The sequence below is a fragment of the Geodermatophilus sp. SYSU D00766 genome (assembly GCF_054049915.1).
The window spans coordinates 1-55805 of record NZ_JBJGYI010000021.1; the positions used below are offsets into that span (position 1 = coordinate 1).

56 protein-coding genes and 4 tRNA genes (1 of these 60 running past the window's edge) are annotated in these 55805 nt (G+C 74.7%); 36 read left to right on the forward strand and 24 right to left on the reverse strand.

The window, feature by feature from the left end:
- Nucleotides 1-231: 231 nt before the first annotated feature.
- Genes ACI8AD_RS15540 through ACI8AD_RS15555 form a run of 4 tightly spaced genes read right to left on the reverse strand, consistent with a single transcriptional unit; the run spans nt 232 to nt 4401 of the window.
- Entirely contained in the window at nt 232-1086 is an 855-nt protein-coding gene (locus ACI8AD_RS15540; RefSeq protein WP_456871421.1) for an ABC transporter ATP-binding protein, read from the reverse strand.
- On the reverse strand, nt 1083-2159 hold the full coding sequence (locus tag ACI8AD_RS15545; RefSeq protein ID WP_456871422.1) for an ABC transporter ATP-binding protein: 1077 nt from the start codon (nt 2157-2159) through the stop codon (nt 1083-1085). The genes ACI8AD_RS15540 and ACI8AD_RS15545 overlap by 4 nt, the downstream gene beginning before the upstream one ends.
- Nucleotides 2149-3147, reverse strand: coding sequence for a branched-chain amino acid ABC transporter permease (locus ACI8AD_RS15550; RefSeq protein WP_456871423.1), 999 nt, complete (start codon nt 3145-3147; stop codon nt 2149-2151). Before ACI8AD_RS15550 ends, ACI8AD_RS15545 begins: the two co-directional genes overlap by 11 nt.
- Nucleotides 3148-3150: 3 nt before the next feature.
- A complete protein-coding gene (locus tag ACI8AD_RS15555; RefSeq protein WP_456871424.1) occupies nt 3151-4401 on the reverse strand; it encodes an ABC transporter permease subunit in 1251 nt (416 codons plus the stop codon).
- Nucleotides 4402-4734: 333 nt separating this feature from the next.
- Between ACI8AD_RS15555 and ACI8AD_RS15560 the strand changes: the two genes are divergently transcribed.
- Nucleotides 4735-5364, forward strand: coding sequence for a GNAT family N-acetyltransferase (locus ACI8AD_RS15560; protein WP_456871425.1), 630 nt, complete (start codon nt 4735-4737; stop codon nt 5362-5364).
- Between the two features lie 16 nt (nt 5365-5380).
- Here the strand turns inward: ACI8AD_RS15560 and ACI8AD_RS15565 are convergent, their stop codons facing one another.
- Nucleotides 5381-5785, reverse strand: a complete 405-nt coding sequence (locus ACI8AD_RS15565) for a PaaI family thioesterase (RefSeq protein WP_456871426.1) — start codon at nt 5783-5785, stop codon at nt 5381-5383.
- Between the two features lie 58 nt (nt 5786-5843).
- Here ACI8AD_RS15565 and polA point away from each other — a divergent pair, with 58 nt between their 5' ends.
- Nucleotides 5844-8582 carry a DNA polymerase I gene (gene polA, locus ACI8AD_RS15570; RefSeq protein WP_456871427.1) on the forward strand — a complete coding sequence of 913 codons (2739 nt, stop codon included), beginning with the start codon at nt 5844-5846 and terminating at the stop codon, nt 8580-8582.
- A 318-nt stretch (nt 8583-8900) separates the two neighbouring features.
- Here the strand turns inward: polA and ACI8AD_RS15575 are convergent, their stop codons facing one another.
- A complete protein-coding gene (locus tag ACI8AD_RS15575; RefSeq protein ID WP_456871428.1) occupies nt 8901-9044 on the reverse strand; it encodes a hypothetical protein in 144 nt (47 codons plus the stop codon).
- 17 nt (nt 9045-9061) lie between these two features.
- Nucleotides 9062-9556 carry an N-acetyltransferase family protein gene (locus ACI8AD_RS15580; protein ID WP_456871429.1) on the reverse strand — a complete coding sequence of 165 codons (495 nt, stop codon included), beginning with the start codon at nt 9554-9556 and terminating at the stop codon, nt 9062-9064.
- Nucleotides 9557-9638: 82 nt separating this feature from the next.
- Here ACI8AD_RS15580 and ACI8AD_RS15585 point away from each other — a divergent pair, with 82 nt between their 5' ends.
- Complete coding sequence (locus tag ACI8AD_RS15585; protein ID WP_456871430.1) at nt 9639-10130, forward strand: winged helix-turn-helix transcriptional regulator; 492 nt, start codon at nt 9639-9641, stop codon at nt 10128-10130.
- On the opposite strand, the gene ACI8AD_RS15590 is transcribed toward ACI8AD_RS15585, so the two are convergent.
- Nucleotides 10105-10944 carry a class I SAM-dependent methyltransferase gene (locus ACI8AD_RS15590; protein WP_456871431.1) on the reverse strand — a complete coding sequence of 280 codons (840 nt, stop codon included), beginning with the start codon at nt 10942-10944 and terminating at the stop codon, nt 10105-10107. The genes ACI8AD_RS15585 and ACI8AD_RS15590 overlap by 26 nt on opposite strands.
- Nucleotides 10945-11158: 214 nt before the next feature.
- Here ACI8AD_RS15590 and rpsA point away from each other — a divergent pair, with 214 nt between their 5' ends.
- Entirely contained in the window at nt 11159-12625 is a 1467-nt protein-coding gene (gene rpsA / locus ACI8AD_RS15595) for a 30S ribosomal protein S1 (RefSeq protein ID WP_089404908.1), read from the forward strand.
- A gap of 147 nt (nt 12626-12772) precedes the next feature.
- On the opposite strand, the gene ACI8AD_RS15600 is transcribed toward rpsA, so the two are convergent.
- Complete coding sequence (locus ACI8AD_RS15600; protein WP_456871432.1) at nt 12773-13045, reverse strand: hypothetical protein; 273 nt, start codon at nt 13043-13045, stop codon at nt 12773-12775.
- 158 nt (nt 13046-13203) lie between these two features.
- Between ACI8AD_RS15600 and coaE the strand changes: the two genes are divergently transcribed.
- Nucleotides 13204-13809: a dephospho-CoA kinase gene (coaE, locus tag ACI8AD_RS15605; protein ID WP_456871433.1), complete on the forward strand. Its 606-nt coding sequence runs from the start codon at nt 13204-13206 to the stop codon at nt 13807-13809.
- A gap of 53 nt (nt 13810-13862) precedes the next feature.
- Here the strand turns inward: coaE and ACI8AD_RS15610 are convergent.
- The 4 genes from ACI8AD_RS15610 to ACI8AD_RS15625 form a co-directional block, all read right to left on the reverse strand.
- Nucleotides 13863-13937 (reverse strand) — tRNA-Val (locus ACI8AD_RS15610).
- A 49-nt stretch (nt 13938-13986) separates the two neighbouring features.
- Nucleotides 13987-14057, reverse strand: a tRNA-Cys gene (locus ACI8AD_RS15615).
- Nucleotides 14058-14100: 43 nt separating this feature from the next.
- A tRNA-Gly gene (locus ACI8AD_RS15620) sits at nt 14101-14173 on the reverse strand.
- Between the two features lie 69 nt (nt 14174-14242).
- The gene (locus ACI8AD_RS15625) at nt 14243-14686 is read right to left on the reverse strand and encodes an SsgA family sporulation/cell division regulator (protein WP_456871434.1); all 444 of its coding nucleotides are present in this window, start codon (nt 14684-14686) and stop codon (nt 14243-14245) included.
- 147 nt (nt 14687-14833) lie between these two features.
- Between ACI8AD_RS15625 and ACI8AD_RS15630 the strand changes: the two genes are divergently transcribed.
- The 4 genes from ACI8AD_RS15630 (at nt 14834) to ACI8AD_RS15645 (ending at nt 17017) form a co-directional block, all read left to right on the forward strand.
- Nucleotides 14834-15475 carry a sigma-70 family RNA polymerase sigma factor gene (locus tag ACI8AD_RS15630; protein ID WP_456871435.1) on the forward strand — a complete coding sequence of 214 codons (642 nt, stop codon included), beginning with the start codon at nt 14834-14836 and terminating at the stop codon, nt 15473-15475.
- On the forward strand, nt 15472-16431 hold the full coding sequence (locus tag ACI8AD_RS15635) for an anti-sigma factor domain-containing protein (protein WP_456871436.1): 960 nt from the start codon (nt 15472-15474) through the stop codon (nt 16429-16431). The genes ACI8AD_RS15630 and ACI8AD_RS15635 overlap by 4 nt, the downstream gene beginning before the upstream one ends.
- A gap of 14 nt (nt 16432-16445) precedes the next feature.
- Nucleotides 16446-16919, forward strand: a complete 474-nt coding sequence (locus ACI8AD_RS15640) for a PGPGW domain-containing protein (RefSeq protein WP_456871437.1) — start codon at nt 16446-16448, stop codon at nt 16917-16919.
- A gap of 26 nt (nt 16920-16945) precedes the next feature.
- Nucleotides 16946-17017, forward strand: a tRNA-Val gene (locus ACI8AD_RS15645).
- A 62-nt stretch (nt 17018-17079) separates the two neighbouring features.
- Here the strand turns inward: ACI8AD_RS15645 and ACI8AD_RS15650 are convergent.
- On the reverse strand, nt 17080-17622 hold the full coding sequence (locus tag ACI8AD_RS15650) for a dihydrofolate reductase family protein (protein WP_089404902.1): 543 nt from the start codon (nt 17620-17622) through the stop codon (nt 17080-17082).
- Nucleotides 17623-17797: 175 nt separating this feature from the next.
- Here ACI8AD_RS15650 and ACI8AD_RS15655 point away from each other — a divergent pair, with 175 nt between their 5' ends.
- The 18 genes from ACI8AD_RS15655 (at nt 17798) to ACI8AD_RS15740 (ending at nt 36076) form a co-directional block, all read left to right on the forward strand.
- Nucleotides 17798-18187 (forward strand): HNH endonuclease, encoded by a 390-nt coding sequence (locus tag ACI8AD_RS15655; protein WP_456871438.1) that lies wholly within the window; start codon nt 17798-17800, stop codon nt 18185-18187.
- A 10-nt stretch (nt 18188-18197) separates the two neighbouring features.
- Nucleotides 18198-18764, forward strand: a complete 567-nt coding sequence (locus ACI8AD_RS15660) for an MOSC N-terminal beta barrel domain-containing protein (protein WP_456871439.1) — start codon at nt 18198-18200, stop codon at nt 18762-18764.
- Between the two features lie 88 nt (nt 18765-18852).
- The gene (gene thrS / locus ACI8AD_RS15665; RefSeq protein ID WP_456871440.1) at nt 18853-20871 is read left to right on the forward strand and encodes a threonine--tRNA ligase; all 2019 of its coding nucleotides are present in this window, start codon (nt 18853-18855) and stop codon (nt 20869-20871) included.
- Nucleotides 20868-21446: an HIT family protein gene (locus ACI8AD_RS15670; RefSeq protein WP_456871441.1), complete on the forward strand. Its 579-nt coding sequence runs from the start codon at nt 20868-20870 to the stop codon at nt 21444-21446. The genes thrS and ACI8AD_RS15670 overlap by 4 nt, the downstream gene beginning before the upstream one ends.
- Before the next feature lies 1 nt (nt 21447).
- Complete coding sequence (gene pgsA / locus ACI8AD_RS15675) at nt 21448-22074, forward strand: phosphatidylinositol phosphate synthase (protein ID WP_456871442.1); 627 nt, start codon at nt 21448-21450, stop codon at nt 22072-22074.
- Nucleotides 22071-23030: a phosphatidylinositol mannoside acyltransferase gene (locus ACI8AD_RS15680; protein WP_456871443.1), complete on the forward strand. Its 960-nt coding sequence runs from the start codon at nt 22071-22073 to the stop codon at nt 23028-23030. The genes pgsA and ACI8AD_RS15680 overlap by 4 nt, the downstream gene beginning before the upstream one ends.
- Nucleotides 23030-24229 (forward strand): glycosyltransferase family 4 protein, encoded by a 1200-nt coding sequence (locus ACI8AD_RS15685; RefSeq protein ID WP_456871444.1) that lies wholly within the window; start codon nt 23030-23032, stop codon nt 24227-24229. The genes ACI8AD_RS15680 and ACI8AD_RS15685 overlap by 1 nt, the downstream gene beginning before the upstream one ends.
- Nucleotides 24230-24240: 11 nt before the next feature.
- Nucleotides 24241-24780: a hypothetical protein gene (locus ACI8AD_RS15690; protein ID WP_456871445.1), complete on the forward strand. Its 540-nt coding sequence runs from the start codon at nt 24241-24243 to the stop codon at nt 24778-24780.
- 23 nt (nt 24781-24803) lie between these two features.
- Nucleotides 24804-25919: a heparan-alpha-glucosaminide N-acetyltransferase domain-containing protein gene (locus ACI8AD_RS15695; RefSeq protein ID WP_456871446.1), complete on the forward strand. Its 1116-nt coding sequence runs from the start codon at nt 24804-24806 to the stop codon at nt 25917-25919.
- A gap of 87 nt (nt 25920-26006) precedes the next feature.
- A complete protein-coding gene (locus ACI8AD_RS15700) occupies nt 26007-26759 on the forward strand; it encodes a YebC/PmpR family DNA-binding transcriptional regulator (protein WP_456871447.1) in 753 nt (250 codons plus the stop codon).
- Between the two features lie 80 nt (nt 26760-26839).
- A complete protein-coding gene (ruvC, locus tag ACI8AD_RS15705; RefSeq protein ID WP_456871448.1) occupies nt 26840-27406 on the forward strand; it encodes a crossover junction endodeoxyribonuclease RuvC in 567 nt (188 codons plus the stop codon).
- Entirely contained in the window at nt 27403-28044 is a 642-nt protein-coding gene (gene ruvA / locus ACI8AD_RS15710) for a Holliday junction branch migration protein RuvA (protein WP_456871449.1), read from the forward strand. The genes ruvC and ruvA overlap by 4 nt, the downstream gene beginning before the upstream one ends.
- A 79-nt stretch (nt 28045-28123) precedes the next feature.
- Entirely contained in the window at nt 28124-29248 is a 1125-nt protein-coding gene (ruvB, locus tag ACI8AD_RS15715) for a Holliday junction branch migration DNA helicase RuvB (protein ID WP_456871450.1), read from the forward strand.
- 173 nt (nt 29249-29421) lie between these two features.
- On the forward strand, nt 29422-29808 hold the full coding sequence (locus ACI8AD_RS15720) for a preprotein translocase subunit YajC (RefSeq protein ID WP_456871451.1): 387 nt from the start codon (nt 29422-29424) through the stop codon (nt 29806-29808).
- Between the two features lie 11 nt (nt 29809-29819).
- The gene (gene secD / locus ACI8AD_RS15725; RefSeq protein ID WP_456871452.1) at nt 29820-31514 is read left to right on the forward strand and encodes a protein translocase subunit SecD; all 1695 of its coding nucleotides are present in this window, start codon (nt 29820-29822) and stop codon (nt 31512-31514) included.
- The gene (gene secF, locus ACI8AD_RS15730; RefSeq protein WP_456871453.1) at nt 31511-32914 is read left to right on the forward strand and encodes a protein translocase subunit SecF; all 1404 of its coding nucleotides are present in this window, start codon (nt 31511-31513) and stop codon (nt 32912-32914) included. The genes secD and secF overlap by 4 nt, the downstream gene beginning before the upstream one ends.
- Nucleotides 32911-33498, forward strand: a complete 588-nt coding sequence (locus ACI8AD_RS15735; protein WP_456871454.1) for an adenine phosphoribosyltransferase — start codon at nt 32911-32913, stop codon at nt 33496-33498. The genes secF and ACI8AD_RS15735 overlap by 4 nt, the downstream gene beginning before the upstream one ends.
- An 88-nt stretch (nt 33499-33586) precedes the next feature.
- Nucleotides 33587-36076: a RelA/SpoT family protein gene (locus ACI8AD_RS15740; RefSeq protein WP_456871455.1), complete on the forward strand. Its 2490-nt coding sequence runs from the start codon at nt 33587-33589 to the stop codon at nt 36074-36076.
- A 123-nt stretch (nt 36077-36199) separates the two neighbouring features.
- Here the strand turns inward: ACI8AD_RS15740 and ACI8AD_RS15745 are convergent, their stop codons facing one another.
- The 3 genes from ACI8AD_RS15745 to ACI8AD_RS15755 are packed head-to-tail and all read right to left on the reverse strand — an operon-like array spanning nt 36200 to nt 38408.
- Complete coding sequence (locus ACI8AD_RS15745; protein WP_456871456.1) at nt 36200-36853, reverse strand: class I SAM-dependent methyltransferase; 654 nt, start codon at nt 36851-36853, stop codon at nt 36200-36202.
- The gene (locus ACI8AD_RS15750) at nt 36850-37584 is read right to left on the reverse strand and encodes a peptidylprolyl isomerase (RefSeq protein WP_456871457.1); all 735 of its coding nucleotides are present in this window, start codon (nt 37582-37584) and stop codon (nt 36850-36852) included. Before ACI8AD_RS15750 ends, ACI8AD_RS15745 begins: the two co-directional genes overlap by 4 nt.
- Nucleotides 37581-38408: a peptidylprolyl isomerase gene (locus tag ACI8AD_RS15755; RefSeq protein ID WP_456871458.1), complete on the reverse strand. Its 828-nt coding sequence runs from the start codon at nt 38406-38408 to the stop codon at nt 37581-37583. The genes ACI8AD_RS15750 and ACI8AD_RS15755 overlap by 4 nt, the downstream gene beginning before the upstream one ends.
- A 168-nt stretch (nt 38409-38576) precedes the next feature.
- On the opposite strand from ACI8AD_RS15755, the gene ACI8AD_RS15760 reads away from it, so the two are divergent.
- Genes ACI8AD_RS15760 through aspS form a run of 4 tightly spaced genes read left to right on the forward strand, consistent with a single transcriptional unit; the run spans nt 38577 to nt 43321 of the window.
- Nucleotides 38577-39272, forward strand: a complete 696-nt coding sequence (locus tag ACI8AD_RS15760; RefSeq protein ID WP_456871459.1) for an MBL fold metallo-hydrolase — start codon at nt 38577-38579, stop codon at nt 39270-39272.
- Nucleotides 39269-40531, forward strand: a complete 1263-nt coding sequence (hisS, locus tag ACI8AD_RS15765) for a histidine--tRNA ligase (protein ID WP_456871460.1) — start codon at nt 39269-39271, stop codon at nt 40529-40531. The genes ACI8AD_RS15760 and hisS overlap by 4 nt, the downstream gene beginning before the upstream one ends.
- The gene (locus tag ACI8AD_RS15770; protein WP_456871461.1) at nt 40531-41511 is read left to right on the forward strand and encodes an aldo/keto reductase; all 981 of its coding nucleotides are present in this window, start codon (nt 40531-40533) and stop codon (nt 41509-41511) included. The genes hisS and ACI8AD_RS15770 overlap by 1 nt, the downstream gene beginning before the upstream one ends.
- Nucleotides 41512-41545: 34 nt before the next feature.
- Nucleotides 41546-43321 (forward strand): aspartate--tRNA ligase, encoded by a 1776-nt coding sequence (gene aspS / locus ACI8AD_RS15775; RefSeq protein ID WP_456871462.1) that lies wholly within the window; start codon nt 41546-41548, stop codon nt 43319-43321.
- Between the two features lie 19 nt (nt 43322-43340).
- On the opposite strand, the gene ACI8AD_RS15780 is transcribed toward aspS, so the two are convergent.
- Nucleotides 43341-43856 (reverse strand): ASCH domain-containing protein, encoded by a 516-nt coding sequence (locus tag ACI8AD_RS15780; RefSeq protein ID WP_456871463.1) that lies wholly within the window; start codon nt 43854-43856, stop codon nt 43341-43343.
- Nucleotides 43857-43890: 34 nt separating this feature from the next.
- Here ACI8AD_RS15780 and ACI8AD_RS15785 point away from each other — a divergent pair, with 34 nt between their 5' ends.
- Entirely contained in the window at nt 43891-44982 is a 1092-nt protein-coding gene (locus ACI8AD_RS15785) for a pyridoxal-phosphate-dependent aminotransferase family protein (protein ID WP_456871464.1), read from the forward strand.
- A gap of 86 nt (nt 44983-45068) precedes the next feature.
- Here the strand turns inward: ACI8AD_RS15785 and ACI8AD_RS15790 are convergent, their stop codons facing one another.
- From ACI8AD_RS15790 to ACI8AD_RS15810, 5 genes are all read right to left on the reverse strand, one after another.
- Nucleotides 45069-45938 (reverse strand): DUF559 domain-containing protein, encoded by an 870-nt coding sequence (locus ACI8AD_RS15790; protein WP_456871465.1) that lies wholly within the window; start codon nt 45936-45938, stop codon nt 45069-45071.
- Between the two features lie 209 nt (nt 45939-46147).
- On the reverse strand, nt 46148-47593 hold the full coding sequence (locus ACI8AD_RS15795; protein ID WP_456871466.1) for a gamma-aminobutyraldehyde dehydrogenase: 1446 nt from the start codon (nt 47591-47593) through the stop codon (nt 46148-46150).
- A gap of 40 nt (nt 47594-47633) precedes the next feature.
- Nucleotides 47634-47990, reverse strand: a complete 357-nt coding sequence (locus ACI8AD_RS15800) for a hypothetical protein (protein ID WP_456871467.1) — start codon at nt 47988-47990, stop codon at nt 47634-47636.
- On the reverse strand, nt 47977-49530 hold the full coding sequence (locus tag ACI8AD_RS15805) for an FAD-binding oxidoreductase (protein ID WP_456871468.1): 1554 nt from the start codon (nt 49528-49530) through the stop codon (nt 47977-47979). Before ACI8AD_RS15805 ends, ACI8AD_RS15800 begins: the two co-directional genes overlap by 14 nt.
- A 2-nt stretch (nt 49531-49532) precedes the next feature.
- The gene (locus tag ACI8AD_RS15810) at nt 49533-51014 is read right to left on the reverse strand and encodes a (Fe-S)-binding protein (protein WP_456871469.1); all 1482 of its coding nucleotides are present in this window, start codon (nt 51012-51014) and stop codon (nt 49533-49535) included.
- A gap of 128 nt (nt 51015-51142) precedes the next feature.
- Between ACI8AD_RS15810 and ACI8AD_RS15815 the strand changes: the two genes are divergently transcribed.
- The 4 genes from ACI8AD_RS15815 (at nt 51143) to ACI8AD_RS15830 (ending at nt 55346) form a co-directional block, all read left to right on the forward strand.
- The gene (locus ACI8AD_RS15815; RefSeq protein ID WP_456871470.1) at nt 51143-51913 is read left to right on the forward strand and encodes a FadR/GntR family transcriptional regulator; all 771 of its coding nucleotides are present in this window, start codon (nt 51143-51145) and stop codon (nt 51911-51913) included.
- Nucleotides 51910-52626, forward strand: coding sequence for a cache domain-containing protein (locus ACI8AD_RS15820; protein WP_456871471.1), 717 nt, complete (start codon nt 51910-51912; stop codon nt 52624-52626). Before ACI8AD_RS15815 ends, ACI8AD_RS15820 begins: the two co-directional genes overlap by 4 nt.
- 135 nt (nt 52627-52761) lie before the next feature.
- On the forward strand, nt 52762-54303 hold the full coding sequence (locus tag ACI8AD_RS15825; protein WP_456871472.1) for an APC family permease: 1542 nt from the start codon (nt 52762-52764) through the stop codon (nt 54301-54303).
- A complete protein-coding gene (locus ACI8AD_RS15830; protein WP_456871473.1) occupies nt 54300-55346 on the forward strand; it encodes an LLM class flavin-dependent oxidoreductase in 1047 nt (348 codons plus the stop codon). Before ACI8AD_RS15825 ends, ACI8AD_RS15830 begins: the two co-directional genes overlap by 4 nt.
- Nucleotides 55347-55392: 46 nt before the next feature.
- Here ACI8AD_RS15830 and ACI8AD_RS15835 read toward each other — a convergent pair whose 3' ends face one another.
- Nucleotides 55393-55805, reverse strand: the 3' portion of a protein-coding gene (locus ACI8AD_RS15835) for a saccharopine dehydrogenase family protein (protein ID WP_456871474.1). The gene runs 796 nt beyond the window's last position; only the last 413 of its 1209 coding nucleotides appear in the window; its start codon lies beyond the right edge, outside the window; it ends in the stop codon at nt 55393-55395.

The window sequence follows — 55805 nt, forward strand, 5'->3', positions numbered from 1 at the left end:
CGCGCCCGCCCCCCCCCGCGCCCCCCGCGCCCCCCCCCCCCCCCCCCCCCCCCCCCCCCCCCCCCCCCCCCCCCCCCCCCCCCCCCCCCCCCCCCGGGGCGGGGGGAGGTCGTCGACCTGCCGGGACCGCACCCGCACGAGGCTGACGGCGGCCGGACGAACACGAGCGAGGCCGGCGCCCCAGGGGGACGCCGGCCTCGTGCTGGGTCGGGAGGGAGGACCCTCCGCGGGTCACTGCGCCTTGGCGAGCGTCCCCAGGTAGAGCTCGATCACCTTCGGGTCGGTCATGAGCGACTGCCCGGTGTCGGTGTAGGCGTTGCGGCCCTGGTCGAGCACGTAGCCGCGGTCGCAGATCTGCAGGCAGCGGCGGGCGTTCTGCTCGACCATGATGATCGAGACGCCGGTGGCGTTGATCCGCCGGCAGCGGATGAACACCTCGTCCTGGTAGGCGGGGGAGAGCCCGGCCGACGGCTCGTCGAGCAGCAGCACCGACGGGTCCATCATCAGCGCCCGGCCCATGGCGACCATCTGCCGCTCACCGCCCGACAGCGCCCCGGCCTTGCCCTTGCGCCGCTCCCCGAGCAGGGGGAACAGGTCGATGACGTAGTCGAAGCGCTCCTTGAACGTCCGCGGCCGCAGGTAGACGCCCATCTGCATGTTCTCCTCGATGGTGAGCGAGGGGAACACGTTGTTGTTCTGCGGCACGTAGCCGACGCCCAGGGACACCAGCCGGTGCGCCGGCGCGGAGGTGATGTCCTCCCCACGCAGCCGCACCGAGCCCGAGCGCACCGGGATGAGCCCGAACAGCGTCTTGAGCAGCGTGGACTTGCCGGCACCGTTGGGGCCGATGATCCCGACCAGTTCGCCGTCCTGCAGGTAGAAGTCACAGCCCCGCAGGATGTTGACGCCGGGCACGTAGCCGGCGACGAGGTCGTCGGCGCGGACCAGCGCGCCCTCGGCGAGGCGCAGGTGCTCCTCGCGGGTGGCTGCCTTCTCCGCGGGGGAGAGGGTGGCCGTGGTGGCGACCTCGTCGGCGCGGGTGCGGTCCTCGCCGGACTCGTCGACCTCGAACAGCGGCTCGCTCATCGCTCGCCCTTCCCGGTGGTGGTGTCGGACCCGAGCACGTCGCCGCCCCCGTGCTCCTCGCGGGCGATCTCACGCTCGGCCTGGGCGAGCACCTGGTCCTCCTCCTCGACGGTGAGGGGCGCGTCGTGGTGCGCCCCGAGGTAGGCGTCGACGACGGCCTGGTTCTGGCTGATCGACTCCGGCGGTCCCTCGGCGATCACCCTGCCGGCGGCCATGACGACGACCCAGTCGCTGATGTCCCGGACGACGTCCATGTCGTGCTCGACGAAGATCACCGTCATGCCCTCCTCGCGGAGGTCCTTGACGTGGCCGAGCAGGCTCTGCGTCAGGGCGGGGTTCACCCCGGCCATCGGCTCGTCGAGCATGACGACCTTCGGGTCGCTCATCAGCGCCCGCGCCATCTCCAGCAGCTTGCGCTGACCGCCGGAGAGGGTGCCGGCGAAGTCGTCCTTCTTCGCGTCGAGCTTGAACCGGCGCAGCAGGTCCATGGCCTTCTCGGTGTTGGCCTGCTCCTGGGACTTCCAGGTGCCGGGCACCAGGGCCCGCCAGAAGCTCTCGCCGCGCTGCCCCTGTGCGCCGAGCAGCATGTTCTGCAGCACGGTCAGCCGGGACAGCGCCTTGGTGAGCTGGAAGGTCCGGACGACGCCGAGCCGCGCGACCTGGTGCGGAGCGAGCTTGCCCAGCGGCCGGCCGTCGAACTCCCAGGTGCCGGTGTTGGGCTGGTCGAACCCGGTCAGCAGGTTGAACAGCGTCGTCTTGCCCGCTCCGTTGGGCCCGATCAGGCCGGTGATGCCGCCGCGCTGCACCTCGAGGTGGTCGACGGCGACCGCCGTGAGCCCCCCGAAGGTCCGGGTCACGCCGTCGACGACGATCGCCGGGTCCGGCTTGGCGACGCCGACCTCCCAGGGGATGTCGCGCAGCGCCGTCTGTGCCAGCCGCTGGGGGGCGTCCCCGCGCTGCCAGCCGGAGGGCTTCTGCAGGGAGGCGCCCGACGCGCCGGCGCCGGCCGCGCCGGCACCCGAGGCGCCGGCGCCGGACGCCGTGGCGCCGTGGGGGTTGGGGTCAGCGGGCATCGAGCATCACCTCTCGTCGGTCGCCGAGGATGCCCTGCGGTCGGAAGACCAACAGCAGCATGAGGCCGATCCCGACCAGGACGAAGCGGATCTGCGCCACGTCGGTGGACGACAGCAGCCCCTCGGGGATGATCCCGTTGTCGATGAGGAGCCGAAGGCCGGTGTCGGCGAACTGCAGGATGAACAGCAGGATGATCGAGCCGATGACCGGCCCGAGCACCCGCGCGGCCCCGCCGAGGATCAGGGCGGCGTAGGCCAGGAACGTGTTCGCGTTCTGGTACTGGTCGGGGACGGCCGAGCCGGTGCCGACGGCGTAGACCATCCCGCCGATGGCGCCCAGGACGCCGCCGAGCACGAGGGCCTGCATCTTGTAGACGTAGACGTTCTTGCCCAGCGACCGGACCGCGTCCTCGTCCTCGCGGATGGACTTGAGCACGCGGCCCCACGGGCTGCGCACCAGTGCCCAGACCAGCAGGCAGGACAGGGCCACGAGCACCCACCCGACGAGCGTCACCCAGAGCTCGCCGCCGGACCAGCTCGTGCCCAGGATGCGATAGCGCTCGTTGGTGGCCCACGGGGCCAGGGCGATGAAGTCGCCGTTGAAGGCCGACAGGCCACGGGTCCCGTTGGTGACCGGCGTGGCCGACACCGACCGGAACAGCAGCCGCAACCCCTCGGCCGCCGCGATGGTGGCGATGGCCAGGTAGTCCGCGCGCAGCCGCAGCGTGGGCAGGCCGAGCAGGAGGGCCAGGACGACGGCCGCCGCCAGGCCCACCAGCACGCCCACCCAGAAGGGCAGGCCCCACTTGCTCACGGAGATGGCGATGCCGAAGCCGCCCAGCATCGCGAAGGCGATCTGCCCGAAGTTGAGCAGGCCGGCGTAGCCGAACTGGACGTTGAGGCCGATGGCGAGCAGCGAGAAGAAGATCGCCTGGAACCCGAGGCCGGCCTTGAGGGCGACGGCCAGGGCGTCGATGAGGTCACCCATGGCTCAGCCGATCCGGACCCGGCTGCCCAGGATGCCCTGGGGTCGGATGACGAGGATGACGATCAAGAGCAGGAGCCCTCCGACGTACTTCACGTCATTCGGGATGACGAGGGTCGACATCTGGACGAACACACCCACGATCAGGCTGCCCACCAGGGCGCCGTAGGCGGTGCCGAGGCCCCCGAGGGTGACGCCGGCGAACATCAGCAGCAGCAGGCGGAAGCCCATGTCCCACTGCACCTGGTCGGACAGGCCGAGCAGGACGCCACCGAGGGCGGCCAGCGCCCCGCCCATCATCCAGACCACGAGGATGACGCGGTTGACGTCGATTCCCGAGGAGGCGGCGAGGTCGCGGTTGTCGGCGACCGCCCGCATCGCCTTGCCGATCTTGGTGCGCTGCAGCATGAGGGCCACCAGCACCAGGACGACGATCGAGACGACGATCGAGATCAGCGCCCGGTTGGTCAGGGTGAACAGGCCGTAGTCGACGGCGCGGCCGGTGGACACCTGGTACGGGCTGGACCGGCCGCCGTAGAAGATCTGGATGGCGTAGCGCAGCACCAGCGACAGGCCGATGGACACGACGAGAGCGGCGATGAGGCCGGTCCCGCGACGGCGCAGCGGCCGCCACAGCCCCAGCTCGTTGAGGGCGCCGACGGCCGCGCCGACGACCATCGCGATGAGCGCCGCCGCGACCAGCGGGACACCGCCCTGCACGTTGACGTACCAGGCGGCGATGGCGCCGATGGTGACCAGCTCGCCGTGCGCGAAGTTGGTCAGCCCGGTGGTGCCGAAGATCAGCGACAGGCCGACGGCGCACATGGCGATGAGCAGGCCGAAGCGGATCCCGTCGACGAGCAGCTGGACGGCGCGGACGGTGCCCCCGCCGCCGCCCCGGCTGCCGTCCTCGAGGCCGATGATCACCGGCTCGCGGCGGCCCTCGGCCACGGTGACCGTGCGGTTGTCGGTGCCGGCCAGCTTCACGCCCTCGGGCAGGCCGTCCTCGTCGATGGTGACGACGTAGTCGCCGGGGCCGGGCAGGTCGACCGACCAGCGTCCGTCCTCGTCGCTCTCGACGCTGTCGACCTCCTCGCCGTCGGCGGTGGTGACGGTGACCTCGACGCCCTCGATGGGGCCGGACCGGCTGGTCTGCAGCGTCCCGAGGACCTGCTCGCCCTCGGCGCTGGCGATGCCGGGGACGAGTACGGCGAGCCCGGTGACGGCGACGAGCACCAGCAGGAGCCGGAGCAGCACCCTCCGGGCGGTCCCCGGGCCCGGGCGGATCGCGCTCCGGTGCGGCCGAGGTGGCCCGGCAGTGGCTGACGGGTGCCTCACACAACCTCCCTGGTCGTGGCGGTGTCTGGTGAGCGGTGACGGGCACGGCAGTGCCGACCGTCACAGCGTGCGGTGGGGCGTGACGGTAACCCAGGGCCCTTGGGTCCCCACCTCCCGACGCCGTCCTGTGACCTGAGCGCGACCTGCGCGGGACCGTCGGCAGGTGTCACTCCCGTCCCGTCCCGGCGCGTCGGCGGGGGTCCGGGGCGCTGCCGGGTGCACGATCCCGGCACCGCCCAGGGGAGGACTCCCGTGCCAGCAACCGGTCAGTGGTCCCGCGTCAGCACGCGCACGGCGCGCCCGGAGGACCTGCCCGCGGTCCTCGCGCTGGTGCGCCAGCACCGGGCCGAGGCGCACGCCGAGGGGGTGCTCACCGGGCAGACCCCGGGGGCCGCCGCGGCGGTGGGTTTCCGCCGGCTGCTGTCCGACCCCGGGCACCGCGTCGTCCTCGCCGTCCTCCCAGGGGCCAACGCGCCGGGCGCCGACTCCGCCGGCGAGGTGGTCGTGGGCCTGGCCGTGCTCGGGCTCGACCCGCTGTCGACGGTGCTCGGCGTCCCCCAGGTCACCGTCGACAACCTCGTCGTCCACCGCGAGCACCGCCGCCGCGGCGCGGGCACCGCGCTGCTGGCCGCCGCGGCCGGCTACGCCGGGGAGCTCGGGGCGCTGCACGTGGTGGCCTCGGTGGGCGGGCACGAGGCCGAGCGGCAGCGGTTCTTCGCGCGGATGGGCTTCGCGCCGCTGACGACGCGCCGGATCGTGCCGCGCGAGACGCTGAGCCGGGCGCTGGCGACCTGGCAGCGCAGCGGACTGCCCGTGCCGCGCCGGCTGCCGCGCCGCCGTCCGCTGCCGCCGCGGGCGCTGCCCGTCGCCGTCGAGCGCTGAGGGAGCCCCGCCGGGGTCAGGCGGGGACGATCGCGCAGGTCAGCCGGGCGGTGGCGGTGGTGCGGCCGGACTCGTCGGTGACCTGCACGAGGAACGTCGACAGCGTCCGCCCGATGCGGGCTGGGGTGCAGACGGCGGTGACCGTGCCCGCGGTGGCCGCGCGCAGGTAGCTGGCGTTGAGCTCGACGCCGACGGCCCTGCGGCCGGGCCCGGCGTTGATCGCCGCCGCCCACGACCCGACCGACTCCACCAGGGCGCAGGTGGCGCCGCCGTGCAGCAGGCCGAAGGGCTGCTGGTTGCCCTCCACCGGCATGGTGGCGACGAGGCGGTCGGGCGTGAAGTCGACGATGCGGATGCCCAGCTTGTCGTCGAGCGGTCCCGGCTCGGTCAGCGGCAGCCAGTCGGGGGCAGGTGTGGTCATCCCCGGGACGCTAGCCATCGGCCGTGGACGTCGGTGGCCCGACATACGATCACCGGTGATGTCCGCTCCGGTGACCACCCCCGCGCCCGCCGTCCCCTCCAGTCCGGAGACGCGGCCGCGGCTGCTGCTGCTCGACGGGCACTCGCTGGCCTACCGGGCGTTCTTCGCGCTCCCGGTGGAGAACTTCTCGACCACGACCGGGCAGCCGACCAACGCCGTCTACGGCTTCACGTCGATGCTGATCAACGTGCTGCGCGACGAGCAGCCCACGCATCTCGCGGTGGCCTTCGACGTCGGGCGCAAGACGTTCCGGAACGAGATCTACGCCGAGTACAAGGCCAACCGCACCGAGAGCCCCACCGACTTCCGCGGCCAGGTGAGCCTCATCCAGGAGGTGCTGGCCGCCCTGCACGTCCCGGTCGTGACCGCCGAGGGCTTCGAGGCCGACGACGTCATCGCCACCCTGACCGTGCAGGCCGTCGAGCAGGGCATGGACGTGCTCATCTGCACCGGCGACCGCGACGCGCTGCAGCTGGTGAACGAGCACGTCACCGTGCTCTACCCGCGCAAGGGCGTCTCCGACCTCACCCGGTTCACCCCGGAGGAGGTCGAGGCCAAGTACGGGCTCACGCCGCGGCAGTACCCCGACTTCGCCGCGCTGCGGGGCGACCCCAGCGACAACCTGCCCAGCATCCCGAGCGTGGGGGAGAAGACGGCGGCCAAGTGGGTCCGCGAGTACGGCTCCCTCGACGAGCTCGTCGACCGCGTCGACACCGTCAAGGGCAAGGTCGGCGAGAAGCTGCGCGAGCACCTGTCCTCGGTGCTGCAGAACCGGCGGCTGACCGAGCTCGACCGGTCGGTGCCCCTCGAGGTCGGCCCGCAGGACCTCGCCGTGCGCGCCTGGGACCGCAACGAGGTGCACACCCTCTTCGACAACCTGCAGTTCCGGGTGCTGCGCGACCGGCTGTTCGCCACGCTGAGCAGCGCCGAGCCGGAGGTCGAGGGCGGCTTCGACGTCACCGCCGACGACGTCCCCGCCGGCGGGCTGGGCGCCTGGCTCGACGCGCACGCCCGCACCGGCCGCACCGGCCTGGTCTTCCGCGGCACGTGGGGCCGGGGCACCGGTGAGCTGGCCGGCCTGGCGCTGGCCGCCGCCGACGACCACGCCGTCTTCGTCGACTGCGGCCCCGACCTCGACGCCGCCGACGAGCAGGCGCTGGCCGGCTGGCTGGTCGACCCGGCCGCCGAGAAGGTCGCCCACGACGTCAAGGGCCCGCTGCTGGCGGTGTGGGCCCGCGGCTGGGACCTGCAGGGCCTGGTCAGCGACACGGCGCTCGCGGCGTACCTGGCCACGCCCGGGCAGCGCTCCTTCGACCTCGCCGACCTCGCCGTGCGGTACCTGCGCCGCGAGCTCAAGGACGACGCGGCGCCCGAGGCGCAGCTGACCCTCGACGGCATGGGCCCCAGCGAGGCCGACCTCGCCGCCGAGGCCGCGCACGCCGACGTCCTCAAGGCCGTGGCGGTCAACGACCTCTCCGACGCCCTGGAGCAGGTCCTCGGCCAGAAGGGCGGCGACCACCTGCTCGACGAGCTCGAGCTGCCGCTGACCCGGGTCCTGGCGCGGATGGAGCAGCGCGGCATCGCCGTCGACACCGACCTGCTCGCCGAGCTGCAGCGGGAGTTCGCCGACGGCGTGGCCGCGGCGGCCGCCGAGGCGTACGCGGTGATCGGCCACGAGATCAACCTCGGCTCGCCCAAGCAACTGCAGGCGGTGCTGTTCGACGAGCTCGGCCTGCCCAAGACGAAGAAGATCAAGTCCGGGTACACCACCGACGCCGACGCCCTCACCTGGCTCCTGGCGCAGACCGGGCACCCCTTCCTCGAGCACCTGCTGCGCCACCGCGACGTCACCCGGCTGCGCACGGTCATCGACGGCCTGATCCCGATGGTCGACGACGCCGGGCGCATCCACACCACGTTCCAGCAGACCGTGGCCGCCACCGGCCGGCTGTCCTCCATCGACCCGAACCTGCAGAACATCCCGATCCGCAGCGCCGAGGGCCGCCGCATCCGGCAGGCGTTCGTCGTCGGGGCGGGCCACGAGTCGCTGATGACGGCGGACTACAGCCAGATCGAGATGCGGATCATGGCGCACCTGTCCGGCGACGAGGGACTGATCGAGGCGTTCACCTCGGGGGAGGACCTGCACTCCTTCGTCGCCTCGCGGGCCTACGACATCCCGATCGAGCAGGTCGACCCGGAGATGCGCCGCCGGATCAAGGCGATGAGCTACGGCCTGGCCTACGGGCTGAGCGCCTACGGGCTGGCCCAGCAGCTGCGCATCACCCCGGAGGAGGCGCGCGGGCAGATGCACGCCTACTTCGAGCGCTTCGGCGGGATCCGGGACTACCTCGACGGCGTCGTCGAGGAGGCCCGGCTCAGCGGCTACACCGAGACCACCCTGGGGCGGCGGCGCTACCTGCCCGACCTGACCAGCGACAACGGGCAGCGGCGGCAGATGGCCGAGCGGATGGCGCTCAACGCGCCCATCCAGGGCTCGGCGGCCGACGTCATCAAGGTCGCGATGCTCGGCGTGGAGCGGGCCATCGAGGCCGAGGGCCTGACCTCCCGGATGCTCCTGCAGGTGCACGACGAGCTCGTCCTCGAGGTGGCGCCGGGGGAGCGGGAGGCGCTGGAGGCCATCGTCCGCCGCGAGATGGCGGGCGCGGCGCAGCTGTCGGTGCCGCTGGAGGTGTCGGTCGGCATCGGCCGCAGCTGGGACGCCGCCGCCCACTGAGGAAGGACCCTCCTGCCCCCCACCGCTCGCAGGCTCGCGGCGGGGCCCTGCAGGAGGGCCGTCGCAGCACGTCACCGGGGCTCGCGGCGGGGCCCTGCAGGAGGGCCGTCCCAGCACGTCACCGGGCTCGCGGCGGGGCCCTGCGGTCCCGGTGCAGCCCCGTGGGCCGCGGTGGGCGCCGGCGCCCTCGTCGCGGGGCCACCGCTGCTTCGGGGGCCGCCGTCTCGCCCCGCGCCGAGCTGGGGAGCCGGGGCGGGACCAGGGCCGACCGGACGGACGGCGTCCTCGGCCGGACCGGGTCCCCGGGTCGGCGGGTCCTCAGCGGCGGGCGGCGATGGCGCGCAGCTCGTGGGCGGACTCGACGGTCGGCGCCCGGGTGAGCAGGCGCTCGAGGGTGCGGTCCTCGCGCCGGCGGGCACGGGCGAGGCGGTGCTCGGCGAGGGTGGTGCGCAGACGGGACACGACGGTCTCCTCTCGGGTCAGGCGGCGGCCGGCACGGGTGCGCCGGTCAGGGGGCCGTGGACGGCGTAGACGCCGGCGGTGGGGGTGAGGACGGCGTCGGGGAGCAGCCGGCGCAGGAGCCCGACCATCCGGTCGTTGTCGGCCTGGACGTCGGCGGTGAGGGCGCGCACCCCGCGCCGGGCGGCCAGCTCGCTGAGCTCACCCAGCAGCTGGCGGCCGATGCCCACGCCCTGCCAGGCGTCCTCGACCACGACGGCGACGTCGGCGGTGGCGGGGTCCTCGGGCGAGCGGTCGTAGCGCGCCACGCCGACGACCTCGCCGCCGACGACCGCGACCAGCGCCTCGCGCAGGTCGTGGTCGACCTGGACGAGCCGGGCCGCGCCGAACGGCGGCCGGTGCAGCGGGGCGTGGAAGCGCCGGTAGACCGTCTCGGGGGAGAGCCGGTCCCACAGCCGGCAGAACAGCGGGGCGTCGTCCGGCCGGACGGGCCTGGTGTCGACGGTGATGTCCATCCCGACCTCCTGGGTTCGTGAGATGAACTGTGCTCCTCGAGAGTGAGTTCGTCAAGCGAACTCAGCGCGGTATGCTGGGCCCGTGGACAAAGCCGCCTGGGACCGGTCGCGCTGCTCGGTGGCGGGCACGCTGGCCGTCGTCGGGGAGAAGTGGAGCCTGCTGGTGCTGCGCGAGGCGTTCCTCGGCGTGCGCCGGTTCGCCGACCTCCAGCGGGTACTCGGCGCGCCACGGGCGGTGCTGACCGACCGGCTGAACACGCTGGTGGCCGAGGGGATCCTGCGGCGGGTCCCGTACCAGGCGCAGGGCGAGCGGCAGCGGCACGAGTACCGGCTGACCCAGAAGGGCCTCGACCTCTACCCGGCGCTGGTCGCGCTCATGGCCTGGGGCGACCGGTACCTGGCCGAGGACGGCGAGGCGCCCCTGGAGCTGCGGCACCGCGACTGTGGCGAGCGGGTGCACCTCGCCCTGGTCTGCGACGCCGGCCACGAGCTGTCCGGCGCCCGCGACGTCCGCCCGGTCCCGGCGGCGCAGGCACCGGCCGGTGCGGTCACGGCCGGTGCGCCACCACGATGAGCGTGCCGGGGACCAGCGCGCCCCGGGCGGGTGACCACTGCCCCCACTCCTGCGTGCGCCCCGGCGTCCACTCCGGCTCGACGAGGTCGTCGAGCACCAGGCCCGCGCCGACGACCGCGCGCACCCAGTCGCCGACCGTGCGGTGGTGCTCGACGTAGACCGTGCGCCCCTCGCCGTCGGTCTCCACGTAGGGCCGGCGGTCGAAGTAGGACGACACGACCCGCAGGTCGTCGGGGTCGGGGGAGTCCGGCAGCGGCCAGCGGAAGGGGTGGTTGACCGAGGCGGCCAGCCGCCCGCCCGGCCGCAGCACCCGGGCCGCCTCCGCCAGCGCCCCCTCGACGTCGGCCACGAACGGCAGGCCGCCGAACGCCGAGCAGACGACGTCGAAGGAGGCCCCCGTCAGCGGCAGCGCGCCGGCGTCGGCCTGCAGCAGCGGCACGGCCACCCCGGTGGACCGGCCCAGCTCCGCGGCGCGCGCCAGCATCCCCGCCGACAGGTCCACCGCGACGACGTCGGCGCCGGCCCGGCGCAGCCACCGCGCGCACGGCGCCGAGCCGCAGCCGATCTCGAGCACCCGCCGCCCGGCGACGTCGCCGAGCAGGTGCGCGTCGGCCTCCCGCAGCCCCTCCGGGCACCAGAGGAAGTCGACGTCGCCCAGGTCGGCGCCGTGTTCGGCGAGGTAGGCCGGCGCGGCGGCGTCCCACCAGCCGCGGTTGGCGCGCGCCGACTCGGCGGCGCCGGCCGGCCGGCGCTCGACCCCACCCGCGGCGGGGTAGCCGTCGGGGCCCAGGGGGAGCGCGGGCGGCAGGCTCATGACACGCCGATCGTGACACGCCGCGGGCGACGGGCAGAGGTCGCCCACCCAGGTGGACCCGCGTGCGCCCGCGTCCGTACCATGGGAATGCGCCAGAGGTCTGTCAGTGCTGTACCCGCAAGGGATCGGCGCGCGCCGGCTCTCCCCGCTCCCGCGGTCACCCGGCCGCGGTACCCCCGTCCCTACGCACCCCCCGTCCGGAGCACTCGACCACATGACCTCCACCCAGGTCCGTCCCGACAGCACCCCCCAGATCGCGGTGAACGACATCGGCACCGCCGAGGACTTCCTCGCCGCGATCGACCAGACGATCAAGTACTTCAACGACGGCGACATCGTCGAAGGCGTCATCGTCAAGGTCGACCGGGACGAGGTGCTGCTGGACATCGGCTACAAGACCGAGGGCGTCATCCCCTCGCGCGAGCTGTCCATCAAGCACGACGTCGACCCCAACGAGGTCGTCAAGGTCGGCGACGAGGTGGAAGCCCTCGTCCTCCAGAAGGAGGACAAGGAAGGCCGCCTGATCCTGTCCAAGAAGCGCGCCCAGTACGAGCGCGCCTGGGGCACGATCGAGGCGAAGAAGGAAGCCGACGAGGTCGTCACCGGCACCGTCATCGAGGTCGTCAAGGGCGGTCTCATCCTCGACATCGGCCTGCGCGGGTTCCTCCCCGCCTCGCTGGTCGAGATGCGCCGCGTCCGCGACCTGCAGCCCTACGTGGGCCGCGAGCTCGAGGCCAAGATCATCGAGCTCGACAAGAACCGCAACAACGTCGTCCTGTCCCGCCGGCAGTGGCTGGAGCAGACGCAGTCCGAGGTCCGCAGCGAGTTCCTCAACAAGCTCGCCCGCGGCCAGGTGCGCACCGGCGTCGTCTCCTCGATCGTCAACTTCGGCGCGTTCGTCGACCTCGGCGGCGTGGACGGCCTCGTGCACGTCTCCGAGCTGTCCTGGAAGCACATCGACCACCCGTCCGAGGTGGTCGAGGTCGGCCAGGAGGTCACCGTCGAGGTCCTCGACGTCGACCTCGACCGCGAGCGGGTCTCCCTGTCGCTGAAGGCGACGCAGGAGGACCCGTGGCGTCAGTTCGCCCGCACCCACCAGATCGGCCAGGTCGTGCCGGGCAAGGTCACCAAGCTGGTGCCCTTCGGCGCGTTCGTCCGGGTCGACGAGGGCATCGAGGGCCTGGTCCACATCTCCGAGCTGGCCGAGCGCCACGTGGAGATCCCCGAGCAGGTCGTGCAGGTCGGCGACGAGCTCCTGGTCAAGGTCATCGACATCGACCTCGACCGGCGCCGCATCTCGCTGTCGCTCAAGCAGGCCAACGAGGGCGTCATCGGCGACGAGGAGCAGTTCGACCCCGCCGCCTACGGCATGGCCGCGTCCTACGACGAGCAGGGCAACTACATCTACCCCGAGGGCTTCGACCCGGAGACCGGCGAGTGGCTCGAGGGTTACGAGGAGGCCCGCGAGACCTGGGAGCGGCAGTACGCCGAGGCCCAGGCCCGCTTCGAGGCGCACCGCAAGCAGATCGCCGCGGCCCGCGAGGCCGACGCCGAGGCCGCTGCCGGGGGCAACTACTCCTCCGGTGGTGACACCGCCACCACCGGCGACACCTCCGGTGGCACGCTGGCCAGCGACGAGGCGCTCGCCGCGCTGCGGGCCAAGCTCGCCGGCGGGGAGTGACCCGCTGACCGGCTGACGGTCCGATCGACGACAGAGGCCCAGGACCCGCACAGGTCCTGGGCCTCTGTCGCGTCCGCGGGCCGTGTCGTCAGGCCTGCGGAGGGCGGGCGCCCGCCCGGCATCCCCGTCCGGGCGGGCAGACCCGGGCTAGAGGCTGAGGATGATGGCGAACGCCGAGCGCGGCCGGCCACCGGCGGCGGCCAGCGACTGCCACGTGTGGCGGCCGGCCGGGGCGGCGTCGAGCAGCCAGCTCCAGAAGCTGCGGCGGGCCGGCGCGGCGGCCTCCACCACGAGGCGCTCGCGGACGGCGGGCAGGTCGGCGACCCGGATGCCGCCGGCGCGCTCGACCCGGTGCCGGCCGCGGGCGCGGGAGCCGGTGCCGGTGCCGGTGGTCGCGGCAGTGGTGCGGGTCAGCGACATCGTGGTGCCTGCCTCTCTCGGCCGGGTCCCCCTCCGTGGGGAACCGCCGGGGCGGACGTTATGAGGAGTGACGGGTGTGACTGGTGCGACGCGCCGGGCAGGGCGGGCGGGTGTTACCCGTCCGTGACCGCGTCCTGCGCGCTGGTTACGGTCCGTGCGTGCTGCGCATCGGGTTGACCGGCGGGATCGGATCGGGCAAGAGCACGGTGGCGGCGCTGCTGGCCGCCCGCGGGGCGCTGGTGGTCGACTCCGACGCGATCGCGCGGGAGGTGGTCGAGCCGGGCACACCGGGCCTGGCCGCCGTCGCCGACGCGTTCGGGCCGCAGGTGCTCACCGCCGACGGCGCGCTGGACCGCGCGGCGCTGGCGTCGATCGTCTTCCGCGACCCACGGGCGCGTGCCCGGCTCGACGGGATCGTCCACCCGCTGGTGCGGGCGCGGGCGCAGGAGGTGGTCGCGGAGGCGCCGCCGGACGCCGTCGTCGTCCAGGACGTGCCGCTGCTGGTGGAGACCGGGCAGGCCGGCCGGTTCGACCTCGTGCTGGTGGTCGAGACCGACCTGGAGACGCGGCTGGCCCGCCTGGTGCGGCGCGGGCTGTCCGAGGACGACGCCCGGGCCCGCATCGCCGCGCAGGCCACCGACGAGCAGCGCCGGGCGGTCGCCGACGTCGTCCTGGACAACAGCGGCGACCCCGACGCGCTCGCCCGGCAGGTCGAGGACCTGTGGGCCGAGCGCGTCGCCCCGGCCGCGGGGGAGCGGGGCTGAGCCGGCCCCGGGACGACGGGAGCCCCGGACCGCGTGGTCCGGGGCTCCCGTGCTGGTGGGCGATACTGGGTTCGAACCAGTGACCTCTTCCGTGTCAGGGAAGCGCGCTACCACTGCGCTAATCGCCCGAGTCCGGTCGTGTGACCGGCCCGCTCCACCGCCCTCGGCGAGGAGGCGAGGTGGAGACGGGATTTGAACCCGTGTAGACGGCTTTGCAGGCCGTTGCCTCGCCTCTCGGCCACTCCACCGCACACACGAGCGCCGGTCGTGCGACCAGCGCTCGAGGTCCCGAGCGGACGACGGGATTCGAACCCGCGACCCTCACCTTGGCAAGGTGATGCTCTACCAACTGAGCCACGTCCGCGTTGCTGTCGTGCAGGGAGAACCATACCCGACCCGCACAGGGGCTTTCACGGGGGGTCCCCCCCGGGGGTCAGCGCGCGCCGGGGTCGCCGCCGCCGAGCAGCACGGCCAGCTCCTCGTCGACGTCGAGGGCCGCGGTCTCCTGGCCGGTCGGGACCAGGGCCTCGGTCTGCTGCAGGAAGGCGGCCACCGTGGCGCGGGACAGCTCGAACAGCGCCTCGCCGGAGGGGGCCCGCAGGTGCAGGTACAGCACGTCGCCGCTGGTGCGGGCCGGCCACAGCCGCACGTCGCCGTCGCCGGCGGGGTGCTCGAGGCCCGCGGCCAGCAGCTCGCGGCCCAGCAGCCAGGTGATGCCGTCGTCGGCCGGGTCGCCGGGTTCGCCGAACCCGATCCGGACCGCGAAGGGGTCGCTCACCTCGTAGGACAGCACGGCGGGCACCTCTGTCCACGAGCCGGGGCCGACCAGGTGCAGCGTCGTGGGGACGGAGTACCCGGGGGTAGCGCGGTGCGACATGACCTCTCCAACGACCGGTACGACAGGACGGTGCGCGTCCCGACGCCCGGCCGTGTCATCCGTCCGGGTGCCCTGTCGGTACCCGTCCCGTGGCGTGTGAACCGGGATGAGTGTGCCTGTCGAACCCGTCGTGTGACGATGGGGTCCGTGACGCGTCCGGCACGACGACCGGAGGGCGATCCCGGTGACGCCGACCTCGTGCGGCGGGTGCGCGCGGGGGACCGAGGTGCCGTCGACGACCTCTACGACCGGTTCCGCCGCCCGGCCTTCGCCCTCGCCCGGCGGATCCTGGCCGACGACACGCTCGCCGAGGACGTCGTCCAGGACGTGTTCCTGAGCGTGTGGCGCGACCCGCACGCCTACGACGGCGCCCGCGGCAGCTTCTCCTCCTGGCTGATGGCGATGGTGCACCACAAGGCGGTCGACGCGGTCCGCCGCGAGGAGGCGCACCGGCGCCGGCAGTCCCGGGCCGAGGACGACCTGGCGCTGCGGGCGCCCACCGGCACCCACGACGTCGAGGACGAGGCCTGGAGCCGGGTGGTGTCCGAGCGGGTGCGGCTGGCGCTGGGCGCCCTGCCCGACGCCCAGCGCGAGGCGCTGACGCTGGCCTACTACGGCGGGTACACCCAGCGGGAGGTGGCGGCACTGACCAGCGCCCCGCTGGGCACGGTGAAGACCCGCATGCTCGCCGGCATGCGCCGGCTGAAGGAGGAGCTCGGCACGGTGGCCGGTGTCACGGCCGGGGGCGCGCTCAGCGACCCCGCGGCGGTCGACGGGGGCGCTCGGTGAGCGCGCGGCACGACGACCACCAGACCTTCGACGAGCTCGCGGTCGGCTGGGCGCTGCACGCGCTCGAGCCCGAGGACGAGGCGGTCTTCGGGGCCCACCTGGCCACCTGCCCCAGGTGCGCGCGCACGGTCGCCGAGACCGCCGAGGTGATGTCCGCGCTCGCCGGTGACCTGCCGGCGGCCGAGCCCTCCGAGCGGCTGCGCGACCGGCTGCGGGACGCCGTCGAGCGCACCGGGCAGGTGCCGCCCCCGGCCGGCGCGGAGCCGGCCCCACCGGCCCTCCCGCCGGTGCCCGCCGCACCCCCGGGCGGCCGGCGGCGCACCGACGTCCCCGGCGCCGGGTCGACGGCGTCCGGGTCGACGGCGTCCGGGTCGACGGCCGCCGGGTCGACGGCCGCCGGCCGGCGGGCCACCGGCTTCCCGGACTACGCCTCCCCGGCCGCGGGCCCGGGCGCCGACCCCCGGTCGGTGTGGCGGCGGGTGCTGCCCAACGCGCTGGTCGCGGCCGCGGTGGCCGCGATCCTGGCGCTGGGCACCTGGACCGTCGTCCTCGGGTCGGCGCGCGACGACGCGCAGGCGGTCGCGGCCCGGCAGGCGGAGGTCATCGACGCGCTGCTGGAGCCGGGCCGGGCGGCCATCGCGCCGGTGGTCGACACCGACGGGCAGGACGTGCTCGCCACGGTGGTCGCCCGCGACGGCCGGGTGCAGGTGGTCACCGACGGGCTGCGGGTGAACGACAGCAGCGACAGCACCTACGTCGTGTGGGGGATCGCCGGGGACGGACCGGTGGCGTTGGGCACCTTCGACGTGATCTCCCCGCAGACCGACCTGCGGACCGTAGGCTCCGCCCCGACCGGGAGCGATGCGTACGCCGAGTACGCGATCAGCATCGAGCCCGGTCGGCAGGTGCCGGCGGAACCGTCGGACGTGGTGGCGCGAGGGCAGGTGACCAGCTGAGCGGACAGGACACCGTGCCGCCCCTCCCGCAGGAGGCGGCGGAACGGCAGGGCGCGGGGCAGCGGCGGGAGCAGGCCGCGCAGGACGGGCGCCACAGCCTGCGCGAGCGCGTCGCCGGGACCCGCTGGCGCCGGCGCGTGGCCGCCCGCCGGTCGATCGACTCCGCCTACCGCGTCGTCGTCGGGATCGTCGGCGGCCTGGTCGTCGCGCTCGGCCTGGCCACCATCCCGCTGCCGGGCCCCGGCTGGCTGACCGTCATCGCCGGTCTGGTCGTCCTCGCCACCGAGTTCCGGTGGGCCGAGCGGCTGCTGGACTTCACGCGGCGCAACGTCCGGGCCTGGACCGACTGGCTGGGCCGCCAGCCGATCTGGGTGCGGCTGGGCATCGGCGCGCTGACTGCGGCGTTCGTCTACGGCGCCCTCGTCGTCGTCCTGCACCTGACCGGCGTGCCCGACTGGGTGCCGGGGTGGGTGCCCCTGTGGCGCTGAGCGTCTGGCATCATGGACGGCGCAGCGGGCGATTGGCTCAGTGGTAGAGCGCTTCGTTCACACCGAAGAGGTCACTGGTTCGAACCCAGTATCGCCCACGCACAGGAGAGGGCCGGTCCCGTACGGGACCGGCCCTCTCGTCGTCGGTCAGGCCGGTCGGTCAGGCGGGACCGTAGGTCAGGTGCGCCACCCCGTTGCTGAGCTTCTCCACGTCCAGCAGCGCCAGCTTCTGCGCGGTGCCCTCGGGGAACAGCCGGATGCCCTGCCCGACGGCGACGGGGTAGACGTAGAGGTGCAGCTCGTCGGCCAGGCCGTCGGCGACCAGCGCCCGCACCAGCGTGGCGCTGCCGCTCACGTAGAGGTCGCGGTCGGCCTTCAGCTCGCGGATCCGCGCGGGGTCGTAGCCGCCGACCGACGTCGAGTTGCGCCACACCGACTCCGCGTCGGTCAGCGTCGAGGAGACGACGTACTTGGTCGTGTCGTTGAAGAACGGCGCGCCCTCGTCCTCCTCGGCGGTCCGGGTCGACCAGGCGGGGGCGAACATCTCGAAGGTGGTCCGGCCGAGCAGGATGCCGCCCGCCGGCGCGGTGATGGCGCCGATCGAGGCGGCGAGGTCGTCGGGGAAGCCGTAGTCCACCGTCCACATCGGGGCGTCGACCACCCCGTCGACGGTGGTGAACTCGTGCACCCTGATGACGCCCATGTCGTGCTCCTCACTGCTGGTCCGGCGGTCGGCCCGTCCGGGTCGGTCGGTGTCGTCGGGGAGACCCTGGCCCACGGCGGAACTCATCGGCACCGGGCGCGCCGTGTCACCGACGTCACACCCGCGGGAGCCCGGGACCGCGCGGGCACCGGCGGGCGGGCGCACCATGGTGGGGATGGCACTGGACAGGGCCGCCCGCCTGGACGCGGCCGTGGAGCGGGACGGCCCCACGTGCATCTGGTGCGGCCGCGCGCTGACCGGGCAGGTCGCCGCGACCACCGAGCACGTCGTGCCGCGGGTCAAGGGCGGCCCGTCGTGGCTGGAGAACGAGGTCGCCGCCTGCCGCCGGTGCAACGGCGAGCGGGGGCACACCGCGCCGGTCGAGTGGCTGGAGGAGTGCCTGCGCCGGGGCTGGCCCGCCGACGAGGCGCGGCTCGCCCGGGTGCTGGCCGACCTGGCCGCGGCGATCGCCGACCGCGGCGGCCAGCGCCGCGCCCGGCCCTACCTCGACGCGCAGCTGCGCCGGCTGCGCCGCCGGGGGACCCCCGCCGCCCGGTCTGCGTAGCGTGGCCCGCGTGAGCGCGGGAACGGTCGTGGCCATCTCGGTCTACCCGGTGCGCGGCTGCGCGGGGACGGCGCTGCCGCGGGCCGACGTCGGCCCCGCCGGGCTGGCCGGTGACCGGGCGGGCGCCGTCGCGGAGGCCGACGGGCGGGTGCTGCGCGGCAAGGACGCCCCGGAGCTCGCCGGCGTCGTCGCCACCGGGATCCCCGACCGCGACGCCGCGGCCGTGTCCGCGGCGCTGGGGCGGCCGGTGCGGATCGAGCCGCTGACCGGCCGGCCCGACGGCGCCGCGGCGGTGCACCTGGTCTCCCGGCAGGCGCTGGAGCGCGCGGCCGCGGGCGTCGTCCCGGCCGGCTGCGGCGCCGAGGACCCGCGGGCCAACCTCGTGCTCGACCTGCCCGCCGGCGACGACGAGCGGACCTGGGTGGGCCGGCGGCTGCGGCTGGGGTCGGTCGTGCTGGAGGTCACCCGACTGCCGAAGCACTGCCTGGGCGTCTACGCCGAGGTGGCGCAGCCGGGGACGGTCGCGGTCGGTGATCCCGTGCAGCCGGCCGGCGGGGGAGCCGAGTCGGCCGGGTGAGCGCCCCGGCGGTCGATACGCTGGCCTGCGCGACGCCCGCGCCCGCGCGGACGCCGCGCGAACCGCCCAGCGACCCCCAGGAGATCCCGTGTCCGCCGCGCCACCCCCCGCCGTTGCCACCCCGATCCGGGTGCCGGCCGGGACCACGGCCGAGCAGGCGCTCAAGGACGCCGGGGTCGCGCTCAAGGGCCCCGACGGCGCCGTCGTCGTCCGCGACCTGGCCACCGGCGACCTGCGCGACCTGTCCTGGGTCCCCGGTGCCGACGCCGAGGTGGAGCCGGTCGTCGCCGCCAGCCCCGAGGGCCGCGCGGTCATCCGCCACTCCACCGCGCACGTGCTCGCCCAGGCCGTGCAGGACCTCTTCCCGGGCACCCGCCTGGGCATCGGCCCGCCGGTGGAGAACGGCTTCTACTACGACTTCGACCCCGAGCGGCCCTTCACCCCGGAGGACCTGCAGGCGCTGGAGAAGCGCATGCAGCAGATCGTGAAGGCCGGCCAGCGGTTCTCCCGCCGGGAGGTCACCGAGGACGAGGCCCGCGCCGAGCTGGCGCACGAGCCGTACAAGCTCGAGCTCATCGACCTCAAGGGCGGGGCCGCCGACGGCGCCGACGTCGAGGTGGGCGGCGGGCAGCTGACCATGTACGACAACCTCGACGCGCGCACCGGCGAGCGGGTGTGGACCGACCTGTGCCGCGGCCCGCACCTGCCGCGCACCAGCGGCATCCCGGCCTTCAGCCTCACCCGCTCGGCGGCCGCCTACTGGCGCGGCGACGAGAAGAACCCGCAGCTGCAGCGGGTGTACGGCACCGCGTGGGAGAGCCGCGAGGCGCACAAGGGGTACCTGGAGCACCTGGCCGAGGCCGAGCGCCGCGACCACCGCCGCCTCGGCGCCGAGCTGGACCTGTTCAGCTTCCCCGACGAGATCGGCTCGGGGCTGGCGGTCTTCCACCCGAAGGGCGGGATCGTCCGCCGTGAGCTCGAGGACTACAGCCGCCGGCGGCACGAGGAGGGCGGCTACTCCTTCGTCAACACCCCGCACATCACCAAGGAGGACCTGTTCCTCACCAGCGGGCACCTGCCGTACTACGCGGACACGATGTTCCCGCCCATGGAGTTCGAGGGCGCGAACTACTACCTCAAGCCGATGAACTGCCCGATGCACATCCTCGTGTACCGCAGCCGCGGGCGGTCCTACCGCGAGCTGCCGCTGCGGCTGTTCGAGTTCGGCACGGTGTACCGCTACGAGAAGTCCGGGGTGGTGCACGGGCTGACCCGGGTGCGCGGCCTGACCATGGACGACTCACACATCTTCACCACCCGCGAGGACATGGCCGGCGAGATCCGCGGGGTGCTCGACTTCGTCCTCGGCCTGCTGCGCGACTACGGCCTCGACGACTTCTACCTGGAGCTGTCCACCCGCGACGACTCGCCGAAGTTCATCGGCGAGGACGCGCAGTGGGAGCAGGCGACCGCGGCGCTGCAGGCGGCCGCCGACGCCTCGGGGCTGGAGCTGGTGCCCGACCCGGGCGGCGCGGCGTTCTACGGGCCGAAGATCTCCGTGCAGGCGCGCGACGCCATCGGCCGCTCGTGGCAGATGTCGACCCTGCAGGTCGACTTCAACTTCCCCGAGCGGTTCGCGCTGGAGTACACCGCCGCCGACGGCACCCGCCAGCGGCCGGTCATGCTGCACCGCGCGCTGTTCGGCTCCATCGAGCGGTTCTTCGGCATCCTCACCGAGCACTACGCCGGCGCCTTCCCCGCGTGGCTGGCGCCGGTGCAGGTCGTCGGCATCCCGGTCACCGACGACCAGGTCGGCTACCTCGAGGACGTCGCGCTGCAGCTGCGGGCGCGCGGCATCCGGGTCGACGTCGACGACTCCGACGACCGCATGCAGAAGAAGATCCGCAACGCCAGCAAGCAGAAGGTGCCCTTCGTGCTCATCGCCGGGGCCACCGACGCCGAGGCGGGCGCCGTGTCCTTCCGCTACCGCGACGGCAGCCAGCGCAACGGCGTGCCGGTCGGCGACGCCGTCGACGCGATCGTCGCCTGGGTGGCCGGGCGGCACAACGTCGACCCCACCGCGGACGCGCCGCTGGAGAGCCCGTGACCACCGGACCGGACGGGTTCTCCGTCCCGGTCTCCAGCGACGACGGCGGCCCGGCCACCGTCTTCGAGCACCTGTGGACGCCCTACCGGATGGCCTACATCCGCGGCTCGGGCAAGCCCACCGGCGAGCACGACTGCCCGTTCTGCCTCATCCCGGCCATGCCGGACGAGGACGGGCTGGTCGTCGCGCGCGGTGCCACGGTCTTCGCGGTGCTCAACCTCTACCCGTACAACGCCGGGCACCTGATGGTGGTCCCGTACCGGCACGTGCCCGACTACACCGACCTCACCGACGCCGAGGTCGCCGAGTTCGGGGCGTTCACGCAGACGGCGATGCGCGTGGTGCGGCAGGTGACCGGCGCCCACGGGTTCAACATCGGCATGAACCAGGGCTCGGTGGCCGGCGCCGGCATCGCCGACCACCTGCACCAGCACGCGGTGCCGCGCTGGGGCGGGGACACCAACTTCATGCCGGTGATCGGCCTGACCCGGGTGCTGCCGCAGGTGCTCGCCGAGACCCGGGCGCTGCTCGCCGAGCACTGGCCGGGCGCGACCGCGCCGGTCCCGGGGAGCTGACGTGCTCGGCCAGGGGGCGCGTGCGGCGGTCGGCCGGTTCTGGGCGCCGGTGGTGGCCCGGCTGGCCCGCGCGGGGGTGACCCCCGACGCGGTCACCGTCACCGGGACGCTGGGCGCGATCGCCGCCGCGGTGCTGCTCATCGCGCACGGCGTGCTGTTCTGGGGCGCGTTCACCGTCACGCTGTTCGTGCTGCTCGACATGCTCGACGGCGCCCTCGCCCGCGCCCGCGGCGGCGGGTCGGCGTTCGGCGCGGTGCTGGACTCCACCTGCGACCGCGCCGTCGACGCCGCCGTCTTCGGGGCGCTGGTCTGGTGGTTCACCGGCGCCGGTGACGACCGGCTGCTGGCGCTGCTGGCCCTCGTCGGCCTGGTCCTCGGGGTGCTGACCAGCTACATCAAGGCGCGCGCCGAGGGCGTGGGCATCCCCTGCGACGTCGGGCTGGTCGAGCGCACCGAGCGGCTGATCCTGGCGCTCACCGGCACCGGCCTGACCGGGCTCGGCATCCCGTACGCCGTCGACGTCGGGTTGTGGCTGCTGGTCGCCGGCGGCGCGATCACGGTCGGGCAGCGGGTGGTCGCCGTCCACCGGGGTGCGCGCGGGCGGCCCCTGCCGGCGCCGGCCCCGTGAGCGGCCGCCGTGGCTCCGCCGTCTCCCAGGTCGCGTCCCGGGTCGGCGCCCGCGCCACCGACGTCGGCTACGCGGCCGGCTGGCGCGCGGTGCAGTGGCTGCCGGAGCCGGTGGCCCGCGGCGCCTTCGACGCCGGCGCCCGCGTCGCCGCCCGGCGCGGGGGCCGGGGCACCCGGCAGCTGCGGGCCAACCTGCGGGTCGCCACCGGCGGCAAGCTCGACGAGGAGGCGCTCGACGAGCTCACCGTCCGGGCGCTGCGCTCCTACGCGCGCTACTGGCAGGAGGCCTTCCGCCTGCCGCGCCTGGATCCCGCCCGCGTGCTGCGCGACACCGTCATGGAGGGGCAGGAGCACCTCGAGCGGGCGCGGGCGCAGGGCCGGCCGGTGGTCCTCGCGCTGCCGCACAGCGGCAACTGGGACGCCGCCGGCGTGTGGTTCGTCGACTGGCTCGGCGGGCCGTTCATGACCGTCGCCGAGCGGCTGCGCCCCGAGTCGCTCTACGAGCGCTTCCTCGCCTACCGCGAGACCCTCGGCTTCCGCGTGGTGCCGCTCACCGGCGGGCCCCGGCCCAGCTCCGACGTGCTCCGCGAGTGGCTCGCCGGCGGCCGGTCGGTGTGCCTGCTCGTCGACCGCGACCTCGGCCCCGGCGGCGTGCCGGTGGAGTTCTTCGGCCGGCCCACCACCATGCCCGGCGGCCCCGCGCTGCTGGCCGCGCGCACCGGGGCCGCCCTGCACCCGGTCGTCTCCCGGTTCAGCGGGCGCGGTTGGGTGCACGCGGTGTGCCCGGAGGTCCCCCTCGACGGCGGCGCGCGGCTGCGCGGCCGGGTGGCGACGGCGATGCAGGGCGTGGCCGACGCCTTCACCGGCGCGATCGCCCGGCAGCCCGAGGACTGGCACGTGCTGGGGCGCATCTGGGCCGACGTGCCGCCGGACCCGCCGGCGCCGGAGCGCGGCTGATGCGCATCGGCCTGGTCTGCCCCTACCAGTGGGACGTGCCCGGCGGGGTGCAGTACCACGTGCGCGACCTCGCCGAGACGCTGCTCGGGCTCGGGCACACCGTCGGCGTGCTCACGCCCGCCGAGCGCGAGGAGTCGCTGACCGACCCCTGGCTCACCTTCGCCGGGCGCACCGTGCCCATCCCCTACAACGGCTCGATGGCCAGCGTGCAGTTCGGGCCGGTGTCGGCGTCCCGGGTGCGCCGGTGGCTGCGCGACGGGCGCTTCGACGTCGTCCACGTGCACGACCCCGCGCCGCCGTCGATCGGCCTGCTGGTCTGCATGATCGCCAAGGGGCCGATCGTGGCCACCTTCCACGCCGCCACCGTCCGGTCGAAGTGGCTGGCCGCCTGGGGGCCGGTGGTGCGGCCGTGGCTGGAGCGGATCAGCGGCCGGATCGCCGTCTCCGACTTCGCCCGCCGGCTGCAGGTCGAGCACCTCGGCGGCGACGCGGTGATCATCCCCAACGGCGTGCACGTGGCCGCCTTCGCCGAGGGGCCGCCCCTGCCCGGCACCGCCCGCGGCGTCGACGGCCCCACCATCGGCTTCCTCGGCCGCTACGACGAGCCGCGCAAGGGCCTGCCGGTGCTGCTCGAGGCGATGCGCGCCGTCGTCCGCGAGCACCCCGGCGCGCGGCTGCTCATCGCCGGCCGCGGCGACCCCGACGCCCTGCGCGACGCGGTGGGGGAGGACCTGCGCCCGTCGGTGGCGCTGCTCGGCGAGCTGTCGGAGGCCGACAAGGGCGCGTTCCTGCGCTCGGTCGACGTCTACTGCGCGCCCAACCTGCTCGGCGAGAGCTTCGGCGTCGTGCTCATCGAGGCGATGGCCGCCGGCGCACCGATCGTGGCCAGCGACCTCGACGCGTTCGCGCGGGTCCTCGAGGACGGCGCGGCCGGCGTGCTGGTCCGCCGCGGGGACGTCGCCGCGCTGGCCCGGGCGCTGTCGGACCTGCTCGCCGACCCGGCCCGCCGTGCGGCGCTGTCGGCGGCCGGGCGGGAGGCGGCGGCCGGCTACGACTGGCAGGCGGTGGCCCGCCGGGTGCTCGCCGTCTACGAGACCGTGGCGCTGCCCGGCGCCGGCGGGGTGACCGCCGCCGACGACGACGAGCTCGCCGCGGCCGACGGGGTGTTCCCGTCCCTGCGCAGGCGCGTCCGCCGCTAGCGTGGGCCAGCATGACGCCCGACGCCTGGCTGCTCCTCGCCGTCGGCGTCGTCGCGCTCCTGCTGGCCTGGACGGCCTGGACGCTCACCCGGCTGCGGCGCCTGGAGACCCGGGTGGCGCGCGCGTGGACGGTCCTCGACGGTCGGCTGCGGCAGCGCGCGGCGCTCGCCGCCGACCTGGCCTCCGACCACTCCGCCGCGCTGGGTGAGGACCGCGCCACCCGCCTGAAGGCGGCCGCGCACGACGCCCACGACCCGCTGGCCGGCGACCGCGAGCTGGCCGAGAACGCCCTCGGCCGCGAGCTGCGCGCTCTGCCCCGCGAGGTCCCCGGCATCCCGACGGCGTGCCTGGCCGCGGTCGCCGAGGCCGACGCCCGCATGGCCCTGGCCCGCCGGTTCTACAACGACGCCGTCCGCGACACCCACCTGCTGCGGCTGCGCCGGCTGCCCCGGCTGCTGCGGCTGCACGCCGACCGCCCGCTGCCGCGCTTCTTCGACGTCGAGGACGGCCTCGACGCCGTCCCGGCCGCCGCCGGCACGCCGCGCGGCTGAGCGCGCGGCGAGGCGTCGCCCCGGTGACGGCACGGCAGGACGAGGTCGGCGGCACCCGCGCGCCCGCCGTCCCCCGGGTGGTGTCCGGGGGGCGGCTGCGGGGCGTCGACCTCGCCCGCGGGATCGCCGTCCTGGGGATGTTCGCCGCGCACCTGGGCGACACCGGGGAGCTCGGCTGGGACCCGGCCACCTGGCGGGCGGTGGTCGACGGCCGCTCGTCGATCCTGTTCGCCACGCTGGCCGGGGTCTCTCTCGCGCTGCTGTCCGGCGGGCGCACCCCGTCGACCGGGGCGGACCTGGCCCGGGCCCGCACGCGCGTCCTCGTCCGCGCCGCGTGGGTGTTCGCCATCGGCGGCGTCCTGGAGCTGCTCGACACGTTCGTCGCGATCATCCTCGGCGTCTACGCGGTGCTGTTCGTGCTGGCCCTGCCGTTCCTGCGCTGGTCGCCGGCGCGGCTGCTGTCGGCCGCCGCCGTCGTCGCCGTGGTCGGCCCGCCGCTGGCGCTCGCGGTCGGGCGGTACGCCACCGACCGGGGCGAGGAGGGCAACGCCTTCGCCTTCCTGCTGGTCACCGGCTACTACCCGGCGGCGGTCTGGCTGGCCTTCGTGCTGGTCGGGCTCGCGGTCGGCCGGCTCGACCTGCGCGCCGCCCGGGTGCGGGCCGGCCTGGTCGCCGGCGGGACGGCCGCGGCGGTCCTGGGCTACGCCGGCGGCCTGCTGAGCACCCGGGCGTTCGCGCCCGGACAGCGGCTGGCCGGGATCGAGGACGGCTTCGGCGTCCCGGGGGAGTGGGACCCCGCGTGGCTCAGCGGCGCCCAGCCGCACAGCGCCACGACGTTCGAGGTGGTCGGCTCCGGCGGGGTCGCGGTGGCCGTCGTCGGGCTGTGCCTGGTCCTCGCCGACCTGCTGCCGCGGCTGACCTGGCCGCTGGCGTCGGTGGGCGCGCTGGCGCTGTCGGTCTACACCGCCCAGATCGTGGCCATCGCGGTGCTCGACGTCGGCTACGGCGAGAGCTGGGGGCAGTGGGCGCGCTTCAGCCTGAGCGCCGTGCTGCTGGCATCGGTGTGGCGCTGGCAGCTGGGCCGCGGCCCGCTGGAACGGCTGCTGACCTGGAGCTCGCGGCGGGCGGCCGGACCCTGAGGGCGGACGGGGGCCGCAGCCGGCGCCGGTAGGATCGACGGGTGCGCCCGGGTGCCGGTGCCGGGCGCCCGGACGAGGAGGACAGCCGTGAGCGGCCATTCCAAGTGGGCGACCACCAAGCACAAGAAGGCCGCGATCGACGCCAAGCGCGGCAAGCTGTTCGCCAAGCTGATCAAGAACATCGAGGTCGCGGCCCGGACCGGCGGCGGTGACCCCGCGGGCAACCCGACGCTCTACGACGCCATCCAGAAGGCGAAGAAGTCCTCGGTCCCCAACGACAACATCGACCGCGCGGTCAAGCGCGGCTCGGGCGCCGAGGCCGGCGGTGTCGAGTACCAGTCGATCACCTACGAGGGCTATGCGGCCGGCGGCGTCGCGGTCCTCGTCGAGTGCCTCACCGACAACCGCAACCGGTCGGCGTCCGAGGTGCGCACCGCGATGACCCGCAACGGCGGTTCCATGGCCGACCCGGGCTCGGTGTCCTACTTGTTCAGCCGCAAGGGCGTGGTCGTCGTCCCCAAGTCCGACGGCGTCGACGAGGACAGCGTGCTGCTGGCCGTCCTCGACGCCGGCGCCGAGGAGGTCCGCGACCTCGGCGACACCCTCGAGGTGGTCAGCGAGCCCACCGACCTGGTGGCCGTGCGCACCGCCCTGCAGGACGCCGGCATCGACTACGACTCCGCCGAGGCCGGCTTCGTCCCCAGCGTCACCGTCGAGCTCGACGAGGAGGGCGCCGGCAAGGTGTTCCGGCTCATCGACGCCCTCGAGGACTGCGACGACGTGCAGAACGTGTACGCGAACTACGACGTCTCCGACGAGGTGCTCGAGAAGGTGGGCTGAACCGGCCGCGTGTCGCGCCCGCTCGTCGCAGCGGGCGGTTAGCCTCGGTCGAACACCAGTTCGGTGATCGGGAGGCGCAGGTGCGGGTGCTCGGCATCGACCCGGGGCTGACCCGGTGCGGGTGGGGCGTGGTCGACGGCCGCCCCGGCGCCCGCCCGCAGGCCGTCGGGGTGGGCGTGATCCGCAGCTCCGCCGACCTCGACCTGGAGCTGCGGCTGCTGGAGCTGCACACCCAGGTGACCGCGCTGCTGCGCGAGCACCGGCCCGACGTCGTCGCCATCGAGCGGGTCTTCACCCAGAACAACAAGGGCACCGCCACCGGCACCGCCCAGGCGGCCGGGATCGCGGCGCTGGCCGCGGCGCAGGCCGACCGGCCGGTCGCCTGGCACACGCCCAGCGAGGTCAAGGCGGCCATCTCCGGCAACGGCCGCGCGGACAAGGAGCAGGTCACCCTCATGGTCACCCGGGTGCTGGGCCTCTCGGCCGCCCCCAAGCCGGCCGACGCCGCCGACGCGCTGGCCCTGGCCGTCTGCCACGTGTGGCGCGGCCCGGCGCAGCAGCGGCTGCGCAGCGCCGCCATCGCCGGTGGCATCGGCGCGCCGGTGGTACAGCGCACGCTGCCGCGCTGGCAGGGGGTGTCGCGGTGATCGCGAGTGTGAACGGCCGGGTGGCCGCGGTGGGGCCCGACGGCGCGGTGGTCGAGGTCGGCGGGGTCGGCCTGGCGGTGCAGTGCACCCCGGGCACCATCGCCCGGCTCGTGGTGGGGGAGCAGGCCCGGCTGGCCACCAGCCTCGTCGTCCGCGAGGACTCCCTCACCCTCTACGGCTTCGCCGACGACGACGAGCGCCAGCTGTTCGAGCTGCTGCAGACCGCCAACGGCGTCGGCCCGCGGCTGGCCCAGGCGGTGCTGGCCATCCACCCGCCGCGGGAGGTGCGCCGCGCGGTGTCGATGGCCGACGTCAAGGCGCTCACCCAGGTGCCGGGCATCGGCAAGAAGGGCGCCGAGCGGCTGATCCTCGAGCTGCGCGACCGGCTGGGCTCCACCACCACCGACACCCAGCTCGACGGCCCGGCGCCGGCCGGCGGGGGCGTCCCGGTCGCCCCGGTGGCGCCGTGGCGCGACCAGCTCACCGCCGCCCTGGTCGGTCTGGGCTGGTCCGGCCGCGAGGCCGACACCGCGGTCACCGCGCTCGCGCCGGTCGCCGACGAGCAGCTCACCGGCACCGGCCGGGTCGACGTCGCGCTGCTGCTGCGCCAGGCGCTGCAGCTGCTGGGCCGATCGTGAGCGGACAGGGGCGTGAGCATCGCAGCGAGCGCCGGCGAGCGAGGAGCGGAGCGTCCCGCGGGAGCGAACAGGAGGCATCGTGAGCGCGCCGTTCGACCGGTCGCTGACCGGCGAGGTGGAGTCGGGCATCGGCCGCGACTTCGGGGTCTCGCCGCAGGCCGGTGACGAGGAGCGGGTGGTCGAGTCGGCGCTGCGGCCGCACTCGCTGCCCGACTTCATCGGCCAGCCCAAGGTCGCCCGCCAGCTCGCGCTCGTCCTCGAGGGCGCCAAGCGCCGCGGCCGGCCGCCGGACCACGTGCTGCTGTCGGGCCCGCCCGGCCTCGGCAAGACCAGCCTCGCGCTGATCATCGGCTCCGAGCTCGGCACCTCGGTGAAGATCACCAGCGGCCCGGCGATCGAGCGCTCCGGCGACCTCGCCGCGATGCTGTCCAACCTCGGCCCCGGCGACGTGCTGTTCATCGACGAGATCCACCGCATCGCCCGGCCGGCCGAGGAACTGCTGTACATGGCGATGGAGGACTTCCGGGTCGACGTCGTCGTCGGCAAGGGGCCCGGCGCCACGGCCATCCCGCTGGAGATCAACCCGTTCACCCTGGTGGGGGCGACCACGCGGGCCGGCCTGCTCACCGGCCCGCTGCGCGACCGGTTCGGCTTCGTCGGGCAGATGGAGTTCTACGAGCCCGCCGAGCTGCAGCAGGTGCTGGCCCGCAGCGCCGACCTGCTCGGCGTCGAGCTCACCGACGACGGCTCGGCCGAGATCGCCCGCCGGTCCCGCGGCACGCCGCGCATCGCCAACCGGCTGCTGCGCCGGGTGCGCGACTACGCCGAGGTCGAGGCCGACGGGCGGGTGACCCGCGCGGTCGCCCGGGCCGCGCTCGCGCTCTACGACGTCGACGAGCTCGGCCTCGACCGGCTCGACCGCGAGGTGCTCGACGCGCTGGTCTCCCGGTTCTCCGGCGGGCCCGTGGGCGTGAGCACCCTCGCCGTCGCGGTGGGGGAGGAGCCGCACACCGTCGAGGAGGTGTGCGAGCCGTTCCTGGTGCGCGCCGGGCTGCTGGCCCGCACGCCCCGCGGGCGGGTCGCCACCGAGGCGGCCTGGCGGCACCTCGGCCGCCCGCTGCCGCGTGGCGGGATCCCCCTCGGAGGGAGCACGGGCGCCGCGCGTGACCCGGGTTCGTCGTCGGAACCGCTCTTCGACGCCTAGACTGATCGGCGCTGGCGCGCAAGTCGGCCCCTCGCCGGGCCGTTCGGGTCCCGGCTCCGCGACCCGGTGTCGGCGGGGGCCGGCCCCGTGCGCCTCGACCGACGTACCCGAGCGGTCCCGACCCGGGCCGCACCGACCGCGTGCACCCGACGCGGTAGAGAGGCACCACCGTCGTGGAACTGTTCCCCCTGCTCCTGCTCGTGCTGGCCTTCGTCGCCCTGGTGGTGCTGCCGGCGCGCGCCCGCAAGCGCCAGCAGACCCAGACGCAGTCGGCGCTGGCGATCGGCGTCCCGGTGGTCATGGCCGGGGGTGTCCACGGCACCGTGGCCGGCCTCGGCGACCCGGAGACCGTCCAGGTCGAGATCGCCCCGGGCGTCGTCGTCACCTACGCGCGCCAGGCGGTCCTGCAGGTGCGCCCGCCGGCCGGCGGGATCGCCGGCCCGGTCGCCACCGGGGAGACGGTCGTGGACCCGGCGGTCGACCCGGTGGCCGACCCCACGGTGGACGAGACCGCGCGGGACGACCGGCGCGGTGACGGCTCCACCGGCAAGACCCTCTGACGGGGCGTCCGGTGGCCAACCGCGCCCTGCCCGCGAGCCGGTACTTCGGCGCGTTCATCCTGATCGTCGCCGTCATGTACGGCCTGATCTTCCTCACCGGCACCGACCGCACGCCGCAGCTCGGGCTCGACCTGCGCGGCGGCACGACGGTGACGCTGACCGCCCGCACCCCCGACGGTCAGGCCCCCGCGCCCGAGGACCTCGAGCTCGCCCGCCAGATCATCGAGCAGCGGGTCAACGGCCTCGGCGTGGCCGAGGCCGAGGTGGTCACCGAGGGCGAGTCCAACATCGTCATCTCGGTCCCCGGTGACGACGGCGAGCAGGCGCGCGAGCTGGGCCAGACCGCGCAGCTGCGGTTCCGGCCGGTGATCACCGGCCCGGAGCCGGCGGTCCTCGCCGAGACCACCGACCCCGCGGCGCCCACCGACGGCGCCACCCCGAGCGACGCCGCCACCCCGAGCGACGCCGCCGCGCCGACCGACTCCGCCGCGCCGACCGACTCCGCCGCGCCCACCGACTCCGCGGCCGCGGAGTCCACCTCGTCCGACGGCGCCGTCAGCGACCCGGCGCTCGACCCCGACCGGCCGGCCGTGACGCAGGAGGAGGCGGCGGCTGAGTACGCCACGCTGACCTGCTCGCCCGACGACGTCACCAGCGAGGTCGCCCGTCCCGACGACCACGTCGCCGCCTGCAGCGAGGACGGCACGCAGAAGTACCTCCTCGGCCCGACGATCATCGAGGGCACCGAGATCGCCGACGCCTCGGCCGGCACCCAGCCGACCACCGGCGAGTGGGTCGTCCTGCTGGACTTCAACAGCGAGGGCCGGGCCACCTGGGCGGAGTACACCGCCGCCAACGTCGGCACGAACGTCGCGTTCACCCTCGACGGCCGTGTGGTGTCGGCGCCCACCATCCAGGGCGCCATCAACGGGCAGACCACGATCACCGGCTCCTTCGACCAGGAGAGCGCCGAGGAGCTGGCCAACCAGCTGCGCTACGGCGCGCTGCCGCTGACCTTCACCCAGGCCACCGCGCAGTCGATCTCCACCGAGCTGGGTGCCGAGCAGCTGCGGGCCGGCCTGATCGCCGGGGCGATCGGCATCGCCCTGGTGTTCGTCTACGCGCTGCTCTACTACCGGCTGCTGGGCCTGGTGATGATCGCGAGCCTGGTGCTGTCGGCGGTCGTCGTCTACGCCAGCCTGGTGCTGCTGGGCCGCGAGATCGGCTTCACCCTCAGCCTCGCGGGCATCGCCGGGTTCATCGTGGCGATCGGCATCACCGCCGACTCCTTCGTCGTCTACTTCGAACGGCTCAAGGACGAGATCCGGGAGGGCCGCAGCCTGCGCTCGGCGGTGCCGCGGGCCTGGGTGCGCGCCCGCCGCACCATCCTCTCGGCCGACGCGGTCAGCTTCCTCGCCGCGGCGATCCTCTACTGGCTGGCCATCGGCGACGTGAAGGGCTTCGCGTTCACCCTGGGCCTGTCCACGGTGCTCGACCTGGTCGTCGTCTTCCTCTTCACCCACCCGCTGATGGCGGTGCTGGCCCGCTTCCCGGGCTTCGGCCGGAGCCGCTTCTCCGGCCTCGGCCGGGTCGACCGCTCACGCCGCTCGGCCGCGCCCGTCGTCGCCGCCGACCGCGAGCTGGTCGGCGCCGGCAGTGGCACCGGCAGCGGTGCCCGCGCGCCCCAGGACAGGAGCCAGGCATGAGCCGCCCGCAGGACCGCGACCCCCGCGGGGACACCACCCGCGACGACGAGGTGCCGGTCGGCACCGAGGCCGACGAGGCCCGCGGTGCCGGTGCCGACGCCGTCGAGGACGCCGCCGCGGCCGCCGACGACGAGGCGCTCGCCGAGGCCGGGCTGCCCGCCGAGGGCGACGGGCGCACCGTCCGCCCGCCGCACCGCGCGTCGCTGGCGCACCGGCTCTACAACGGCGAGGCCGGCCTCGACGTCGTCGGCCACAGCCGGCTGATCTACAAGGTCACCGCCGTCGTCGTGCTGGTCTGCATCGCCTCGATGCTGTTCCGCGGCTTCAACTTCGGCATCGACTTCGCCGGCGGCAACAGCTTCCGGCTGCCCGGCGGCACCGAGCAGCTCGCCGACGTCCGCGAGGCGGCCACCGACGCCGGCGCCGACGTCGCCTCGGCGCAGGTGGTCGGCGGCAACACGATCCTGCTGCGCACCGGTGGCCTCGACAACGACGGCGAGCGCGCGGTCGTCGACGCGGTCGCCGACGCCGCGGGGATCGCGCCGGACGAGGTCAGCCCCGAGTCGGTGAGCGCCGAGTGGGGCCAGGACATCACCGACCAGGCGCTGCTGGCGCTGGCGGTCTTCCTGGTCGCGGTCATCGCGTTCCTCGCCATCCGGTTCCAGCCGAAGATGGCGGTGGGCGCGATCGTCGCCCTGCTGCACGACCTCGTCGTCACCGCCGGCGTCTACTCGCTGATCGGGTTCGAGGTCACGCCGTCGACGGTCATCGGCCTGCTGACCATCCTCGGGTTCTCCCTCTACGACACCGTCGTCGTCTTCGACAAGGTCGACGAGAACACCCGCGATCTCGAGCGCTCCGCCCGCATGACCTGGGGCGAGGCGGCGAACCTGGCGGTCAACCAGACGCTCATGCGCTCGATCAACACCTCGGTGATCGCGCTGCTGCCGGTCGCCGGCCTGCTGTTCGTCGGCGCGGGGCTGCTCGGCGTCGGGACCCTCAAGGACCTCGCGCTGGTGCTGTTCGTCGGCCTCGCCGCCGGCGCCTACTCGTCGATCTTCCTCGCCACCCCGATCGTCGCCGACCTCAAGGACCGCGAGCCCGGGGTGCAGGCGCTGCGCCGCCGGGTGCTCGCCCGCCGGTCGGCCGCCGCCCGGTCCGGCGGCCGCGCCGCCGCCGGCCCGGTGGCCAGCGCCCGGCGCAACCGCCGGGCCGCGCCGCGGGGCGGGGTGGCGCTCGCCGAGCGCGACGTCGACACGCTCGGTCCCGCGCGGGCCGACGTGGTGGTGGAGTCCCCGGCGTCGGTGGGCCCGGAGGCCCCCCGCCGGCCGCACGGGGCGACCGCGGCCCCGCGCCCGGGTCAGCGCCCGCAGCGGCCCGGCACCAAGAAGCGGCGGTGACCGGTACCGAGCCGCTCGACGAGCTCATCGCCGGGCTGTCCGTCGACGTCCCGGACTTCCCGGCGCCGGGGGTGCTGTTCCGGGACCTGACGCCGGTCTTCGCCGACGGCCCGGCCTTCCGCCGGGTGGTGGAGGGCCTTGCGGCGCCGGCGCTGGAGGACCCGCGGGCGGCCGCGGTGGCGCACGCCGACGACGGTGTCCCGGGCGACCCCGGCTTCGACGTCGTGGTCGGCGTCGAGGCCCGCGGCTTCCTGCTCGCCGCGGCGGTGGCGCTGCGCGCGGGCGTCGGCGTGGTGCCCGTGCGCAAGGCCGGCAAGCTGCCGCGCGAGTGCGTCCGGGCCGACTACGCGCTGGAGTACGGCACCGCCACCGTCGAGATGCACACCGACTCCCTGCGGCGCGGGCAGCGGGTGCTGCTGGTCGACGACGTGCTGGCCACCGGCGGCACGCTCGCGGCGTCGGTCGCGCTGGTCGAGGAGCTCGGCGGCGTCGTCACCGCGGTGTCGGTGGTCGTCGAGCTGACCGCCCTCGGGGGCCGCGAGCGGCTGGTGCCGCACGCCGTGCACGCGCTGTGGACCGCCTAGGGGGGAGGTCCGGCCCTGCGGAGGCCGTTCCGTGACCTCTCCCGGTTAGCATGGGTGAGGTCCTCCCTCGTCTGCCGGCAGGAGTCCCGTGGCCCCCGACGCGCCCGCCACCCGCGTGGCTGGCGCGCGGCCCGACCAGCCCGGCGGCCCGGTACCGCCCGGGCAGGTGGCCCCCGCCGCGCAGGACACCCCGGCCCCGACGGTCCAGGACCCGGAGCAGACCGCCCCCCTGCCGGGCCGGCCGCTGGTCCGCCGCCCCGACGACGTCGGCAGCGAGCCGCCGGAGGAGGGCGGGACCGGGTCCCCGCGACCCCGGCGCGTCCGCGACCGGCTGGCCCGCCGGATCGTCGCCGGGCAGCGCAGCGGCGTCGTCCGCCCGGTCCTCGAGCCGCTGGCCGCCCTGCACCGGCAGAGCCACCCCAAGGCCGACCTCGCGCTGCTGCAGCGCGCCTACGACGTCGCCGAGGCCGCGCACGCCAGCCAGAAGCGCAAGAGCGGCGACCCCTACATCACCCACCCGCTGGCCGTGGCCACCGTCCTGGCCGGCCTGGGCATGGACACCACCACGCTGGTGGCCGCGCTGCTGCACGACACGGTCGAGGACACCGGCAAGACGCTCGAGGCGATCAGCGCCGACTTCGGCCCGGAGGTCGCCCACCTCGTCGACGGCGTCACCAAGATCGACAAGGTGAAGCTCGGCGACGCCGCCCAGGCCGAGACGATCCGCAAGATGATCGTCGCGATGGCCCGCGACCCGCGGGTGCTGGTCATCAAGCTCGCCGACCGGCTGCACAACATGCGCACGCTGCGCTTCCTCCCGCCGGAGAAGCAGGAGAAGAAGGCGCGCGAGACGCTGGAGATCCTCGCCCCGCTGGCCCACCGGCTGGGCATGAACACCATCAAGTGGGAGCTCGAGGACCTCGCGTTCGCCACGCTCTACCCCAAGCGCTACGACGAGATCGTCCGGCTGGTGGCCGAGCGGGCCCCCTCGCGCGACACCTACCTCGCCGAGGTCACCACCGCGGTCACCGAGCAGCTCAAGGCGGCCCGGATCGAGGCGGTCGTCACCGGCCGGCCCAAGCACTACTACTCGATCTACCAGAAGATGATCGTCCGCGGCCGGGACTTCACCGACATCTGGGACCTGGTCGGCATCCGGATCCTGGTCGACACCGTCCGCGACTGCTACGCGGCGCTGGGGATCATGCACGCGCACTGGCAGCCGGTGCCCGGGCGGTTCAAGGACTTCGTCGCGATGCCGAAGTTCAACATGTACCAGTCGCTGCACACGACGGTGATCGGCCCGCACGGCAAGCCCGTCGAGCTGCAGATCCGCACGCACGACATGCACCGCACCGCCGAGTACGGCATCGCCGCGCACTGGAAGTACAAGGAGAAGGCCCGCACCGGCGGGCGGCCGGGCCCGGGCGAGTTCGGCGCCAGCAAGGTCGGCACCCCCGACGACATGCTGTGGCTGCGCCAGCTGCTCGACTGGCAGCGCGAGGCCCAGGAGCCCGGCGAGTTCCTCGAGACCCTGCGCTACGACCTCGGGCCGCAGGAGGTCTTCGTCTTCACGCCCAAGGGCGACGTCGTCAGCCTGCCCGGCGGGGCCACGCCGGTCGACTTCGCCTACGCGGTGCACACCGAGGTCGGCCACCGCTGCATCGGCGCCCGGGTCAACGGGGCGCTGGTCAGCCTGGACAGCAAGCTGTCCAACGGCGACGTCGTGGAGATCTTCACCTCCCGCTCGCCCACGGCCGGCCCGTCGAAGGACTGGCTGGGGTTCGTCGGCTCCTCCCGGGCGCGCACCAAGATCCGGCAGTGGTTCACCAAGGAGCGGCGCGACGACGCCGTCGAGGCCGGCAAGGAGGCGCTGACCCGGGCCATGCGCAAGGCCGGGCTGCCGCTGCAGCGGCTGCTCGGCGGGGACGCGCTGGCCACGCTGGCCAAGGACCTGCGCTACGCCGACGTCACCTCGCTCTACGCCGCGGTGGGGGAGAGCCAGATCTCGGCGGCGTCGGTCGTCGACAAGCTGATGACCGCCCTGGGCGGCGCCGAGGGCGCGGTCGAGGACATCGCCGAGACCGCGATCCCCACCCGCCGGGCGGTGCACCGGCGCACCGGCAGCGGCGACCCGGGCGTCGTCGTGCACGGGATGAGCGACGTCTGGGCCAAGCTCGCCCGGTGCTGCACCCCGGTGCCCGGCGACGACATCCTGGGCTTCGTCACCCGCGGCGGCGGGGTCAGCGTGCACCGCACCGACTGCACCAACGCCGCCGACCTGCGCCGCAAGAGCGAGCGGCTGGTCGAGGTCGAGTGGGCCAGCCACCCCGGGTCGGTGTTCCTCGTGGCGATCCAGGTCGAGGCGCTCGACCGGCACCGGCTGCTCTCCGACGTCACCAAGGCGCTGGCCGACGAGCGGGTGAACATCCTGTCGGCGTCGGTGCAGACCAGCCGCGACCGGGTGGCGGTCAGCCGGTTCACCTTCGAGCTGGCCGACCCCGCGCACCTCGGAGCGGTGCTGCAGGCGGTGCGCAACGTCGACGGCGTCTTCGACGTCGAGCGCGTCACCGCCTGACGCGGGGCGCCCCTCCGCGACGATCAGGTGACCTGATCCCCGGGCGTCCTCCCGCACGGTGGGACGTGCGGGAGGACGCGCCGCGATCAGGTCACCTGATCATCGGGCGGGCCGGCGGGCGAGTCACCGGCGAGTCGCGACCACCGCCCACAGCGGGTCGCCGTCGCCGCCGGGCGGGGTGCGCAGCGACACCTGCGGCTCGGTGAAGCACCCCGCGCGCCGGACCAGCTCGGCCACCAGCGCGCCGTGCTGCTCGTCGGAGGTCAGCAGCCAGCCGCGCACCGCCTTGGTGGGGAAGCAGCGGTTGGAGAACGTGACCGCCAGCGGCCCGCCCGGGCGCAGCACCCGACCCACCTCGGCGAGCACCTCGACCGGCCGGGTCAGGTAGTCGATCGACACGCAGCAGACGGCGGCGTCGACGTCGGCGTCGGGCAGCGGCAGCCGCGGGTCGGCGTTGAGGTCGTGCACGACCCGCTCGGTGGCCTCCTGGTTCGCGGCCAGCTCGGCGGCGTTCATGCCGAGCACGACCAGCTCGGCCGGAGGCGTGCGGAAGTGCGACACCCACGAGGACATGAGGTCGAGCACCCGCACCGGCGCCGGCGCCGACCCGTCGATGCCCAGGTCGGCGTACAGCCCGCCGACGGCGGCGATCGCGGCGTCGTCGATGTGCGTCACCAGCCGCGGCGGATCGTAGAACTCCGCGTCGGGCCGCTCGTCGGCGCGGGCGAAGAAGCCCGGCGGGAAGCCCGCGTAGGGGCCCGGGTCGGGGTCGGTCACGGGACCAGGGTCATCGACTCGACGGTGACCGGCACGGTCGGGGCGCCGCCGCCGGGGGAGGGGTCCAGCGAGCCGTCGTTGCCGTGGGCGGCGACCACGTCGAGCACGGCCAGCCCGGCGTCGTCGATGGTGCCGACGACGGTGTAGTCCGGCGGCAGCCGGCTGTCGCCCCACACGAGGAAGAACTGGCTGCCGTCGAGCCCCTGCCCGCTGTTGGCCATCGCCACCGTGCCGCGCGGGTAGGTCTCGTCGCCGTCGACGTCGGTGGCGAACGCGTAGGTCGGCCCGCCCGCACCGGTGCCGGTGGGGTCGCCGCACTGCAGCACCTTCAGGCTCGCGCTGTCGACCTCGCGGTGGCAGGCGGAGCCGTCGAAGAAGCCCAGCCCGGCCAGGTGCACCAGGCTCGCCGCCGCGCACGGGGCACCGGCCCGGTCGAGGGTGAGGACCAGCCCGCCCAGCGACGTCGTCATCTGCAGCTGCGCGGTGCCCTCGGCCGGCACCTCGGGAGCGGGCGGGTCGACGTCGACGGCGTAGGGGTTGCCCGACCGCGCCGCGACCCACTCGCAGGTCGCCGTCGTCCCGGCCGGGCCGGACCCGCCCCCGCCGCCGGCCGTCCCGCCGGCCGGCGCCGCCGAGCCCGCCACCGTGCCCGAGCAGGCGGTCAGCGCGGCGAGCCCGGTCAGGACGCCGGCGAGCGCCCCGGCCCGGAGCCGGGGCGCCGGGGTGCTCACGCGGGGACGGTCACGGACTCGATGCGGACCTCCTGGGTCGGCGCACCGTCGCCGGGGCCGTTGCTGCCGTCGTTGCCGTTGGCGGCGATGGTGTCGAGCGTGGCCAGGCCGGCCTCGTCGACGGTGCCCAGGACGGTGTAGCTCGGCGGGAGCTGGCTGTCGCCGTAGACCAGGAAGAACTGGCTGCCGTCGAAGCCCTGCCCGCTGTTGGCCATCGCCACCGTGCCGCGCGGGTAGGTCTCGTCGCCGGTCACCTGCGTCGGGAACTGGTAGGCCGGGCCGCCGCGGCCGGTGCCGCTGGGGTCGCCGCACTGCAGCACCTTCAGGCCCTCGGAGTCGGTCTCGCGGTGGCAGACCGTGCCGTCGAAGAAGCCCTGCCGCGCCAGGTAGACCATGCTGGCCACGCCGCACGGGGCGTTGGCGTTGTCGAGGGTCAGCCCGATCGCCCCGGAGTTGGTGGTGATCGTCACCGGGGTGGTGCCGGTGGGCACGACCTCGGTGGGCGGGGTCCCGGAGTCCGCGCGCAGGTCGGGGTTGCTCGCCGTGTCGGCGGGGGTCCAGTCGCAGGTGCCGTCGCTGCCGTCGACGACGCCCGGCGTGGTCGGGGCCGCGCTGGTGCTGGTCGCCGCCTCCTCGGTGCCCGGGTCCTCCCCGCCGCCGAAGCCGGCGACGAGGGAGACCGCGCCGCCCACCAGGACGACGGCGAGCACGGTCACCACGACGAGCAGGTTGCGGCGGCGCTTGCGGGCCAGCTCGGCGCGGCGCTCGAGCTGCCGCTGCAGGCGGCGCTGCGCGGCAACCCGCCGCTGCTTGTTGGTCGGCACGGGTCGGACACTCCTCGGACGGACGGCTGCTGCGCGGGGCCCGGTCGCGGCTCCGGGCCGCGCCGCCGGTGCCCCCGCTGGTCGATCCGCGAGTGTAGGTGGCCTCCCTGGGGACGCCGGTCCGCCGGACCGGGAGGGCGCGCCGCCGCACCCGCGTAACCTGCACGGGTGCTCATCCGCTCGTTCCCGGCCGGCGCCTTCGGCACCAACTGCTACGCCGTCGCCCCGGGGCCGCGCGCGGAGTGCGTCGTGGTCGACCCCGGCATGGACGCCGTCGAGCCGCTGGCCCGGATGCTGGCCGACGACGGCCTCAAGCCCGTCGCGGTGGTGCTCACCCACGGCCACCTCGACCACACCTTCTCCGTGCTGCCGGTGTGCGACGGCTACGACATCCCGGCCTACCTGCACCCCGAGGACTCCGGGATGCTCGCCGACCCCGCCCGCTGGCACGGCCCCGCGCTGGCGCCCCTGCTCACCGGCCTGCGGCTGCCCGACCCCTCCGAGGTCCGCCCGCTCGACGACGGCGCCGTGCTGTCCCTGGCCGGCGTCGACCTGACCGTCCGGCACGCGCCCGGCCACACCCGCGGCTCGGTGGTGTTCTCCCTCGACCTCGGGGAGGCTCCCGGCCTGCTTGCCGGCGACGTGCTGTTCGCCGGGTCGGTGGGCCGGGTCGACCTGCCCGGCGGCTCGTGGCCGGACATGCTGCGCTCGCTGCGCGACGTCGTCCTGCCGCTCGACGACGACACCGTGGTGCTGCCCGGCCACGGCCCGGCGACGACGATCGGCCGGGAGCGGGCGACCAACCCCTACCTGGCCGAGGCCGCCGCCGGGGAAGGCGCCGCGCCGAAGGGCCGCGGCCTGTGAGCGGGCTGACCGCGCCGAAGGGCACCTTCGACGTCCTGCCGCCGGACTCCGCGCGCTTCCTCGCCGTCCGCGACACGCTCACCGCGCCGCTGCGCCGGGCCGGGTACGGCTACGTCGAGACGCCGGTGTTCGAGCACACCGAGGTCTTCTCCCGCGGCGTCGGGGAGTCCACCGACGTCGTCACCAAGGAGATGTACACCTTCGACGACCGCGGCGGCCGCTCGCTCACGCTGCGCCCGGAGCTCACCGCCGGGCTGGTGCGGGCCTTCATCGAGCACCGGCTGCACACCGGGCCGCTGCCGGTGAAGCTGTGGACGGTCGGCTCGGCGTTCCGCTACGAGCGCCCGCAGGCCGGCCGCTACCGGCACTTCACCCAGGTCGACATGGAGGCGCTCGGCGTCGACGACCCCGCGCTCGACGCCGAGGTCGTGGCGCTGGGCGTGCAGGGCTTCCGCGACCTGGGCCTGACCGACTTCGAGCTGCTGCTCACCTCGCTCGGCGACGCGACCGACCGCCCGCCCTACCGGGAGAAGCTGGTCGAGTACCTCGAGGAGCTCGACCTCGACGAGGAGACCCGCCGCCGGGCGGAGATCAACCCGCTGCGGGTGCTCGACGACAAGCGGCCGGACATGCAGGCCCAGCTCGAGGACGCCCCGCTGATGGTCGACCACCTGTCGGACGCCACCCGGGCGCACTACGACGCCGTCCGCCAGCACCTCACCGACCTCGGCGTGGCCTGGACCGAGGCGCCCCGGCTGGTGCGCGGCCTGGACTACTACACGAAGACGACCTTCGAGTTCGTGCACCGCGGGCTGGGCGCGCAGTCGGCGATCGGCGGCGGTGGGCGCTACGACGGGCTCTCGGCGGCGCTGGGCGGGCCCGACGTGAGCGGCATCGGCTACGCCGTCGGCGTCGACCGCACCCTGCTGGCCGTGCAGGCCGAGGGCCTCGACGTCGCCGCGGCGCCCGGCGTGCGGGCCTTCGTCGTCCCGCTGGGCGCCGAGGCCAAGCGGCTGGCGGTGCGGCTGGTCGGGCAGCTGCGGCAGGCCGGGGTACCGGCCGACACCGTCTACGGCGACCGCGGGCTCAAGGGCGCGATGCGCGCCGCCGAGCGCTCGGGTGCCTCGCACGCGGTCGTCGTCGGGGAGCGGGACCTGGCCGACGGCGTCGGCCAGCTGAAGGACCTGCGCACGGGGGAACAGCGCGCCGTCCCCGTGGGTGACCTGTTCGAGGCGCTGCGGACGGCGGTGAGCGCGTGATGGAGACCCGACCCCTCGGACGGACCGGCGCGGAGGTCTCCGTCGTCGGCCTGGGCACCTGGCAGCTCGGCGGCGACTGGGGCGACGTCGACGAGGACACCGCGGCCGGGGTGCTCGACGCCGCCCTCGACGCCGGCGTGACCCTGCTGGACACCGCCGACGTCTACGGCGACGGCCGCAGCGAGGAGCGCATCCGCAAGGCCCTGGCCGCGCGGTCCGAGCGCCCCTTCGTGGCCACCAAGGCCGGCCGCCGCGCCGACCCCTTCGAGGCGGCGCAGTACACCCCGGAGAACCTGCGGGCCTGGATCGACCGGTCGCGGCGCAACCTCGGCGTCGACACCCTCGACCTGGTGCAGCTGCACTGCCCGCCGACGGCCGTCTACTCCGACCGGCGGGTGTACGACGCGCTCGACTCCCTCGTCGAGGACGGCGCGATCGCGGCCTACGGCGTGTCGGTGGAGACCGTCGCCGAGGGGCTCACCGCGCTCGAGCACCCCGGCGTGCAGAGCATCCAGGTGATCCTCAACGTGTTCCGCCGCAAGCCGCTGGAGGAGCTGCTGCCCGCGGCCGCCGCGGCCGGCGTCGGGATCCTGGCCCGGGTGCCGCTGGCCAGCGGGCTGCTCTCGGGCCGCTTCACCGAGTCGACGACGTTCGGCGCCGACGACCACCGGAACTACAACCGCCACGGCGAGGCCTTCGACGTCGGCGAGACCTTCGCCGGGGTGCCCTACGAGGTCGGCGTCGCCGCGGCCCGCCAGTTCGTCGAGATCGCGGGGGACCGGGCGCCGGCGGCGGTCGCGCTGCGGTGGGTCGTCCAGCAGCCCGGCGTCACGTCGGTCATCCCGGGGGCCAGCCGGGTCGGCCAGGTGCGGTCCAACGTCGACGCCGCCGCCCTCCCGCCGCTGACCGACGCCGAGCTCGCCGACCTCGAGCGGCTCTACGACGAGCGCATCCGGCAGCACGTCCACGACCGCTGGTGAGTTGACCACCCCCCGATCCCTGAGAGGCACTCGAGTGCTCCGCACCCACGACGCCGGCACGCTGCGCGCGTCCGACGCCGGTTCCACCGTCACCCTCGCCGGCTGGGTGGCCCGCCGGCGCGACCACGGCGGCGTCGTCTTCGTCGACCTGCGCGACGCCTCGGGCTACGTCCAGGTCGTCGTCCGCGAGGAGGAGGCGCACGCCCTCCGCAACGAGTTCTGCGTGCTGGTCACCGGCGAGGTGCGGCAGCGGCCGGCCGGCAACGAGAACCCCGAGCTGCCGACGGGCGAGATCGAGGTGGCGGCCGCCGGGCTGCGCGTCCTCTCCCCGGCGGCGCCGCTGCCGTTCCCGATCGAGACCGACCAGGCCGCCTCCGACGACGTCCGCTACAAGTACCGCTACCTCGACCTGCGCCGGCAGGGCCCGGCGCGGATCCTGCGGCTGCGCAGCGAGGTCAACCGGATCGCCCGCGGCGTCATGGCCGAGCACGGCTTCGTCGAGGTCGAGACGCCCGACCTCACCCGCTCCACGCCCGAGGGCGCCCGCGACTTCCTCGTCCCGGTGCGGCTGCAGCCGGGCAAGTGGTACGCCCTGCCGCAGTCGCCGCAGCTGTTCAAGCAGCTGCTGATGATCGGCGGGCTCGAGCGGTACTACCAGATCGCCCGCTGCTTCCGGGACGAGGACTTCCGCGCCGACCGGCAGCCGGAGTTCACCCAGCTCGACCTCGAGATGAGCTTCGTCGAGCGCGACGACGTCCTGGCCGTCGTCGAGTCCGTCGTCGGCGCGCTGTGGCGCGAGCTGGCCGGGTACGAGGTGCCCGCGATCCCGCGGATGACCTACCGCGAGGCCATGGACCGCTTCGGGTCGGACAAGCCCGACCTGCGGTTCGGCATCGAGCTCACCGAGCTGACGGAGTTCTTCGCCGACACCCCGTTCCGGGTGTTCCAGGCGCCCTACGTCGGTGCGGTGGTCATGCCCGGCGGCGGCTCGCAGCCCCGCCGCGCCTTCGACGCCTGGCAGGACTGGGCGCGCTCCCGCGGCTACCGCGGCCTGGCCTACGTGACCGTCGCCGAGGACGGCACCCTCGGCGGGCCGGTCGCCAAGAACATCTCCGACGGCGAGCGCGAGGGGCTCGTGGCCGCCGTGGGCGCGAGCCCCGGGGACTGCGTGTTCTTCGCCGCCGGGCCGCGCCGGTCCTCGCAGGAGCTGCTCGGCGCGGCGCGCAACGAGATCGCCAAGCGGCTGGAGCTGGTCGAGCCGGGGTCGTGGTCGTTCCTGTTCGTCGTCGACTTCCCGATGTTCGAGCAGACCGAGGACGGCGACTGGACCTTCATGCACCACCCGTTCACCTCGCCCACCCCGGAGTGGCGGGACCGCTTCGCCGAGGACAAGGGCGCGGCCCTCTCCGACGCCTACGACCTCGTGGTCAACGGCAACGAGCTGGCCAGCGGCTCGGTCCGGATCGCCGACCCCGAGCTGCAGGAGCGGGTGTTCGAGACCCTCGGCATGTCCCGCGAGGAGGCCCGGGAGCGGTTCGGGTTCTTCCTGGAGGCCTTCTCCTACGGCCCGCCGCCGCACGCCGGTGCCGCGCTGGGCTGGGACCGGCTCACCGCGCTGCTCGCCGGCGTCGACTCCATCCGCGAGGTCATCGCCTTCCCGAAGACCGGTGCCGGCTTCGACCCGCTGACCGGCGCCCCGACGCCGATCACCGACGCGCAGCGCAAGGAGGCGGGGATCGACGCCGCCGCCGAGGAGCCGGCGCTGCCCGGCCAGCCCGGCGCCCCGGGGCCGAGCGACCCCACCCGCTGAGGTCCCCGGCCGGGCCGGTTCAGCCGGCCCGGTCGGCCACCTCGGGCGGCCAGACGACGGCGAAGCGCTCGAAGACCACCTCCAGGTCGTCGTCCCACTCCCGGCCGAGAGCGGCGAGCGTGCGGGTGAAGTAGCGCAGGTGCCCGGCCAGCCAGTCCTCGCGCGTGCGCTCGCCCTCGCCCTCGTCCCAGGCGAAGGCGTCGTCGACGCTGTCGAGCCGGCCCACGCGCAGCTCGGTCGAGCGCAGCACCGCGCGCGGGCGGCCCTCGCCGTCGCAGGCGATCCAGTGCCCGCCGATGCGGGGGAGCGGCTCGCCCTCGCGGGCGAAGTCCTCGACCAGCCCGGCGGTGGCCCGCTTGGTGCCGGCGAGCACGAGCGCGATGAGCTCGTCGGCCAGCGCCCGGCCGTCGCCGAAGCGCTCGACGGGCGGCTCGTCCTCGGGCGGGCTGCCCGCCGGGCGGGTGGCGGCGTACTCCCGCCACATCGCGGCGGCCTCGTCGCGGCGCAGCGCCCCCGGCGCGTCGTCGGTGGTCATGTGGGCTCCTCCTCGGCTCGGTAGCGTCGCGGGCATGCCGCTGCGTGCCCGCACCCTGCTCGGTCCCGGTCCCTCCAACCCCTACCCGGAGGCGACCGTCGCCCTCGGGCAGCCGCTGCTGGGGCACCTCGACCCGGTGTTCCTCGGCATTCTCGACGAGACCTCCGAGCGGCTGCGCACGGTGTTCGGCACCGCCAACCGGCGCACGCTGCCGCTGTCGGCCACCGGGTCGGCGGGCATGGAGGCGTCGTTCGTCAACACGGTGGGCCCGGGCGACGTCGTCGTCGTGGCGGTCAACGGCCTGTTCGGCCAGCGGATGGTCGACGTCGCCTCGCGCTGCGGCGCCGAGGTGGTGCCGGTCGAGCACGAGTGGGGACAGCCGGTCGACGCCGAGCGGGTGCTCGCCGCGCACCCCGCCCCGAAGCTGATCGCCGCGGTGCACGCCGAGACCTCGACCGGCGTGCGCTCGGACCTGGAGCCGCTGGCCGCCGGCAAGGGCGACGCGCTGCTGCTGGCCGACTGCGTCACCTCCCTCGGCGGCATCCCGGTGCGGCTGGACGAGTGGGGCGTGGACCTGGCCTACTCCGGTACGCAGAAGTGCCTGGGCGTCGCCCCGGGCCTCGCGCCGTTCACCATCTCCGACCGGGCGTGGGAGCGGCGGATCGAGAAGCCGCAGAGCTGGTACCTCGACCTCGGCATGCTCGGCGGCTACGCCGGTGAGGCCGCGGGCTCCGGTGGCCGCACCTACCACCACACCGCGCCCACCGGGATGGTGGTCTCGCTGCACGCCGGGCTCGGCCGCGTCCTCGACGAGGGACTCGAGGCGGTGCACGCGCGGCACGCCGAGGCCGGGCGGCTGCTGCACGAGGGCCTGCAGGAGATGGGCCTGGAGCTGTTCGCCGCCGAGGGGCACCGGCTGCCGGAGCTGACCACCGTGCGGGTGCCCGACGGCGTCGACGCGGCGGCGGTGCGCAAGGAGCTGCTGGAGCGCTACGACCTGGAGATCGGCGGCGGGGTCGGCGCCTACGCGGCCACGGTCTGGCGGATCGGGCTCATGGGGCCCAACGCCGCCCCCGACCGGGTCACGCTGGTGCTGGCGGCGCTGGGCGAGGTGCTGGGCCGCTGAGTCGCCGGGCCGAGTGCGCAGTCGCGGTCGCCGTCGCCGGCGCGTCCGCGCGTGTCGTCGACCACGACTGCGCACTCGGCCAGCGGTCACCACCGGGCGCCCCGGCTCCGCAGGGCTCCGGCCACCCGCGACAGCACCCGGTCCTGGCGGCCGAGGTCGTCCTCGCCGAAGCGCAGGACCAGCCAGCCGAGCGCGGCCACGAGGGAGTACCGGTCGAGGTCCCGCAGGAACTGGCGGCGCTCAGCGTGGTGGCGTCCCTCGTACTCCAGCGCGATCCGCCACTCCCCGTACCCGAGGTCGGCGTGGGCCACGGTGCGTCCCCGGTGGTCGAGGACGGGGAGCTGCGGCACGGGCGCGGGCAGCTCGCCGGCGACGATCCAGTAGCGGATCAGGCTCTCCGGCCGGGAGGCGGCCAGCGGCGTCAGCAGGGGAGCGCACTCCCGGGCCCGGACCACCCCACGGACGCCGTCGGCCCGGGCCAGCCGCTCGGCGAGCGTCACGGCGTCGAGGTGCCCCGCCCGGTACAGGGCGTCCCCGACGGCGACCAGCTCCGGGGCGGGGAGCCGGGCGGCCAGGTCCAGCCAGGTCTGCGGGCCGCTGGTGACCGGGAGCCCCGCGGCCCTGACCTCGTCCCGGGCGGTCAGGTCGCGCACGTGGACGCGGACGCGCTGCCGGCGGGCCCGGTACACGCCCGGCGGCACCGCGAACTCCAGCGGCCACGACGCCCGCAGCGGTGCCCCGAGCAGGACGGCCGCGGTGCGGTGGGAGGCGAGCGTGCCCTCGGGGAGGACGGCAAGCGCGGCACGGGTGGCGCTCGCCGTCGTCAGCGCGACCGACCGCGAGACGTAGGCGCCGCGGGTGACCCGGACGCCGTCGCTCGCGCGCTCCGCGCGGGTCAGCTCGGCCAGGTCGGCCACCGCGGCGGTGTACACGGGTGGGAGCAGGTGCCGGGTCACGCGCCGACGCTCGCCTCGCCGGCGTCCGCCGGGTAGGGGCGGCGGGCACCGGTGGACGGGCGCCGCGCCTGTGGATCCCGGCGAGTGTGCAGTCGCAGTCGCGCGTATCGGCGCGTCCGCGCGTGTCGTCGACCGCAGGTGCGCACTCGGCCCGGACACGACGACGGCGGGGCCCGGTCCGGGCGGACCGGGCCCCGCCGCCGATCGGGTCAGGAGTCGATGTTGGCCATGACGTGCTTGACGCGGGTGTAGTCCTCCAGGCCGTAGAGCGAGAGGTCCTTGCCGTACCCGGAGTGCTTGAACCCGCCGTGCGGCATCTCGGCGACCAGCGGGATGTGGGTGTTGATCCACACGCAGCCGAAGTCCAGCCGCTTGCTCATCCGCATCGCGCGGCCGAAGTCCTTCGTCCACACGCTGGAGGCCAGGCCCAGCTCCACGCCGTTGGCCCAGCGCACCGCCTCGTCCTCGTCGCTGAACCGCTGCACGGTGATCACCGGGCCGAAGACCTCGCGCTGCACCATCTCGTCGTCCTGCCGCAGGCCGGCCACGACCGTCGGCTCGACGAAGAAGCCGCGGTCGCCCTGCCGGTGCCCGCCGGCGGTGATCTGGGCGTGGTCGGGCGCGCGGTCGAGGAAGCCGGTGACGTGCGCCAGCTGGTTGGCGTTGTTCACCGGCGGCACGAGGGCGTCCTCGTCCTCGGCGCCCTTGGCGTAGGTGGTGGCGGTGGTGCGGGCCTGCTCGGTCAGCGCCGCGACGAAGTCGTCGTGGATGCCGGGGCCGGCGAGCACGCGGGAGGCGGCGGTGCAGTCCTGCCCGGCGTTGAAGTACCCGGCGACGGCGATCGCCTCGGCCGCCGCCTCGAGGTCGGCGTCGTCGAAGACGACGACCGGCGCCTTGCCGCCCAGCTCGAGGTGCACCCGCTTGACGTCGCGGGCCGCGGCGCCGGCGACCTCCATGCCGGCGCGCACCGACCCGGTGATCGCCACCAGCTGCGGGGTGCGGTGCTCCACCAGCGCCCGGCCGGTGTCGCGGTCGCCGCAGACGACGTTGAGCACGCCCGGCGGCAGGATCTCCGCCGCCAGCTCGGCCAGCCGCAGGGTGGTGACCGGCGTGGTGTCGCTGGGCTTGAGGACGACGGTGTTGCCGGCCGCCAGCGCCGGGGCGATCTTCCAGACCGCCATCATCATCGGGTAGTTCCAGGGCGTCACCTGCCCGACGACGCCGATCGGCTCGCGGCGGACGAAGCTGGTGTGCCCCTTCATGTACTCCGCGGCGGCCTTGCCCTCCAGCGTGCGGGCCGCGCCGGCGAAGAAGCGGATCTGGTCGACCATCGGGGGGATCTCCTCCGAGGCGGTCAGCCCGATCGGCTTGCCGGTGTTGCGGCTCTCCAGCGCCACCAGCTCCTCGGCGTGCTCCTCCACCGCGTCGGCCAGCTTGAGCAGCGCCTGCTGCCGCTCCGACGGGGTGGTGTCGCGCCAGGTCTCGAAGGCGTCGGCGGCCACCCGGTAGGCGCGGTCGACGTCCTCGGCGCCCGACACCGGGGCCGAGGCGAACACCTCGCCGGTCGAGGGGTCGACCAGGTCCATCCGGCGCCCGTCGGCGGTGTCGACGTGCTCACCGCCGACGACGTTGCGCAGCTCGAGCTTCTCGCTCACTCCAGGTCCCTCTCGTCCGACGTCTGTGCTGATCCGGTCGTCATGGTGCTACCGGACCGCTGATCGGTCCAGTGCCGGGGGTCGATCCCTGCGGATTCCCCGTCTCCGCCTCCACCTCGGCGAGCAGCTCGGACCCGGTGACGACCCGGGAGGCGAAGTGCCGGTGCATCCAGGCCAGGTGGTCGTGGCGGCTGCGCATGATCCGCAGCGTGTCCCAGTTGGGGAACACCTGCTGCAGCACGTGCTCCTGCATCAGCCGCGGGTCGACCTCGTAGACGTGCTCGAAGGTCGTCTGCGCCACCTCGCTGGCGCGCACCGGCGCCGGCGGGGTGTGCTGCTCGGCGAAGCGGTAGGGCGCGGCCGCGCCCGGGCCGGCGGGCTGCTCATCGGTTCTCATCGGTGGTGTCCCTCCCGTACGCCCGGTCGAGCAGGTACTTGCCCGGGTTCATGACGTTGTTGGGGTCCAGCGCCCGCTTGACCTCGAGCATCACGTCGAACCCGCGGCCGAGCTCCTCGGGCAGCAGGTCGACCTCGCCCTCCCGGCAGGAGCCGTGGCAGGCGCTCATCGACCCGCCGTGCGCGATCGCGACCGCGGCGATGTCGCGCTTGGCCTGCACCCACGCCGCCCAGGCGGCGTCGTCGAGGCGCTGCTCCCAGATGCCGACGTCGATCTCGGTGAGGTAGTCGACCCCGGTGGCGCCGGAGGTGTAGGCGAACATGCCCCAGTCGTCGAAGACGTCGGTCTTCCGCCGCAGGTCGGCCATGATCTCGTGCCAGGCCCGGCTGACCGCGGGGACGGCGGAGAAGTTCACCGCGGCGTCCTCGCAGTGCCACGACATCGGGATGACCTGGCCGTCCTTGGTGCGGCCGTGCAGGGGGGTGGCGTACCGGTCGTGGCGGGCGGCCCAGTCGCCTTCGGAGATCTCGTCGCCGAGGTAGCGGGCGCCGTGCTCCTTGGCGATGCGGAACAGCCGCTTGCCGCCGGCGCGCACCTCGTCCTCGTAGCCGTACATGACCGCGCAGACCAGCGCCCGGACGTCGGCCGGCTGCGGGATGTAGGCCTCGTCGTCGCGCCGCAGGTAGGCGACCTTGTGCTCGTCGAAGAGCACCGCGCCGGCGAAGGTGGCCACCCCGGCGCGGGCGAGCGCGCCGGTGCAGGCGTGCGCGGCGTCGTAGTCGTCGAACGCCCAGAACGGCGAGAGCTCGGCCTCGGGCTTGGGGAAGAGCTTGAGCGTCGCCTTCGTGGCGATGCCGAGGGTGCCCTGGTGGCCCATGAACAGGTGCTTGAGCTGGTAGCCGCTGGAGCTCTTGCTGATCTTGCGGCCGATGCCGTCGCCGACGTGCAGCACCTCGCCGGTGGGCAGCACGTGGTCGAAGCTGAGCACCAGGTCGCGGGTGTGGCCGTAGCGGGAGCCGATCAGCGACCAGCCGCTGGTGCCGATCCGGCCGCCGACCAGCGAGCACGGGTAGGACGCCGGGTCGTCGGGGTAGAACAGCCCGTGCTGGGCCAGCCGCTCGTTGAGCTTGAGCATGTTGATGCCGGTGCCGACGGTGACGGTCCGGTTGACCAGGTCCAGCTCGTGGACCTGGTTCATCTTCTTGACGTCGACGACGATGCCGCGCCGGTGCGGGACCGCGCCGTCGGTCAGCCCGGTGCCGCCGTCGCGGGGGACGACGGGGATCTTGAGCTCGTTGGCGATCCGCACCACCGCGGCGACCTGCTCGGTGGAGGTGGGCATGACCACGACGTCGGGGACCCGCTCGGACCAGCGGTGCACCGGGAACGGTGCCGGCACCCGGGCGCGGTTCCAGCGGTCGGTCTTGGCCAGCAGGACCTGGTCGTCGGCCAGCACCGGCCGCAGGGCGGCGACGAGCTGGTTGAGCCGGTCGTCGCTCAGCGGCTCGGTGGTGAAGGGGGCCGGTTCGGTGATCGTCATGGTCAGTGCCCCCCGCACCCGCAGCCGCCGACGTTGCCGCACCCGCCGCCCGAGCCGGCGCAGGTGCCCGTGGCCCGCCGGGCCCGCCCGGGGACGCCGGTGCGCTCCTGGGCCAGCCGGCGGTCGCCGACGTCGCCGCGGGAGCCGCCGACGGTGATGCCGAGGGACTGGGCGAACAGCTCGTGCAGGTCGACGACGTCGATGTCCTGCGCGTCCCCGGCCTCCGACAGCGGGCGCTCCGACCACGGGCACGCGCTGACCAGGGTGTCGACGTCGAGCTCGGCGGCCCGCTCCAGGCGCAGCGCGCTGATCTTCGCGGTGAGCTCGGGCTTCTCGATCGGCAGGCCACCGCCGCCGCCGGAGCAGTAGGACCACTGGGTGACCCGGTCGACGTCCTCGAACCGCAGCCCCGGGATGGCGCGCAGCAGCTCGCGCGGCTCCGCCCAGATGCCCTTGCGCTTGTTGAGCCGGCACGGGTCGTGGTAGGTGATCGCCCGGTCCACCGGCACCGACGGCGTCAGTCGGCCCTCGCGCAGCAGCTGGGCGAACACCTCGATCACCAGCACGACCTCGATGTCGAACTCCTCGCCGAAGTAGCGCGGGTAGTCCTCGGTGAAGCTGATGTAGTCGTGCGGGTCGAGCACCAGCAGCCGCTTGGTGCCGGTGGCCCGCCAGTTGTCCAGGTTGTGCCGGGCGAAGCGCTTGGCCTGCTCGGCGTAGCCCATCTCCGCGGCCGGGCCGCCGCAGCACCACTGCTCGCCCATGAGGCCGAACTCGTAGCCGGCCAGCTGCAGCACCTGCGCCACCGCGCGGGGCACTGAAGTCCGGTAGAAGGCGGCCTCGCAGTCGACGAACAGGACCGTCTCGCCGCCGATGGGGATGTCGAGGCCCTCGGCCCAGTCGCGCACCCGCTCCTGGCTGACCGGGGTCTCGCCGAGCACCGGCTCGTGGGTGCGCAGGTCGGTGCGCTCGTTCCAGATCTGCCAGCTCGGCTGGTGCACGCCGCTCTCGACGGCCAGCGAGCGCACCGCCTTGACGACGTCGACGGTGCGGGTGCGGAAGCGGTAGAAGTCGCCGGTGAACAGCGTGTTCGGGCACCGCAGCTCGCACGCGCCGCACTGGGTGCAGTTGACGTAGTCGGCGGCGACGTCCTCGATGTCGAGCTCGCCGCGCTCCATGGCGACGACGTTGGCGTGGAACGCGGTGGGGGTCCAGGACTCGTTGCGCTCGACCTGGGTGACCGGGCAGACCTCGCGGCAGAACTTGTGGCCGGAGGAGTAGCAGTTGTACGAGGCGTTGCGCCACTGCTCGACGAAGGCCGCCGTCCTCGGGTCCTGGCGCGGCGGGGGGACCGGCCCGGCCAGCGTCTCGGGGTAGTCCGCCAGCTCCGGCGGGTTGGACGGGGCGCCCGGGGTGAACGGCTCGGAGAGGGCGTCGACACGGGGGCTCGTCCCCGTCGCCCGGTCGGGCTCGACCTGTGTCACTGCGTGCTCCTCGTCACAGGGTGGCTGGGGTGTGCGCCACGCTAGCCACCAAAACCTATGGATTCAACGGTTAAGACTGCAGATCCCCGGTGTCACACTGGGGCGACCACCTGTGACAGGAGGCGAGCGTGCAACTGCTCAGCGGGGACGCCCGTCGCGCGGTCTTCGCCCCCCTCGACGACGGCGCCCTGCGCAGCGAGGCGGTCGTGCGCCGGGTGGGCAGCGCCATCGCCCTGGGTCTGCTCGGCGACGGCGAGCAGCTCCCGGCCGAGACCGAGCTGGCCACCATGCTCAACGTCTCGACGATGACGCTGCGCGAGGCGCTGGCCGAGCTGCGCGGGCTCGGGCTGGTCGCCACCCGCCGCGGCCGCGGCGGCGGCAGCTTCGTGCAGGCCCGCGACGACGTCCTCGGCGAGCTCGCCGACGCCCGGCTGGCCGAGCTGGCCACCACGGACCTGCGCGAGCTCGGCGACGCGCACGGCGCGGTGGCCTCGGCCGCGGCCCGGCTCGCCGCGACCCGGGCGTCCCGGGTCGAGATCGCCCGGCTGCGCGACATCGTCGACCGGCTGGCGCGGGCCGACACGGTGACCGGGCAGCGCCGGGCCGAGGGCCGCTACTACGTCGAGCTGGCCGCCTGCGCCCAGTCGGTGCGCCTGACCATGCAGGAGATGGACCTGCACCTGGAGCTCGGGCAGCTGCCCTGGCCGCCGGCCCACGCGCCCGCGCTGCTCGACCGCATCGTCGCCGGCCACCGCGCGGTGCTCGACGCGATCGAGGCCCGCGACCCGGCCACGGCGCGCACGCTCACCGAGGAGCACGTGGAGACCCGCACGCGGTGGTCGATCGAGCTGCGGCTGCGCGGGGGCGAAGGGGCCGCCGACCGCCGGGAGGTCTCGTGAGCGACGGCCGCCGGGCCGTGCCGGAGACCGTGGCCGGGATCGTCGGCGAGGTCGTCGAGGGGGTCTTCGCCACGGTCGCCGAGGTGCACGCCGCGGCGCTGCGGCCGGCCGCGCGCGAGGGGCTGCGGTCCGGGCGGCCGGTCCTCGACGACGACGTCCGCGAGCTGCTGCACCGGCCCGGCCAGCTCGCCGTCGGGCTCGGGCTGGTCGTCGCGCCGCGCCCCGACCGCGGCCTGCCGCTGCACCTGGAGTGGTGGCAGCTCGACCCCGACGGCGGCCGGCTGCGCACGCTCGAGCCCGACCTGCGGCCGACCAGCCTCGGCTACTACGACTACACGGCGGCCGAGTGGTTCGACGTCCCCCGCCGGACCGGGCGGCGGCACGTCGTCGGCCCCTACGTCGACGTCCACGGCACCGGGCGGTACCTGCTGACGCTGACCGAGCCGGTCGTCGTCGACGGCGAGTTCGTCGGGGTGGCCGGGGCCGACGTCGCGGTGGGCCGGTTCGAGGCGCACCTGCTGGGCCGGCTCGCCCCGGGGGCGCCGTTCCTGCTCCTCAACGACGAGGACCGCGTCGTCCTGTCCACCTCGCCGCGGTGGCTGGTCGGCGCGCTGGTCCCCCCGGCCGGGATCGCCGCCGGCCCGGCCACCGCCGTCCCCGGCGTCCCGTGGCGGCTCGTGCCGGTCGAGGACCGCAGCCTGCTCACCGCCTGAGCACGAGCCTCCGGAGGGAGGCGGGACGACTCTTGTCCTGTGACCTCTGGCTCTATAGGTTTCGGCGGTCCCTGTGGCCTGGGGCACACCGGCTCGGCGCCGGCGCGCCCCCCACCCTCGCGAGGAGACCGCCCGGTGACCGCACCAGGAGGACCCGTCGGCCGGACCGACGACGACGCCCAGCTCGCCGCCCTCGGGTACTCCCGGGAGTTCGACCGGAGCATGGGCCTGTGGGCCAACATGGCCCTCGGCTTCACCTACCTGTCGCCGCTGGTCGGCGTGTACTCGCTGTTCGCCTACAGCCTGTCCATCGGGGGGCCGCCGGCGATCTGGTGGATCGTCATCGTCGGGTTCGGCCAGCTGCTGGTCGCGCTGGTCTTCGGCGAGGTCGTCTCGCAGTACCCGCTCGCCGGCGGCATCTACCCGTGGACCCGGCGGCTGTGGAACCGGCGCTACGCCTGGATCGTCTCGTGGGTCTACATCTGGGCGATCATCGTGACCGTCACCGCGGTCGCCGAGTTCGGCGGCGGGTTCGTCGCCGCGCTGCTCGGCGTCGACGCCACCCCCGGCGTCGTCCTCGCCACCGCGGTGGGGCTGCTCGTCCTCGCCTTCTGCGTCAACTACAGCGGCACCCGCACCCTCGCCCGCATCGCCCGCATCGGGCTGGCCGCCGAGCTCGTCGGCGTCGTCGCCCTGGGGCTGTTCCTGCTGCTGTTCCGCCGCGAGCAGCCCTTCGGGATCTTCTTCGACACCCTCGGCGCCGGCGGCGGCGAGGGGTACCTCGGCACCTTCCTCGCCGCGGCGCTGTCCGGGCTGTTCCTCTTCTACGGGTTCGAGGCCTGCGGCGACGTCGCCGAGGAGGTCGCCGACCCGGCCCGCCGGATCCCGCGGGCGATGATCCTCACCATCCTCGTCGGCGGGGTCTCGGGCTTCCTGTCCTACGCCGGCTACGTGCTGGCCGCCCCTGACGCCCAGCTGCAGGCGATCATGGCCGGGGAGGACGTCGACCCGATCCCCACCATCCTGGAGAGCTCGCTGGGGACCGTCGGCTCAAAGGTCTTCCTCGTCGTCACCGTGGTCGCCTTCGTCTCGTGCGTGCTGTCGCTGCAGGCCGCCGGCAGCCGGCTGCTCTACGCCTTCGCCCGCGACCGCATGCTCCCGGCCAGCGGCTGGCTCTCGCACGTCTCCAGCCGGCACTCCGTCCCGACCAACGCGCTGCTGGTCGTCTGCGTCGTCCCGGTGCTCATCTGCCTGTTCGTCTTCTGGCGGCCGGACTCCCTGGCCCGCGTCACCGCGTTCGCCGTCCTCGGCATCTACGTCGCCTTCCAGGCCGTGGTGCTCGCCGCGCTGCGGCAGCGGCTGCGCGGCTGGCGCCCGGCGGGGGTGTGGAACCTCGGCCCGGCCGGGCTGGTGGTCAACGTCCTCGCCCTGGCCTACGGGGTCTTCGCCATCGTCCTGCTGATCAGGCCCGCGCCGGGCACCGAGACCTTCCTCGACCGCTGGATCGTCGCGATCGGCCTGGCGATCGTCGCCGGCACCGGGCTGCTGTACCTGTTCGGCGCCCGGCCGGACCGGCACTCTGCACACGTCCCCGAGGGCGACGCCCGCGAGGTGGCCGCACAGCTCCAGCAGATCCGGCGGGACGCCGGTGTCCCGGTGAGTGAGGAGATCCGATGAAGTTCAGCTACGCGATGCTGCCCGACTACCCGCTCGAGGAGTCGCTGCGGGCGATCGAGCTCGCCGACGAACTCGGCTTCCACGCCGTCTACGCCGCCGACGAGACCTGGCACAAGGACCTGTGGCTGCTGTTCGCGGCCGCGGCCGCGCGGACCTCGCGCGTCCGGATGGGCCCGAGCGTCTCGGCGGTCACCCTGCGCGAGCCGACGCTCATCGCCCAGGCCGCCGCGACGCTCGACGAGCTCACCGGCGGGCGGGCGGAGGTCGTCCTCTCCAGCGGCAACTTCGGCCTGCTCGCGCAGTACAGGACGGACTGGAAGACGACGAAGCCGCTCTCGCGGGTCGTCGAGGGCGTCAAGGTCATGCGCACCTTCCTCGACGACGGCGCCATCACCTTCGACGGGGAGTTCTTCTCCTACGACGGGCTGTTCACCTTCGCCCGCCCGGTGCAGCAGCACCTGCCGGTGAAGATGGGCGCGATGCGCGGGCCCAAGTCGTTCCAGGCCGCCGCCGAGCACTCCGACGGCTGCCACCACGCGCTGAGCTACACCCGCGAGGCCTACGAGTACGCCGCCGAGAACCTGCGCGCCGGCGCCGAGCGGGCGGGCAAGGACTGGACGACGCTGGACTTCGGCGCGTGGGTGGTCGTCTCGGTCGGCCGCGACTCCGCCGCGGCCAAGGACGCCGCCCGCAGCATGGTGGGCATCTACGCCTCCTCGATGCCCGCCGAGCAGCTCGAGCGCAACGGCGTGGACCCCGACAGCCTGAAGCCGATCATCGACGCGATCGCCGGCGGGGACCTCGCCAAGGGCATCGAGCTCACCAGCCCGGAGATCGCCGACAAGCTGTCGTTCTCCGGCACGCCCGAGGAGGTCACGGCCAAGATCAAGGAGATCGAGCCGACGGGGGTCAACCACCTCATCGCCGCCATCACCGACGCCTCGCTGGTCAAGGCGTTCACCGGCCGCGAGCTGGCCGGGGTGGCCACCGTCGACGAGCAGCTGCGGCTCATCCACGACGAGGTCATGCCCGCCTTCGCCTGAGCGGCGTGGGCCCGGTCTCCTCAGGGAGGCCGGGCCCCCGGAGCGGCTACCCGCCCTCGCGCAGCCCCCAGGGGGAGCCGTAGTCGGTCAGCAGGTCGAGGAAGGGCACCGCGTCGAACGCCTCCGGGCCGAGCACCCCGCTGCCCCGCCACCGGCCCGTGGCCAGCAGCTCGAGGGCGACCACGGGGTTGACGGCGGTCTGCCAGACCACCGCCTGGGACCCGTACTCGGCCATCGACCAGGCGTTGTCCACCACGTGGTACAGGTAGACCTGCCGCGGGCGCCCGTCGGTGCCCGTGCCCGACACCCAGAGGCCCGCGCAGGTCCGCCCGGTCATCAGCTCACCGAGCGTGGCGGGGTCGGGCAGCGCCGCGGCGACCAGGTCGCGCGGGGCGACCTCGACGTCGCCGACGCGGACCGGCGTCGTGGAGTCCAGGCCGGTGGTGTGCAGCGCCTTGA

Bases quoted from the DNA above. Each gene is read 5' to 3' on its own strand.
- ACI8AD_RS15540 (WP_456871421.1), bottom strand. From the start codon at position 1,086: ATGAGCGAGCCGCTGTTCGAGGTCGACGAGTCCGGCGAGGACCGCACC.
- ACI8AD_RS15545 (WP_456871422.1), bottom strand. From the start codon at position 2,159: ATGCCCGCTGACCCCAACCCCCACGGCGCCACGGCGTCCGGCGCCGGC.
- ACI8AD_RS15550 (WP_456871423.1), bottom strand. From the start codon at position 3,147: ATGGGTGACCTCATCGACGCCCTGGCCGTCGCCCTCAAGGCCGGCCTC.
- ACI8AD_RS15565 (WP_456871426.1), bottom strand. From the start codon at position 5,785: ATGACCACACCTGCCCCCGACTGGCTGCCGCTGACCGAGCCGGGACCG.
- polA (WP_456871427.1), top strand. From the start codon at position 5,844: ATGTCCGCTCCGGTGACCACCCCCGCGCCCGCCGTCCCCTCCAGTCCG.
- ACI8AD_RS15580 (WP_456871429.1), bottom strand. From the start codon at position 9,556: ATGGACATCACCGTCGACACCAGGCCCGTCCGGCCGGACGACGCCCCG.
- ACI8AD_RS15590 (WP_456871431.1), bottom strand. From the start codon at position 10,944: ATGAGCCTGCCGCCCGCGCTCCCCCTGGGCCCCGACGGCTACCCCGCC.
- rpsA (WP_089404908.1), top strand. From the start codon at position 11,159: ATGACCTCCACCCAGGTCCGTCCCGACAGCACCCCCCAGATCGCGGTG.
- ACI8AD_RS15600 (WP_456871432.1), bottom strand. From the start codon at position 13,045: ATGTCGCTGACCCGCACCACTGCCGCGACCACCGGCACCGGCACCGGC.
- ACI8AD_RS15625 (WP_456871434.1), bottom strand. From the start codon at position 14,686: ATGTCGCACCGCGCTACCCCCGGGTACTCCGTCCCCACGACGCTGCAC.
- ACI8AD_RS15650 (WP_089404902.1), bottom strand. From the start codon at position 17,622: ATGGGCGTCATCAGGGTGCACGAGTTCACCACCGTCGACGGGGTGGTC.
- ACI8AD_RS15655 (WP_456871438.1), top strand. From the start codon at position 17,798: ATGGCACTGGACAGGGCCGCCCGCCTGGACGCGGCCGTGGAGCGGGAC.
- ACI8AD_RS15685 (WP_456871444.1), top strand. From the start codon at position 23,030: ATGCGCATCGGCCTGGTCTGCCCCTACCAGTGGGACGTGCCCGGCGGG.
- ACI8AD_RS15690 (WP_456871445.1), top strand. From the start codon at position 24,241: ATGACGCCCGACGCCTGGCTGCTCCTCGCCGTCGGCGTCGTCGCGCTC.
- secF (WP_456871453.1), top strand. From the start codon at position 31,511: ATGAGCCGCCCGCAGGACCGCGACCCCCGCGGGGACACCACCCGCGAC.
- ACI8AD_RS15770 (WP_456871461.1), top strand. From the start codon at position 40,531: ATGGAGACCCGACCCCTCGGACGGACCGGCGCGGAGGTCTCCGTCGTC.
- ACI8AD_RS15780 (WP_456871463.1), bottom strand. From the start codon at position 43,856: ATGACCACCGACGACGCGCCGGGGGCGCTGCGCCGCGACGAGGCCGCC.
- ACI8AD_RS15785 (WP_456871464.1), top strand. From the start codon at position 43,891: ATGCCGCTGCGTGCCCGCACCCTGCTCGGTCCCGGTCCCTCCAACCCC.
- ACI8AD_RS15800 (WP_456871467.1), bottom strand. From the start codon at position 47,990: ATGAGAACCGATGAGCAGCCCGCCGGCCCGGGCGCGGCCGCGCCCTAC.
- ACI8AD_RS15805 (WP_456871468.1), bottom strand. From the start codon at position 49,530: ATGACGATCACCGAACCGGCCCCCTTCACCACCGAGCCGCTGAGCGAC.
- ACI8AD_RS15830 (WP_456871473.1), top strand. From the start codon at position 54,300: ATGAAGTTCAGCTACGCGATGCTGCCCGACTACCCGCTCGAGGAGTCG.